Origin of the sequence: Streptomyces sp. NPDC002088, from assembly GCF_040296605.1 — a bacterium.
In the GTDB taxonomy this organism is placed as follows: Bacteria; Actinomycetota; Actinomycetes; order Streptomycetales; family Streptomycetaceae; genus Streptomyces.
On the sequence record NZ_JBEOXO010000022.1, the window covers coordinates 114,007 to 170,289 of the forward strand.

Annotated in this window: 53 protein-coding genes and 1 tRNA gene (2 of these 54 cut by a window edge); 25 read left to right on the plus strand and 29 right to left on the minus strand. The window is 70.4% G+C overall.

The features are described 5' to 3' along the window. A protein-coding gene (locus tag ABT114_RS36195; protein ID WP_351147350.1) for a superoxide dismutase family protein crosses the window boundary here: on the minus strand, positions 1–478 show its 5' portion. Its footprint begins 113 nt before the window's first position; 478 of the gene's 591 nt are visible here — the first part of the coding sequence; the start codon lies at positions 476–478; its stop codon lies off the left edge, out of view. A gap of 143 nt (positions 479–621) precedes the next feature. On the opposite strand from ABT114_RS36195, the gene ABT114_RS36200 reads away from it, so the two are divergent. Next, complete coding sequence (locus ABT114_RS36200; protein ID WP_351147352.1) at positions 622–1,233, plus strand: DedA family protein; 612 nt, start codon at positions 622–624, stop codon at positions 1,231–1,233. A 69-nt stretch (positions 1,234–1,302) separates the two neighbouring features. Here the strand turns inward: ABT114_RS36200 and ABT114_RS36205 are convergent, their stop codons facing one another. Next, positions 1,303–1,533 (minus strand): DUF2277 domain-containing protein, encoded by a 231-nt coding sequence (locus ABT114_RS36205; protein ID WP_351147353.1) that lies wholly within the window; start codon positions 1,531–1,533, stop codon positions 1,303–1,305. Between the two features lie 108 nt (positions 1,534–1,641). On the opposite strand from ABT114_RS36205, the gene ABT114_RS36210 reads away from it, so the two are divergent. Together ABT114_RS36210 and ABT114_RS36215 are read left to right on the plus strand one after the other, a co-directional pair. After that, positions 1,642–2,544, plus strand: coding sequence for a ketopantoate reductase family protein (locus ABT114_RS36210; RefSeq protein ID WP_351147462.1), 903 nt, complete (start codon positions 1,642–1,644; stop codon positions 2,542–2,544). A gap of 107 nt (positions 2,545–2,651) precedes the next feature. Continuing rightward, positions 2,652–2,999 (plus strand): DUF8825 domain-containing protein, encoded by a 348-nt coding sequence (locus ABT114_RS36215; RefSeq protein WP_351147354.1) that lies wholly within the window; start codon positions 2,652–2,654, stop codon positions 2,997–2,999. A 5-nt stretch (positions 3,000–3,004) separates the two neighbouring features. Here ABT114_RS36215 and ABT114_RS36220 read toward each other — a convergent pair whose 3' ends face one another. The 3 genes from ABT114_RS36220 to ABT114_RS36230 form a co-directional block, all read right to left on the minus strand. Next, entirely contained in the window at positions 3,005–3,631 is a 627-nt protein-coding gene (locus ABT114_RS36220; protein WP_351147356.1) for a DUF305 domain-containing protein, read from the minus strand. 77 nt (positions 3,632–3,708) lie between these two features. After that, a complete protein-coding gene (locus tag ABT114_RS36225; protein WP_351147358.1) occupies positions 3,709–4,116 on the minus strand; it encodes a DUF6153 family protein in 408 nt (135 codons plus the stop codon). 90 nt (positions 4,117–4,206) lie between these two features. Beyond that, a tRNA-Val gene (locus ABT114_RS36230) sits at positions 4,207–4,281 on the minus strand. A gap of 212 nt (positions 4,282–4,493) precedes the next feature. On the opposite strand from ABT114_RS36230, the gene ABT114_RS36235 reads away from it, so the two are divergent. Continuing rightward, entirely contained in the window at positions 4,494–5,879 is a 1,386-nt protein-coding gene (locus tag ABT114_RS36235) for a hypothetical protein (protein WP_502988450.1), read from the plus strand. Positions 5,880–5,971: 92 nt separating this feature from the next. Here ABT114_RS36235 and ABT114_RS36240 read toward each other — a convergent pair whose 3' ends face one another. The 3 genes from ABT114_RS36240 to ABT114_RS36250 form a co-directional block, all read right to left on the minus strand. Then, positions 5,972–7,132: an amidase domain-containing protein gene (locus ABT114_RS36240; protein WP_351147360.1), complete on the minus strand. Its 1,161-nt coding sequence runs from the start codon at positions 7,130–7,132 to the stop codon at positions 5,972–5,974. A 113-nt stretch (positions 7,133–7,245) separates the two neighbouring features. After that, positions 7,246–8,520: a polysaccharide deacetylase family protein gene (locus ABT114_RS36245; protein ID WP_351147362.1), complete on the minus strand. Its 1,275-nt coding sequence runs from the start codon at positions 8,518–8,520 to the stop codon at positions 7,246–7,248. Between the two features lie 53 nt (positions 8,521–8,573). Next, positions 8,574–10,778 (minus strand): transglycosylase domain-containing protein, encoded by a 2,205-nt coding sequence (locus ABT114_RS36250; protein WP_502988452.1) that lies wholly within the window; start codon positions 10,776–10,778, stop codon positions 8,574–8,576. 377 nt (positions 10,779–11,155) lie between these two features. Between ABT114_RS36250 and ABT114_RS36255 the strand changes: the two genes are divergently transcribed. Continuing rightward, a complete protein-coding gene (locus tag ABT114_RS36255) occupies positions 11,156–11,374 on the plus strand; it encodes an FmdB family zinc ribbon protein (RefSeq protein ID WP_351147363.1) in 219 nt (72 codons plus the stop codon). A gap of 17 nt (positions 11,375–11,391) precedes the next feature. Here ABT114_RS36255 and ABT114_RS36260 read toward each other — a convergent pair whose 3' ends face one another. From ABT114_RS36260 to ABT114_RS36270, 3 genes are all read right to left on the minus strand, one after another. Then, the gene (locus tag ABT114_RS36260; protein ID WP_351147364.1) at positions 11,392–12,210 is read right to left on the minus strand and encodes an HAD family hydrolase; all 819 of its coding nucleotides are present in this window, start codon (positions 12,208–12,210) and stop codon (positions 11,392–11,394) included. Next, a complete protein-coding gene (locus ABT114_RS36265) occupies positions 12,210–14,669 on the minus strand; it encodes a phosphoribosyltransferase (RefSeq protein WP_351147366.1) in 2,460 nt (819 codons plus the stop codon). Before ABT114_RS36265 ends, ABT114_RS36260 begins: the two co-directional genes overlap by 1 nt. A gap of 89 nt (positions 14,670–14,758) precedes the next feature. Further along, positions 14,759–15,925, minus strand: coding sequence for an HpcH/HpaI aldolase/citrate lyase family protein (locus tag ABT114_RS36270; RefSeq protein ID WP_351147367.1), 1,167 nt, complete (start codon positions 15,923–15,925; stop codon positions 14,759–14,761). Between the two features lie 226 nt (positions 15,926–16,151). Between ABT114_RS36270 and ABT114_RS36275 the strand changes: the two genes are divergently transcribed. Continuing rightward, entirely contained in the window at positions 16,152–16,982 is an 831-nt protein-coding gene (locus ABT114_RS36275; RefSeq protein ID WP_351147369.1) for a TerD family protein, read from the plus strand. 66 nt (positions 16,983–17,048) lie between these two features. On the opposite strand, the gene ABT114_RS36280 is transcribed toward ABT114_RS36275, so the two are convergent. The 6 genes from ABT114_RS36280 to ABT114_RS36305 all read right to left on the minus strand — a co-directional run bounded on the left by ABT114_RS36280 (position 17,049) and on the right by ABT114_RS36305 (position 21,721). Beyond that, on the minus strand, positions 17,049–17,786 hold the full coding sequence (locus tag ABT114_RS36280; RefSeq protein ID WP_351147370.1) for a TerD family protein: 738 nt from the start codon (positions 17,784–17,786) through the stop codon (positions 17,049–17,051). Between the two features lie 113 nt (positions 17,787–17,899). After that, on the minus strand, positions 17,900–19,045 hold the full coding sequence (locus tag ABT114_RS36285) for a DUF475 domain-containing protein (RefSeq protein WP_351147372.1): 1,146 nt from the start codon (positions 19,043–19,045) through the stop codon (positions 17,900–17,902). A gap of 160 nt (positions 19,046–19,205) precedes the next feature. Further along, positions 19,206–19,781 (minus strand): TerD family protein, encoded by a 576-nt coding sequence (locus tag ABT114_RS36290; protein ID WP_351147374.1) that lies wholly within the window; start codon positions 19,779–19,781, stop codon positions 19,206–19,208. Positions 19,782–19,965: 184 nt separating this feature from the next. Beyond that, complete coding sequence (locus ABT114_RS36295; protein WP_351147376.1) at positions 19,966–20,541, minus strand: TerD family protein; 576 nt, start codon at positions 20,539–20,541, stop codon at positions 19,966–19,968. A gap of 112 nt (positions 20,542–20,653) precedes the next feature. Then, positions 20,654–21,112 carry a peroxiredoxin gene (locus tag ABT114_RS36300; RefSeq protein WP_351147377.1) on the minus strand — a complete coding sequence of 153 codons (459 nt, stop codon included), beginning with the start codon at positions 21,110–21,112 and terminating at the stop codon, positions 20,654–20,656. A gap of 171 nt (positions 21,113–21,283) precedes the next feature. After that, positions 21,284–21,721 (minus strand): DUF3052 domain-containing protein, encoded by a 438-nt coding sequence (locus tag ABT114_RS36305; protein WP_351147379.1) that lies wholly within the window; start codon positions 21,719–21,721, stop codon positions 21,284–21,286. Positions 21,722–22,084: 363 nt separating this feature from the next. On the opposite strand from ABT114_RS36305, the gene aceE reads away from it, so the two are divergent. Next, positions 22,085–24,817: a pyruvate dehydrogenase (acetyl-transferring), homodimeric type gene (aceE, locus tag ABT114_RS36310; RefSeq protein ID WP_351147381.1), complete on the plus strand. Its 2,733-nt coding sequence runs from the start codon at positions 22,085–22,087 to the stop codon at positions 24,815–24,817. A gap of 83 nt (positions 24,818–24,900) precedes the next feature. After that, complete coding sequence (locus ABT114_RS36315) at positions 24,901–25,662, plus strand: potassium channel family protein (protein ID WP_351147383.1); 762 nt, start codon at positions 24,901–24,903, stop codon at positions 25,660–25,662. 317 nt (positions 25,663–25,979) lie between these two features. Here ABT114_RS36315 and ABT114_RS36320 read toward each other — a convergent pair whose 3' ends face one another. Beyond that, positions 25,980–27,599 carry an MFS transporter gene (locus ABT114_RS36320; protein ID WP_351147384.1) on the minus strand — a complete coding sequence of 540 codons (1,620 nt, stop codon included), beginning with the start codon at positions 27,597–27,599 and terminating at the stop codon, positions 25,980–25,982. 93 nt (positions 27,600–27,692) lie between these two features. Here ABT114_RS36320 and ABT114_RS36325 point away from each other — a divergent pair, with 93 nt between their 5' ends. The 3 genes from ABT114_RS36325 (at position 27,693) to ABT114_RS36335 (ending at position 30,574) form a co-directional block, all read left to right on the plus strand. Then, positions 27,693–28,334 carry a TetR family transcriptional regulator gene (locus ABT114_RS36325; protein ID WP_351147385.1) on the plus strand — a complete coding sequence of 214 codons (642 nt, stop codon included), beginning with the start codon at positions 27,693–27,695 and terminating at the stop codon, positions 28,332–28,334. Positions 28,335–28,429: 95 nt separating this feature from the next. Then, a complete protein-coding gene (locus ABT114_RS36330) occupies positions 28,430–29,647 on the plus strand; it encodes an alpha/beta hydrolase (protein ID WP_351147386.1) in 1,218 nt (405 codons plus the stop codon). 66 nt (positions 29,648–29,713) lie between these two features. Continuing rightward, on the plus strand, positions 29,714–30,574 hold the full coding sequence (locus tag ABT114_RS36335; RefSeq protein WP_351147387.1) for a DUF4429 domain-containing protein: 861 nt from the start codon (positions 29,714–29,716) through the stop codon (positions 30,572–30,574). Here ABT114_RS36335 and ABT114_RS36340 read toward each other — a convergent pair whose 3' ends face one another. Continuing rightward, positions 30,575–31,591 carry an aldo/keto reductase gene (locus ABT114_RS36340; protein ID WP_351147388.1) on the minus strand — a complete coding sequence of 339 codons (1,017 nt, stop codon included), beginning with the start codon at positions 31,589–31,591 and terminating at the stop codon, positions 30,575–30,577. Then, complete coding sequence (locus ABT114_RS36345; protein ID WP_351147389.1) at positions 31,588–32,073, minus strand: MerR family transcriptional regulator; 486 nt, start codon at positions 32,071–32,073, stop codon at positions 31,588–31,590. The genes ABT114_RS36340 and ABT114_RS36345 overlap by 4 nt, the downstream gene beginning before the upstream one ends. A gap of 96 nt (positions 32,074–32,169) precedes the next feature. Here ABT114_RS36345 and ABT114_RS36350 point away from each other — a divergent pair, with 96 nt between their 5' ends. Together ABT114_RS36350 and ABT114_RS36355 are read left to right on the plus strand one after the other, a co-directional pair. Further along, entirely contained in the window at positions 32,170–32,676 is a 507-nt protein-coding gene (locus ABT114_RS36350) for a GNAT family N-acetyltransferase (protein WP_351147391.1), read from the plus strand. A gap of 19 nt (positions 32,677–32,695) precedes the next feature. Continuing rightward, entirely contained in the window at positions 32,696–33,517 is an 822-nt protein-coding gene (locus tag ABT114_RS36355; protein ID WP_351147392.1) for a serine hydrolase domain-containing protein, read from the plus strand. Between the two features lie 43 nt (positions 33,518–33,560). Here the strand turns inward: ABT114_RS36355 and ABT114_RS36360 are convergent, their stop codons facing one another. Then, on the minus strand, positions 33,561–34,382 hold the full coding sequence (locus tag ABT114_RS36360; protein ID WP_351147393.1) for an SDR family oxidoreductase: 822 nt from the start codon (positions 34,380–34,382) through the stop codon (positions 33,561–33,563). A gap of 96 nt (positions 34,383–34,478) precedes the next feature. Here ABT114_RS36360 and ABT114_RS36365 point away from each other — a divergent pair, with 96 nt between their 5' ends. Beyond that, a complete protein-coding gene (locus tag ABT114_RS36365) occupies positions 34,479–35,081 on the plus strand; it encodes a TetR/AcrR family transcriptional regulator (RefSeq protein WP_351147395.1) in 603 nt (200 codons plus the stop codon). Between the two features lie 44 nt (positions 35,082–35,125). Here ABT114_RS36365 and ABT114_RS36370 read toward each other — a convergent pair whose 3' ends face one another. After that, the gene (locus tag ABT114_RS36370) at positions 35,126–35,782 is read right to left on the minus strand and encodes a pirin family protein (protein ID WP_351147468.1); all 657 of its coding nucleotides are present in this window, start codon (positions 35,780–35,782) and stop codon (positions 35,126–35,128) included. A 95-nt stretch (positions 35,783–35,877) separates the two neighbouring features. Here ABT114_RS36370 and ABT114_RS36375 point away from each other — a divergent pair, with 95 nt between their 5' ends. The 5 genes from ABT114_RS36375 to fabF all read left to right on the plus strand — a co-directional run bounded on the left by ABT114_RS36375 (position 35,878) and on the right by fabF (position 40,842). Continuing rightward, entirely contained in the window at positions 35,878–37,083 is a 1,206-nt protein-coding gene (locus tag ABT114_RS36375) for a PucR family transcriptional regulator (protein ID WP_351147396.1), read from the plus strand. An 89-nt stretch (positions 37,084–37,172) separates the two neighbouring features. Then, positions 37,173–38,096, plus strand: a complete 924-nt coding sequence (locus ABT114_RS36380; RefSeq protein ID WP_351147398.1) for an ACP S-malonyltransferase — start codon at positions 37,173–37,175, stop codon at positions 38,094–38,096. Between the two features lie 16 nt (positions 38,097–38,112). Beyond that, positions 38,113–39,114, plus strand: a complete 1,002-nt coding sequence (locus ABT114_RS36385) for a ketoacyl-ACP synthase III (protein WP_351147400.1) — start codon at positions 38,113–38,115, stop codon at positions 39,112–39,114. Between the two features lie 101 nt (positions 39,115–39,215). Continuing rightward, on the plus strand, positions 39,216–39,464 hold the full coding sequence (locus ABT114_RS36390) for an acyl carrier protein (protein ID WP_351147402.1): 249 nt from the start codon (positions 39,216–39,218) through the stop codon (positions 39,462–39,464). Positions 39,465–39,570: 106 nt separating this feature from the next. Beyond that, positions 39,571–40,842 (plus strand): beta-ketoacyl-ACP synthase II, encoded by a 1,272-nt coding sequence (fabF, locus tag ABT114_RS36395; protein WP_351147403.1) that lies wholly within the window; start codon positions 39,571–39,573, stop codon positions 40,840–40,842. 69 nt (positions 40,843–40,911) lie between these two features. On the opposite strand, the gene ABT114_RS36400 is transcribed toward fabF, so the two are convergent. Then, positions 40,912–41,406, minus strand: coding sequence for a DUF3145 domain-containing protein (locus ABT114_RS36400; protein WP_351147405.1), 495 nt, complete (start codon positions 41,404–41,406; stop codon positions 40,912–40,914). 256 nt (positions 41,407–41,662) lie between these two features. Here ABT114_RS36400 and ABT114_RS36405 point away from each other — a divergent pair, with 256 nt between their 5' ends. Together ABT114_RS36405 and ABT114_RS36410 are read left to right on the plus strand one after the other, a co-directional pair. After that, entirely contained in the window at positions 41,663–42,541 is an 879-nt protein-coding gene (locus ABT114_RS36405; RefSeq protein ID WP_351147407.1) for an SGNH/GDSL hydrolase family protein, read from the plus strand. Positions 42,542–42,556: 15 nt separating this feature from the next. Then, positions 42,557–43,528, plus strand: coding sequence for an aldose epimerase family protein (locus ABT114_RS36410; RefSeq protein WP_351147408.1), 972 nt, complete (start codon positions 42,557–42,559; stop codon positions 43,526–43,528). 91 nt (positions 43,529–43,619) lie between these two features. On the opposite strand, the gene ABT114_RS36415 is transcribed toward ABT114_RS36410, so the two are convergent. Further along, positions 43,620–46,085, minus strand: a complete 2,466-nt coding sequence (locus tag ABT114_RS36415; RefSeq protein WP_351147410.1) for a beta-glucosidase family protein — start codon at positions 46,083–46,085, stop codon at positions 43,620–43,622. Positions 46,086–46,187: 102 nt separating this feature from the next. Here ABT114_RS36415 and ABT114_RS36420 point away from each other — a divergent pair, with 102 nt between their 5' ends. Beyond that, positions 46,188–46,763, plus strand: coding sequence for a TetR/AcrR family transcriptional regulator (locus tag ABT114_RS36420; protein WP_351147412.1), 576 nt, complete (start codon positions 46,188–46,190; stop codon positions 46,761–46,763). Positions 46,764–46,917: 154 nt separating this feature from the next. Here ABT114_RS36420 and ABT114_RS36425 read toward each other — a convergent pair whose 3' ends face one another. The 4 genes from ABT114_RS36425 to ABT114_RS36440 all read right to left on the minus strand — a co-directional run bounded on the left by ABT114_RS36425 (position 46,918) and on the right by ABT114_RS36440 (position 50,881). Then, on the minus strand, positions 46,918–47,715 hold the full coding sequence (locus tag ABT114_RS36425) for an EI24 domain-containing protein (protein ID WP_351147414.1): 798 nt from the start codon (positions 47,713–47,715) through the stop codon (positions 46,918–46,920). 169 nt (positions 47,716–47,884) lie between these two features. Further along, positions 47,885–48,868 (minus strand): endonuclease/exonuclease/phosphatase family protein, encoded by a 984-nt coding sequence (locus tag ABT114_RS36430; RefSeq protein ID WP_351147470.1) that lies wholly within the window; start codon positions 48,866–48,868, stop codon positions 47,885–47,887. Between the two features lie 215 nt (positions 48,869–49,083). Continuing rightward, positions 49,084–50,193 (minus strand): sensor histidine kinase, encoded by a 1,110-nt coding sequence (locus ABT114_RS36435; protein WP_351147416.1) that lies wholly within the window; start codon positions 50,191–50,193, stop codon positions 49,084–49,086. Further along, complete coding sequence (locus ABT114_RS36440; RefSeq protein ID WP_351147418.1) at positions 50,186–50,881, minus strand: response regulator transcription factor; 696 nt, start codon at positions 50,879–50,881, stop codon at positions 50,186–50,188. The genes ABT114_RS36435 and ABT114_RS36440 overlap by 8 nt, the downstream gene beginning before the upstream one ends. Before the next feature lie 219 nt (positions 50,882–51,100). Between ABT114_RS36440 and ABT114_RS36445 the strand changes: the two genes are divergently transcribed. Together ABT114_RS36445 and ABT114_RS36450 are read left to right on the plus strand one after the other, a co-directional pair. Further along, the gene (locus ABT114_RS36445) at positions 51,101–53,698 is read left to right on the plus strand and encodes a M14 family zinc carboxypeptidase (RefSeq protein ID WP_351147420.1); all 2,598 of its coding nucleotides are present in this window, start codon (positions 51,101–51,103) and stop codon (positions 53,696–53,698) included. 24 nt (positions 53,699–53,722) lie between these two features. Next, entirely contained in the window at positions 53,723–54,868 is a 1,146-nt protein-coding gene (locus tag ABT114_RS36450; protein ID WP_351147421.1) for a serine hydrolase domain-containing protein, read from the plus strand. A gap of 148 nt (positions 54,869–55,016) precedes the next feature. On the opposite strand, the gene ABT114_RS36455 is transcribed toward ABT114_RS36450, so the two are convergent. Beyond that, on the minus strand, positions 55,017–56,039 hold the full coding sequence (locus tag ABT114_RS36455) for an NADP-dependent oxidoreductase (RefSeq protein ID WP_351147423.1): 1,023 nt from the start codon (positions 56,037–56,039) through the stop codon (positions 55,017–55,019). A gap of 100 nt (positions 56,040–56,139) precedes the next feature. Here ABT114_RS36455 and ABT114_RS36460 point away from each other — a divergent pair, with 100 nt between their 5' ends. Beyond that, a protein-coding gene (locus ABT114_RS36460; RefSeq protein WP_351147425.1) for a MarR family winged helix-turn-helix transcriptional regulator crosses the window boundary here: on the plus strand, positions 56,140–56,283 show its beginning. 300 nt of this gene lie beyond the right edge of the window; only the first 144 of its 444 coding nucleotides appear in the window; its start codon is at positions 56,140–56,142; its stop codon lies off the right edge, out of view.

Here is a 56,283-nt window from a genome sequence, read left to right on the forward strand (position 1 = left end):
CCCAGTCGTGCCGGACGCTCGCCAGGCCCGCGCCGCGCCCGTTGGCGGTGAAGTCCAGCCAGACCTCGTTGGCGGCACTGACGTGGTCCGCACCCCTGCCCGGCGCGTGCTGGTAGCGACCACCGGCGGCGGCCGGGGCGGCCCCGCAGGGCCTCCGGTGCACCTGGACGCCGAACTCGTGCCCGGGCCGCACGCCGCTCACCCGCAGCTCGACGGTCGTGGCGCCACTCGGCACGGTCCGCTGGCTCACCCGGATCCACGAGGCGGCCGGGACCAGGTCCGGTTCGTACGTCACCGCGGCCGAGCGGATGAAGGCGGTGGGCGGCGCGAACCGCGCCTCCGCCCGCATCCAGTAGTCCTCGGCGTCCCCGGCGCCGGGGACGGCCGCGAGGAGGCCGGCGGCGACGGCGACGGCACACACTCCTGACAACATCGATATGCACCGTTCCTGCTGCTTGTAGACGATTGTGCGATTCATGCCCCCTCCTAGAACCCATGAGCCCCCTGCGACTCCCCTGTCACACCCCAGGCGTACGCTGGATGGCTGTCATGGCCGCCCCTGCCGCTCCCTCGCGACGTCGCGGCACGGTTGGGCCCACGGGGGAGTAGCGGGGAGTCGCAGTGCTGGAGGATGTGGGGGCGCTGACGGGCAGTCCATGGATCTACGCCATGGTGGCCGTGTCGGTCCTCTTCGACGTGTTCGTACCGCTGCTGCCGAGCGGTGTCCTGGTGATAACGGCCGCGACGGCGGCGGCCGCGGGCTCCGGCGCCGCGGCCGGAGAGGTGCCGGGCCGGGTCCCCGACATCCTGTTCCTGACGCTCTCCGCCGCCACCGCCTCGGTCCTCGGCGACCTGGCGGCGTACCGTCTGGCCTGGCTCGGCGGCGAACGCCTGGACCGCGCGATCGCCCGCTCCCGCCGGCTGCGCACCGCGCAGGAACGTCTCGGCGCGGCCCTCGCCCGCGGCGGCGGCGCCCTGGTCATACTGGCCCGCTTCGCCCCGGCCGGCCGCTCGCTCGTCTCCCTGGGCGCCGGCGCCGCCCACCACCGCGCCCGCGACTTCCTGCCCTGGTCCGCACTGGCCGGCCTCTCCTGGGCGATCTACAGCGTCGCCCTCGGCTACTTCGGCGCCCACTGGCTGGGCGCGACCTGGCTGGCCACGGGCGTGTCGGTACTGGCACTGTTCGGCGCGGGCGCGGGGGCGGCCTACCTGATGCGCCGGAAGCCGGCGTAGGTCCCGCCCGCCTTCGGATCAGCTCGCCTTTCGACCAGCCCACCGTTTCCGGTCAGCCCGCCCTTCGGATCAGCTCGCCTGCCGGACCGCCTGCCCCCGGATCTCCAGCCCGCCGAGAAGCTCGGCCGTGGCCTGCGCGATCGCGTCGACGGCGTGCTCGAACACCTCCTGGTTGTGGGCGGCGGGGGCGCGGAAACCGGAGACCTTGCGCACGTACTGCAGGGCGGCGGCGCGGATCTCCTCCTCCGTGGCCTCCTCGGGCAACGCGGGCGGACGGAGCGTCTTGATGCTGCGGCACATGCCTCCAGTGTGGCCCTCCGCGCCCAAGTCCCGCACGGAGTCTCTGCGATGATCCTCTCCGAGGCGGCCACCATTCCCGGGGCCGACCGACGAGAGGACAACCACATCATGGCGAACGACGAACTCACGGTTGCCGTACTGGGCCCGGGCGGCATCGGCGGCCTGCTCGCCGCACTGCTGGCCCGCGCCGGACACCGCGTGATCTGCCTGGCCGGCGACGAGACGGCACGCACCCTCCGTACGGACGGAATCCGCGTCCGCAGCGGACTGTTCGGCGACTTCACCGCCTCCGTCGAGGCGGACACCGAGCTGCGCGAACCGGTCGACGCCTGCCTGATCGCCGTCAAGCACACCGCCCTCGACGCGGCCCTGACCCGGGTCGCGCCCCCGGCCCTCGGCGACGCCCTCCTCGTACCGTTCCTCAACGGTGTCGAACACCCGGCGACCCTGCGCACCCGTTACCGCCCCGACCGCGTGGCCCCCGCCGTCATCCGCATCGAGTCGACCCGCCTCGCGCCCGGCGTGATCGAACACGGCAGCCCGTTCGCGGAGGTCGACCTGACCGGCGACCTGGTCCCGCGCGCCCGCCTCGACACGCTCGCCGACGCCTTCGCCGCCGCCGGCCCGGCCACCCGCGTCCTGCCCGACGAGGCGGCCGCGCTGTGGGCGAAGATGTCGTTCCTCGCCCCCTTCGCCCTGCTCACCACCCGCTACGGCCTCCCCCTGGGCGACGTACGCACCCACCACCGCGACGAGCTGACCGCCCTGGTGTCGGAGACGGCCGCCGTCAGCCGCGCCTGCGGCGGCCCCGCGGACCCGGCCGCGGCGCTCGCCCGCTACGACGCTTTCCCGCCCCCGACCAAGTCGTCGATGCAGCGCGACGCCGAGGCGGGCCGCCCGCTCGAACTCGACGCGATCGGCGGGGCGTTGCTACGGGCGGCCGAACGGCACGGCGTCTCCGTACCCGTGACTGCCCGCCTGGTACGGGAGTTGACAGACGCCGGGCACTGACCCACGGAGGGGGAACACCCACACCGAACACCTATTCGGAACACCCGTTCGCATGAACCTCCCGAAGAAACTCGCTCCGCAAAATCGAACAGGCGTAGCATTGCCGCGTGGCTACGACCTATGACTTCCCCAGTGACCTCCGCACCGGCCAGGAGGAGCTGCATCAGGTCCGGGCCGAGCTGTCGGCCCTGCTGAAGCGGCTCCCCTGGTCGGTCGAGCCCCTGGACGGCTTCAGCGACGACAACAGCTGGCGCAAGGTGGAACGTCCCGCCTCCCCCGGCTGGACGGCCGACGAACAGGCCGAGGTGGAGAAGCTCCGGCAGCGCGAACACGAGCTCGCGGTGTTCGTGAGCTGTCACCGGTTCTGGGCGGAGGTCGCGGCCGGGGACCGGGTGGAGGCCCGCACGCGGCTCAAGCACGCGCACGAGGCTCCACCCGGGGAGAGCGCCGAGTAACCCGCTCAGTCCTTGCGCAGGAGCTCGCCCATCTCCTCGATCTCGGCGTTCTGCGCGGTGACGATGTCGTCGGCGAGGGCCTTCGCCGGGCCGTACTCGCCCTTGTCCTTCTCCGTCGTGGCCATCTCCACGGCGCCCTTGTGGTGCTCGACCATCATGGTCAGGAACATGGTGTCGAAGGCCTCGCCGGAGGCCTTCTCCAGCTTCGCCATGTCGCCCTCCGCCATGCCGCCCATGCCGTCCTGGCTCGTCATCCCCGACATGCCGTCGTGGGACACGTCCTCGCCCCAGGTCTTCAGCCAGCCGGTCATCGTCGTGATCTCCGGGTCCTGCGCCTTCTCGATCCGCGCGGCGAGGTCCTTGACCTGCGCGGACGAGGCCCGGTCCGCGGCCAGTGCGGCCATCTCCAGTGCCTGCTGGTGGTGCGGGATCATGCCCTGCGCGAAGGTGACGTCCTGGGCGTTGTGCGCGCCGGCCGTGGTGGCGGCGCTCGCGGACGCGGAGCCGTGGCCCGCGTGACCGCTGCCGCCGTCACCGCCGTCACCGCCGCAGGCGGCGAGGACGAGCCCGGCGACGGCCGTCGCGGCCACGAGGGCGGTCCGGCGCGTCAGGGTACGGATGGTGCTGCTCATGCTTGAACTCCTGTGGAAGAAAAGGATTCTGGAAACGCCGATGCGCCACGTCAGGTCGTGACGTGGCGCGGGTGTCTCTAAATCCGCAGGAGTTGCAGTTCGGCCAGGGAAGGCGGCGCGCGGGCACCGCCCGGGTCGGCAGCCGCGTACGAACACACGGCATCAGCCCGTACGGGCACGGCGACCGGGTCGGGGACAAGGGCGGGCAGCGCCGGCCCACCACTCACCGCACCCGAGGCGCAGGTCGCGTCGGCGTGCGTGACGTGTCCGCCGCCGCAGTGCCCGCCGCCCTCGCCGGAACAGCCGTCGTGAACGGCGGCAGGAGCGGCAGCGGCCGTCATGGGACGGTCATGAGGATGCCCCGCCATCGCCCCACCGGGAGCCAGCCCGTGCATGCCCAGCAGGCCGGCCAGCAGCCCCAGCAGGCACACCGCCCGCCACCACCGCACGGGCGGTCGCGGGACGTGCTGCTCGGGACGGATCACGGCGACATCCTAGGACGAACCCCGTCCCGGACACGCGAAAGGCCCCCGCAACCTCTGCGGGGGCCTTCACACCGACGCTCACGCCGGTCCTGGTGGGCGCGGACGGTTTCGAACCGCCGACATCCTGCTTGTAAGGCAGGCGCTCTACCCCTGAGCTACGCACCCAGGACGAGTCGACAGCCTACATTGCCCGGGGTACTGCCCCGCAAACGCGTATCGCGGCTGATGTGGTCCGTACGGTCGGCCGACCTGGTGGAGTCCCGCAGCGGCGACGGGAAAGTCACGGTCCGGACCGCGAACTGACCGGCCCGTGTGTTCGTCCTTAACCGGTGGGAGAATGACACCGGGCAGGGCGGATCACAGCACGGGAGAGGGATGTGACGGCGACACCAGGACAGCCGTACTCGCCGTCGGTGCCGGGGGCGCCCCGTCCCGTGCGACACGGACCACTCCGGGACACGCTGACCCTGATGGGTCTGCCGCTCGTCGTCGCCCTCGCGCTGCCTGCCGCGTTCGCCGGCGGCGGTACCCGGCGCTGGTTCGGCGGGCGAGCGGAGAGCCAGCGGGCGGAGGCGCAGGCCGCGAAGGACGCCGCCGCGGCCGCGTTCTACGAGCTGGACACCGCCCAGCGCGATCTGCGGATCTCCATCGAGACGATCACTGCCGTCGACGCCTCGCCGGCCGCCCGGCGCGCGGTCGCCGACTTCGAGGCGATCGGCAGACGGATCGACGAGGCCAGTCAGCAGTACATCGGCGCGGTCGACTCGCACGACCTCGACCGGGACGACCTGGAGGCGTCCGCCGCCGCCCAGGCCCGTACCGAGCTGACCCGGGCCAAGGACGAACTCGACCGAGCCAAGCAGGAGCTGGACCGGTTCACGGACGGGCTCGGGCCGCTGCTCGGGAAGGCCGAGACCCAGCTGGCCCGGCTCGCGCCCGCCGTCGAGCGGGCCCGGCAGGCGCTGCTGGGCGCCTCGAACGCCCTGGACGGCGTACGGGGGACCGGGCTGAGGGCGGACGACCTGGCCGCGCGGCTCGCCGCGCTCGGGCCGGAGCTGACGCGGCTGAACCAGGGGGCCGGGCAGCACGGCGTCCCGCAGACGCTGGAGCGGGCCGAGCGGGTCTCCCGGGAGGCCGAGGCGATCCGCGCGGAGGCCGGGCGGCTGCCGGAGAAAGCCGCCGAGATCGACCACCGGCTGGTGTCGCTGCGGACCCGGGCGCAGGCCCTGACCACCCGTGCCGGGCAGGTCGACCCGGTGCTGAGCGAGCTGCGGCGGCGGTTCTCTGCCGCGTGCTGGCAGGACCTCCAGCGTGTGCCGGAGCAGGCCGCGGAGAACGTACGGCAGGCCGAGGCGAAGCTGAAGGAGGCGCAGGCCGCGCGGGAGGCGCAGCGCTGGCCGGACGCGACCGCGTTGCTGTCCACCGTGCGGGCGCTGCTGAACACCACCGACGAGGCCGTGTCGGCCGCCGGTGACCGGCTGACGCGGCTGAACGCCGTGCAGAAGGACCCGCAGCGGGAGATCGAGCGGACCCGGTTCGCGATCCGGGACGCGCAGCGGCTGGCCATGTCGGGGCGTACGACGCCGGACCCCCGGCATGCCCGGCCGCTGGACGACTCGGTGGCCCGTCTGGAGCGGGCGATCGGAACGCTGGAGGGCCGCCACCCGGACTACTGGCACTTCCTGACGGAGACGGAAGCGGTGCGGCAGTCGGTGGCACGGGTGGTCTCGCAGATCCGGGAGGAACGCGGCTCGGGCCACTGAGTGGCCCTGAGTCCGGCAGGCACGACAACCCGTACTGGCGCCCCCACCATCCCGACCGGGCCGCGCGGAGCGGCCCGGCGGGCGCGGTCGGATCAGGTGCGGTAGGCGTAGTACGCGGCGGTCGGGTACGAAGCGACGAGGCTCGCCACCGAGCGGCGATAGGTGTTGTTCGAGTGGTACGTCACGTACGGCACGCCCTGCGGGCTGCGGTAGGTGACGATCATCGTGTGGTCCTTGGACCCGTCGTTGTCGAAGTCCATCTGGAGCACGTCGCCGACGTCCAGCTGGTAGACGTTGGCGAGGCTGGTGGTCCGCTTGGAGTTCTGGGCGAACCAGGACCACTCGTTGACGCCGACGAACGAGTCCGACTGGATGTCGGCGTTGCCGAACCACTTGGTGTAGTCGTACACGTAGCCGGGGACGTGCTTCCAGCCGCCCGCCTTCAGGGACTGGCTGACGAAGTTGGTGCAGTCGCCGCCGGCCCCGTGCCCGTTGTAGTCCGGGTAGTCCTTGTTGTAGGTGCTCCAGTACTTCTCCGCGTACGCCGCCATGGCCTTGTAGTCCAGGGCGGTGCCGGTGAGGGTCTTGGGATTGGCCGGAGCCGGCTTCGTGGTCGCCGCGCGCGGGGCCGACGGCATGGTGTCGTCCGCGGTGGTGGCCTTGACGGAGGGCTTGGCCACCGCGTTGACGGCGAGGCCGCCCTGGTCGGTGTCGCGGATGCCGGTCAGCTGCCAGTCGCCCTGCCGGTCGGCGGTGAACGTCAGCTCGTGGTGGGCCTGGAAGCCGGTGGTCCTCGGCTCGTCACCGCGGACCTTCTCGTAGGTGAGGGTCGTGGTCTCGGTGACCGCGACCTTGGCCTTGCGGCCCTTCACGCTCGTGGCGTCCAGGGTGACGGTCGTGCCGGCCTTGCTGTACTTCTCGCCGAGCTTCGCGAGACGGTCCTTGCGGTGGTCCAGTGTGGACAGGGCCGCGTCCTCGGTGCGGGCCTGTCCGGAGGACAGCCGGACGTCCCCGGAGAAGCCGTTGGTCAACGGCTTCGCGCGGTCGCCCTGTTCGCCGTCGACCAGGGCGTCCGTGCGGTCGGTGAAGACCGCGTCCGCGAGCCGCTGGAAGGTGGCCTTCGTCTTGGCGTCCACCGTGGGGTCGTCGACGACCGCTGCGCCGGCGCTCCAGTTGGGCAGCAGCGCCACACCGGCTACGACCGAGGCGGCGGCCGCCCCGAATATGGTGGCGCGGCGGCGCGTGCGGCTCAATTTCCTTGACTTCACTGATGTTTCCCCTCTACCCCGGCACTGGGGAACGCCGGGAACGGAATCTTCGCACGCAGTGTGTGGTTCCTGTGAAGAGGGATACGGTTGAGGTTTGGTTACTTCACCACCGTCGACCAGTCCGGGGACTGCGCCGGGTCCAGGCTTCTCAGGCTCTCCAGGGTCTCGGGCTTCTGCACGTCCATCCAGGCGGCCAACTCCTTGAAGGACACGCACTTGACGCCCTTCTTCGTGCACACGTTCTTGATGACCTGGTCGATCGACTTCATGTAGATGCCGCCGTTCCAGTCCTCGAAGTGGTTGCCGATGAACAGCGGTGCCCGGCTGCCGTAGTAGACGCGGTTGAAGCCGGCCATGTACGAGTCGACGGTCTCCTGTTCCCACTCGGGGTACTTGGCCGCGTCGCCCTCGGTCTCGCCCTCGGACTGGTTGTAGAGGAAGTTGAAGTCCATGGACAGGCCCTGGTACTTGCCGCCCTCGTACGGCAGCATCTGGAGCGGAAAATCCCAGATGCCGTTCTTCTTCGTGGGCCATATCTGGAAGTCGCCGGCCGAGCTGGCGTCGTACTTCCAGCCGTAGCTCTTGATGGCCTTCAGCAGGTTCGCCTGGCCCTCGAGGCAGGGTGCGCGGCCGCCGGTGACCTCCTTCTTGAAGTCGAAGGGCAGCGGGGAGATGTCGGTGTAGCCGGTGTTGGTCTTCCAGTTCTCCACGAAGTCGTAGAACTGGTCGATCTCGCTCTTCCACTCATCGACGCTCCAGTCGCCGCCGCCCTTGTCGCCACAGAAGTGGCCGTTGAAGTGGGTGCCGATCTCGTTGCCCTCCTCCCAGGCCTTGCCGAGCTGCTCCAGCGTGGTGCGGATGTGCTCGTCGGTGGGGTAGCTGATCGCGGCCGAACCCTGGGGGTGCTGCGGGGGGTTGTAGAGGTTCTTCTTGCTCTTGGGCAGCAGGTAGATGCCCGTGAGGAAGAACGTCATATGGGCGTTGTACTCCTTGGCCAGCTCCCGGTAGTGCGAGAAGAGCTCGTCGTCGCCCTGGAGGGCGCCGTCCCAGGAGAAGACGACGAACTGGGGTGGCTTCTCGCCCGGTTTGAGCGGCTCTGCCTTCAACTCGCCGGTCTGCGGGCCGGTATAGGAGGTGGAGCCGTCCCCGAGCACCTTCGTCTTCCCGTCCCACGGGGACTCGCTCGCCTTGGGCGTCGCCGCCTTGGCGCCCCCGGAGGACGCCGTCGGGGCGGTGCTGTCGGAGCGGGTGAGGACCAGGTAGCCCGCGACCAGGGACGCCGCGACCAGGAGGACCGTCAGGGTGAGGAAACCGGGGCTGGTGGTGCGGCGCGGTGCGCGGCCTCTGCGGCGGCGGCCGGACGGTGCATTCATGCGCGGCTCATTCTCCGAGGGGGGTGGGGGGTGCGGGTGCCCGGTGCCGGGGGTCAGCCGAGCGGACTCATGGCGCCCGACCAGATGTCGTACGGGACGCTGTCGGCGGCCGTGCCCGCGATCCCCTTCAGCGGCAGTGGTTCAAGGCTCTTGGCCAGATCGATGCGGTAGACCACGACGGCGGTCGACACGGACTTGGCGGTGCCGACGTACCAGAGAGCCGTGTCGTCCTGGGTGGTGCCGATCTTCCCCGCGACCTGCGCCGAGGCGGTGGCCGCCGTGGGATGGGCGATGCGGAAGGCGTCCGTGAGCGCGGACTGGACCTCCTCGGCCACCTTCGCGCTCACCGCGCGCCGGGACGCGGGCTTCTTCAGCACGACCTTGGAGCCGTTGCGGGTGATCCGGCTCACCGAGTACGGCTCGACGTGTGTGCCCGCCGCGGCGAACGTCCCGTACCCGCTCGCCATGCGGATCGCGCTGGGCGTGGAGTTGCCCAGGGACAGCGCGGGCACCTGCGCGCCGAAGCTGGAGGAGAGCAGGCCGGCCGCCTCCGCGGTGCTGCGCACCTTGTCCAGGCCGGTGTCCATGCCGAGCTGCATGAACGGCGTGTTGACGGAGTCGGCGAGCGCCTGGTGCAGGCTGATCTGGCCGTAGGACTTCTTGCCGTCGTTGTGGGCGGCGACCTTCTTGCCGCTGCGGTCCCAGTAGGGCCCCTCCGGCGTGGTGACGGGTACGGCGTCGTCGCCGTCGTAGAGCGACTCGGCGGTCACCGGGGTCGCGGAGCCGTCGCGGGTCTTGTGGATGCCGTTCTCCAGACCGGCGGCGTAGACGAAGGGAGTGAAGGCCGAGCCGGCCGGGACCGTGGTGGCGTTGGACTCGTTGTAGCCCTGCGTACGGTGGTCGGGGCCGCCGTAGACGGCGAGGATCCGGCCGTCGGCGGCGACCGACGAGGCACCGTAGTGCGCGGTCTTCGCGGCGCCCGCGTCGTCTTCCTTGGCCTCCTTGCGGGCCTTGGCGACGGCGTCGGTGAGCGCGGTCTCCCGCTCGCGGTCGAAGGTCGTGTAGATCTGGTAGCCGCCCAGGTCGAAGTCCTTGTCCGAGATGCCGGCGGCCTTCTTGGCGTACTGCTCGGCCAGCTCCACCAGGTAGTCGCTCTGCTTGCCCGTGTCGAAGGTCCGGGACTGCTTCAGCGGCTCGGGGAACGTCTTGTACTTGGCCCGCTCGGTGGGCGACAGCTTGCCGATGTCCACCATGCGGTCGAGGATCCAGCCCCAGCGCTCCACGGCGCGCGCGTGGTTGGCCTTGCTCAGCGACGGGTCGAACAGGCCGGCGCCCTTGAGCAGGGAGGCGAGGAAGGCGGCCTCGCTGACGTTGAGCTCGCCGACCTCCTTGCCGTAGTAGGCCTGGGCCGCGCGCTGAATGCCGTAGGTGCCGCGGCCGAACCAGCTGGTGTTGAGGTAGCCCTCGAGGATCTTGTCCTTGCTCATCCGGTTGTCGAGCTTGAGGGCGATCATCGCCTCGGTGAGCTTGCGGCTGACCGTCCGGTTCTGATTCAGATAGACGTTCTTGACGTACTGCTGGGTGATGGTGGAGCCGCCCTGGGTGTCCCCCTCGCCAACCGTGTTCCACAGGGCGCGCCCGATGCCGGAGACGGATATGCCCGGGTCGGAGTAGAAGCTCGCGTTCTCCGCCGCCAGCACCGCCCAGCGGACGTCCTCGGGTATGTCCTTCAGGGGCATGTCCTGCCGCTGCACCCAGCCGGTGCGGGCCATGGGCGTGCCGTCGGACCAGAAGAAGACGTTGTCCTGCTGGGTGGCGTAGGTGTTCAGGTTCTGCGGTATGTCGGTGGCGGCGTAGGCGACGACCAGAAGAGCGCCGGTCAGGCCCACGGCCGACAGCACGGCGCCCACCGACTGCCGCCAGGAGGGTATCCAGCGGCGCCAGTCGGTGCGGCCGGGGCGCGGGTACTGCGGCCTGAGTTTGCGGGCGTACGGCGCCAGGCGCTGGGTGAGGGGGGCCAGGCGTCGGCCGATCGGGGCCAGAAGCCGGACGAGTGAGGCCAGGAACGGCCCTGCGGCGGCGGTGAGGCGGGCGAGGGCGGAGGTCGGCGGTGTCCTGCGGCGTTCGGCGGGCCGGGCGGGCAGCTCCGACGGCTGGACCACCCTCAGTTCCATGGTGGCGTCCGCGGGCGGAGGCGGCTCGAACCGCAGCTGCATGGTGACGTCCGACGGTGGCGGCGGCTCGAACCGCAGCTGCATGGTGACGTCCGACGCCAGGGGTTCCTCGGCCGGTGCCTCACCCTCCGCACCGCGCCGCCGGGAACGTTTCGGTGCCGCGCGGCGACCGTGTGGGCGCCGGCCGTCGCCCTGGGCCTCCGCCCCCTGCCCATCCTCGGTCACAACTGCGTCTCCCTCCGCACTCCGTGGTGCTCGCGCGGGTCGACACAGCTGCCGCGTCAGCGGCTGCGATCCCCCCTGTGTTGCCGGACCAGGACCCGGTCGAAGTCCTGCGGCTCATCGCGGCTCTGACAAATTACCAGCGATCTTTGCAAATTCTCCGCACGAGAAACGGACAGAAGTGATCGCACAGCAAACTAAGAGCTCAAGTTAACGTTCCCGCCCGTTAGCCTGGGCACATGCCTCGCTACGAGTACCGCTGCCGGACCTGCGGCGACACCTTCGAACTCAGCCGTCCCATGGCCGAGTCCTCCGCGCCGGCGAGCTGCCCGGCCGGACACGACGACACAGTGAAACTTCTCTCAACCGTCGCCGTGGGCGGCTCCGCCGGCGCCCCGGCCCCGGCGCCCAGGGCGGGCGGCGGGGGCGGATGCTGCGGCGGAGGCTGCTGCAGCTGACGTACGTCCAGGACGTCCTAGGGCCGGTGCGAGGGCCGCGCCACCCGCAGGAACTCCCGCAGGATGCGCTCGCCCGCCAGCACGCCCCGCTCGGGCAGCGCGGTGATCTCGGGGGCCGTCCAGTTCGCCTCGGCGAGCTCGCCGTGCCCCGGGCGCCAGCCCTGGTCCGCGACGAGCAGCAGGTCCGCGTCCAGCAGGGAGTCGCCGGCGGTGAGGGTGAGGTCGGCGCCGGTGCGGCGGGCGACCTCGCGCACGGCCGCGCTCTTGGTGAGCGGCTTCGGCACCGCGTAGATCTTGCGGCCCTGGAGCGACACCGTCCAGCCGAGGTTCTCCGCCCAGGCCGCGAGCTCCTTCACCCACTCCTCGGGCAGTAGCTCGCGCTCCACGACCAGGTAGGCGAACAGGTCCTCGGCGACCCGCTGCTTGCGCAGCCAGAGCGGGTCCGCCGTGCGCGCCAGGTACTCCTGCACCTCGGCCAGCGGCGCGCACTCGTCGGCCAGCCGCGCGGTGACCTGCGCGTGCCAGTCCGGGTCGGACACGCCGTCCACCAGCAGATGCCCGCCGTTGGCACAGATCGCGTACGTCGGCGCCGGACCCGGCAGGTTGATCCGCTGGTACTGCTTGCGCGTCCGGGTCGTGGTCGGCACGAACACCGCCGCGTCGCCCAGGTCCGTCAGCAGTCCGGCCGCCGTCTCCGTCATGAACGACAGCGGCCTGCTCTCGTGCACCTCCACGCACAGCAGCCGCGGTGCCCGCGCGTCGGGCATGGTCAGCGCCAGAGCCGCCGCGGAGTAGATGAGCGTACGGTCGAGGTCACTCGCCACCAGTACCGGCATCACAGGGCCACCGCCTTGCCGTCGGCACCCGTCGCACCGCGCGTGTACCTGGGGTGGATCAACCCCACGCAGGTGTACGGAAGTTCGCCGACCTCCTCGACGGGCACCCCTCGCTGCTCCGCCAGCAGGCGTACGTGGTCGAGGTCGGCGCCCGCCCCGGCCCGGGCCAGGATCTTCCACGGCACCCGGCGCAGCAGCACCCGCGTGGTCTCGCCGACGCCGGGCTTGACGAGGTTCACGTCGTGGATGCCGTACTCCTCGCTGATCCGCTCGACGGCCGCCCAGCCCTCCCAGGTCGGGGTGCGGTCGGTGGACAGCAGCTCCTTGGCCGCCGCGTCCACCGCGTCCACCACCTCGCCGAAGCGTGCGGCGATCGCGTCGAGGAAGTCCACCGAGACGTCCGTGCCGGCGAGTTCGCGGTAGAACTTGGCGCCGTGGAAGTCGTGCGGGCCCACCAGGTCCGCGCGCAGCACCGTCCGCGAGATCAGGCCCGACACGGTGGAGTTGAGGCACGCGGACGGGATGAGGAAGTCCTCCCGGGTGCCGTACGTCCGCACGCACGAGCCCGGGTCGGCCAGGACCGCGATCTCCGGGTCGAAGCCGGTGATGCCGTCGAACTCCTCGAACTCCTTGATGGCGTCGGCGAGTTCACGGGTGATGGCGCCCTTGCCGGTCCAGCCGTCGACGAAGACCACGTCGGACGGGTCGTGGTGGGCGGCCAGCCAGCGCAGCGCGTTGGCGTCGATGCCCCGGCCGCGCACGATCGACACCGCGTAGTGCGGCAGGTCGAGGCCGTGCCGGTACTGGGCCCAGCGGCGCATCAGGACACCGACCGGCGTGCCCGCACGGGCCAGCGAGACCAGCACCGGGCGCGGCGAGCGCTCGGCGATCACCGTCTCCGTGACCACGCCGACGGCCTGGGCGATGCGGGCCGCCGAGGTCTCCAGGGCCGCGTGGAACAGCTCCTGGTACTGCTCGCTCGGCTGGTACTCCACCGGCAGCGACTCGGCGTAGTGCGCGCCGCCGCTCTGGATGGCCTCCTCGCGCTCCTCGGTCGGCGCCTCCAGCGTCACGTCCGAGAGGTCCTGGAGCAGCCAGCCGACCTCCTCGGGCGGGTACGAGGAGAAGGCGGGGCCGCGGAGAGGCTCGGGCAGCATGGCGGGCCTTTCGGGTACGTACAGCGGTTCGGGGACGTACGAGGGCACGACCGCGAGCAGGACGTGCGGGGCGTGCGCGGCGAGCTGGGCGAGGAGGCCGCCCGGCGCGTGCAGCTCCGCCGTGTCGGCGGCCGAGTCCACGACCGCCACGACGGCGTCGAAGCCGGCGCCGGCGACGTTGTAGGCGTAGCGCTCGCCAAGGCCGTCGGCCGGGTCGTCGTGGGCGGGGAAGACCAGGCGGCTGCGTATCGCGTAGCCGGGATCGTCGACGGCCAGGACGGGCGAGCGGGTGGTGGTGGAGTAGCGCACCTCGGCGGCCATGTCGGCGGCGACGACCTGTTCGAGTTCGCGGGCCAGCCGCAGCGGTGCGTACATCAGCTCCTCGAAGCCGAGGACGAGGACGCGCCGGGCGTCGCCGGGTATCGCCTCGGCGAGCCGGGCCGCCATCGTGGGCAGGGCGGCCTCCAGGCGCATACGGTGCCGGGGCGTGAAGCCGTGCCGGCCGCCGTCCGGCAGACCCCGGGGCCAGACCAGGTCGACACGCTGGATCCGGCCGTACGAGCGTTGTGCGGGCACCGCGACCGACTCGTGCCGGGCGACCAGTTCCTGCCCCTTCTCCAGCACCCCCTCCGGCAGCCGCACGGTCCCGGAGGCGGCCGCCACCAGGTCCACCCGGGCGCCGATCTCCCGCGCGAAGTCGGCCAGACGGCCCGCGTCGGCCGCCGAGCGCATGTCGACGAGCGCGACGACCACGTACCGTCCGCGCGGATACCGCTCGTGCAGGTCCCGGATGGTGTTGAGGACCGTGTTGCCGGTGGAGAACTCGTCGTCGACCAGGACCAGCGGGCCGTCGCCGACGAGCAGCGCCGGGTCCTCGGGGAGCAGCAGGTGGGAGGTGGCGTGCGAGTGGGACTCCTCGAAGCCGCCCGCCCGGGCCACGCCGGGGACCGGGCGTCGGGTGGAGTGCAGGTAGGGGGCGAGGCCCAGGCCGTCGGCGACGCAGTGGCCGAGGCCGGTGGCGGTCTCCGCGTAGCCGAGGACGACCGCCTTGCCCGCCTCCTCGTCGCCGAGCAGGTCGCGCACCCGTCGGCCGAGGGCGAAGCCGTAGCCGTAGACCACGGACGGCGACTGCGGTACGTGCTTGCCGAGGACGTTCGACACCAGCAGGTGGGCCCGCTTGGGGTTGCGGCGCAGTGCCAGCCCCAGCAGGTCGCTCAGGTTGTCGTCGCCCTCGAGTTCGAGCCCGAGCCGCTGGGCGACCCAGGTCCCGGACCAGACCCCGTTGTTCACTGCGTTGTTCATACGTCCCTTGTGTGTAGCCGGTTCTTCGGCGGGTTTCTTCACCCCGTGTCCCGGTTTGTTCACCCGGTGTCCCGGTTTCTTCGGCCGGTTCAGCCGGGGATGCCGGCGGCGAGCAGGTCCACGAAGCTGACGTCCTCGTTCGCGACACCGAAGACCTGCGCGCGCAGCACGGTCCGCTCGGCCCAGGCGCGGTGCGGCTTCACCTCGTTCATCTTGTTCGTGTACGCCGACCTCAGTACGCCCCCGCCGCCGCGCTCGGGCCGCAGGATGTCGGCCGCGTCGCTGAACTCCTCGTGGCTGACGACGGACAGCGCGTGCACGGCAGGCACGTGGGAGGGGTGGATGCAGGTCTTGCCGAGCAGACCGTTGGCGTGGTCCAGGGAGATCTCCCGCAGCAGCCCGTCCATGGCGTGCTCTATCAGTATCTCGCGCAGCTCGGCGGCCTGTCCCTCCAGGAAGGGGCTGCGCCGCAGCATCGGCTTGAACATGCGCTCCGGGACGCGGAAGTACTCCCAGACCGGCCCGGTGACCGTGAAGCCGGTGCCGTCGGCGCGGCCCAGCATGTTCACCACGTCGGCGATCACGGAGGCGACGATCTGGACGTCGTACGCCGTCATGTCGGGGGCCCGGCGCAGGCCGTAGGAGGAGCAGAAGTCCGTCACGCCCAGGCGCAGCGCGAGCACCCGGTCGCGGTACTTGTCCACGGCGCGGGCGATGCCCTCCAGGGTCTCGACGCGCGACTCGCGGTACAGCAGCTCGGGCGACTCCAGGACCGGCATCGCGAACAGGCGCCGGCCGCTCGCCGTCTCCGCCGTGGAGAGCGCCTCCAGGAAGGGGATGCCACGCTCCTCGGTGAACTTCGGCATGACGAACCCGGACAGCCGCCGGGCGGCGGGGCCGAGGCGGCGGACCAGGTCGGGGATCTGCTCGGGGGTGCGGACCCGGATGAACAGCAGCGGGAGGTCGGTGCCGGTGCGGGCGTCCAGGTCCGCGAACTGGCGGACGAGGTTCTCCTCGCCGTGCTCGACGTCCGCGTCGTCGATCGAGTCCTCCAGGCACAGCACCATCGAGACCACACCGCGCCCGGCCTGCTTGACGATGTCGTCGGCGAGCTGCGGCCGGGTGGCCGGGCAGTAGAGCGTGGCGCCCAGGGCCGCGGAGAGCAGCCGGGCCGGGGAGTCCATGGTGAACTCGCACGGCTCCTGGTGGAAGAGGTGCTGCCGCACCTCAGGGGCGATGTGCCCGAAATGACGCATTGAACTCCCCCGTGGTGACGGAACGTCGTGTGAATGTGACGGTGAATCTGCCGGTGAATGTGCTGGTGAAGTGTCTACAGGTGGCCGGTAATAGTACGTAGGGATCCATGTCAGAGGTTCCCGCCGGGCGTGAAGTTCAGGTAACGCTGACAAACACACTCGGTCACCGTGCCGGGGGTCCACCCCCGCATTGTCGTGGTCAGGACCGAGAGGGCAGGATGACCGCATGACGCACGCGATGCTGAAGGGGTCGAACGTCCCGCTCGAGGTCACGACGGTGCGCGCCGTGCTGCGCTGGACGCCCGGGCAGGGGGTCCCGGATGTCGACGCCTCCGCGCTGCTCCTCGGCCCCGACGGTCGTGTGCGCTCCGACGAGGACTTCGTCTTCTACAACCAGCCCCGGCACCCCTCCGGGAAGGTCTGGCGACTCGGCAAGAAGCGGGTCGCCGAGGGCCTCACGGATACGATCCAGACAGATCTCGCCGGTGTCGAGCCCGGCGTCGGCCAGATTCTGCTGGTCGCTTCGGCGGACGGCGTCACCTTCGACCGCGTACGGTCGCTGCGCATCCTGCTGTACGACGCCTCGGTCGCCGACGGGGAGCCGCTGGCGTACTTCGACATCAAGCCGGAGACGGGCGAGGAGACCGCGCTGATCTGCGGTGAGCTCTACCGGCGCGGGGAGGGCTGGAAGTTCCGGGCGCTGGGCGAGGGCTACTCGAACGGGCTGAAGGGCCTCGCGACCGACTTCGGCATCTCGGTGGACGAGGCGGAGGCGGTGCAGGAGTCGCAGGCGGTCCAGCCGACGCCGCCCACCACGTCCCAGCCGCTGCCCCCGGAGCAGCCGACGGGCGTCCCCGCCCAGCCGGCGTACGGCTACCCACAGCCACCCGCGGCGACCCAGCCGGCCTACGGCTACCCGCAGCCGACCAGCCAGCCCGCATACGGCTATCCACAGCCGACCAGCCAGCCCGCGTACGGCTACCCGCAGCCGGTGGCCGCGGCCCCGGCCACGGAGTTCCGGCTGCCGCCGCAGGGGCCGCAGTTCATCGGGCGCTGAGCGCTCCGCTGGAAGCACGATGACGAGCCCGCGGGCCGGTGGGGGCGGCCTGGTCGGGCTCGCCGGTCAGCGCTCGGCCTTCGTCTTGTAGCCCCGCCCCCATTGCAACCCCCACCCGTACAACCGGTCGAGCTCCGCCTGGAAGCCGTACACGAACTTCACCTCGCGGCGGACGATGAGCTCGTCCTTGACGTTCTCGATCATCACGACCGCGCAGGAGCGGGCCTGGGGGTGACGTTCGTCGAGGCCTATCTCGATGCGCGGGCCGTTGCTCGGGTACAGGGTGACGATGGCGTGGGTGCGGTCGAAGGCGGGGGTCTGGTCGTAGATGTACACGAACACCAGGAGGCGTTTGATGTCGTCCCGGTGGTCGAGGTTGACGTAGACCGTCTCGCCGGACGCCGAGCCGAAGCGGTCGTCGCCGCTGAGTTTCACGTACGGCGGCGCGTTGACGTCACCGAGGTAGCCGCCGAGGGGCTGGACCACGCCCTTGGTGCCGTCCTTGAGCTCGTAGAGGCAGCCGAGGTCGAGGTCGACGTTGACCATGCTCTGGCTGTGACCGATGACCTCGGGGGGCCTGAGGGCCTTGAAGGGGTGGCGCAGCAGGCTCCCCCGCTGGGAGCCGCCGATGTCGGAGGTCCGCATCCGCCAGGTCAGGTTGATGCGCAGGTTGCCGGTGGCCGCGCCCTGCTTGGTGAGGGAGACCTGGTGGTGCCGTTTGGTCAGTTCGATCGCGTTGCTGGCCGCGCTGCCCGAGTCGAAGTCGACCGCACGCCCGCTCCACAGGCCGTCGAAGAAGCCCATGCCCGCCCCCACCCCACCTTCACGTTCACGTTCACTCGAAAAGCCGACGGGGCGGCCGGAGGACACGTCCTCGCCGGCCGCCCCGCACAGAGCGTTCCTCGCTCAGCCGGTGATCACACCCCGGACGAGACTTCAGCCTTCTCGTCCGAGCTCGCTTTTCCCTCGGCCGCTGCCAGTGCCCGGTTGCGGCGTACGGAGGACCAGAAGGACCAGGCGATCAGGACGACGCCGACGAGGCCGGTGATGACCTCGTTGATCTCGTGCTGAATGGTGATCATGAGGATCACGGCGAGCGCGCCGATCGCGTAGTGGGCGCCGTGCTCCAGGTAGACGTAGTCGTCGAGGGTGCCCTGGCGGACCAGGTAGACCGTGAGCGACCGGACGTACATCGCGCCGATGCCGAGGCCGAGGGCCATCAGGACGATGTCGTTGGTGATGGCGAAGGCGCCGATCACACCGTCGAAGGAGAAGGACGCGTCCAGGACCTCGAGGTAGAGGAACATGAAGAACGCGGCCTGGCCGGCGAGGACGATGGCCGGCTTCTTCTTGCCGCTCCGCTCGGCCTCCTCCTCTTCCTCGTGCTCGCGCTCCTCCTCCTCTTCGAGCTTGTCCTCGAAGTAGCCGGAGAGGCCGCCGACCACCATGTACGTGATCAGGCCCGCGACACCGGCGATCAGCACCGTCTGCGCCTTGTCGACGTGCGCGCCACCGTGCTGGTGGGCGTGGGTCGCGAAGGTGAAGGAGGTGATCAGCAGGACGATGAGGGCGATGCAGACCGACAGCATGTCGACCTTGCCGAGCTTGGCCAGCGGCCGCTCGATCCAGCGCAGCCACTGGACGTCACGGTCCTCGAAGATGAAGTCGAGGAAGATCATGAGCAGGAACATGCCACCGAAGGCGGCGATCGCCGGGTGTGCGTCGGTGACCAGCTCCTGGTAGTGGTCCTTGTTGTTGAGCGCGAGGTCGACCGCGTCGATCGGACCGATCTTGGCACTGATGGCGACGATGACGACAGGAAAGACCAGCCGCATGCCGAAGACGGCGATCAGCACACCGACCGTGAGGAAGATCTTCTGCCAGAAGGCATTCATCTTCTTCAGGATTCCGGCGTTGACCACCGCGTTGTCGAACGACAACGAGATCTCGAGGATGGAAAGGATCGCCACGATGCCGAAGGCCTTCCACCCCCCGTAGAAGACCGCTGCGACCAAGCCGAGCGCGGTGATCGCGAACGACCAGCCGAAGGTTTTCAGAAGCACTGGCTACCCAATCCTGTGTGTACGGGTCTCCCCCGCGCCGTACTCGGCTTTACGAAGTGTTGACCCCAGAGTCTAGATGCAGGGCACTCCGGATGGCACGGGCGGGCCCACACGCCCGGAGAATCGCAGGTCCAAGGGTCCAGCAGCTAGCCACGTGCTTTCATGAAACGTTGACCCCGAAGTCCAGAGCGATGCCTCGCAGACCCGACGCATACCCCTGTCCCACGGCTCGGAACTTCCACTCACCCTGGTACCGGTACACCTCGCCGAAGATCATCGCCGTTTCCGTGGAGGCGTCCTCGCTGAGGTCGTAGCGGGCGAGTTCCTGGCCGTCGGCCTGATTGACGACGCGAATGAAGGCGTTGCTGACCTGGCCGAAGGTCTGGCCGCGCTCGTCGGCCAGGTGAATGGAGACGGGGAAGGTGATCTTGTCGCACTGGGTGGGCACCTTGGAGAGGTCCACGAGGATCGACTCGTCGTCGCCGTCGCCCTCACCGGTGAGGTTGTCGCCGGTGTGCTCCACGGAGCCGTCCGGGCTCTTGAGCTGGTTGTAGAAGACGAACCACTCGTCGCCCAGCACCCGTCCGTCCTTGCACAGCAGCGCGCTGGCATCCAGGTCGAAGGGGGCTCCGGTGGTGGAGCGCGCGTCCCAACCGAGTCCGATCATCACCTGCGTGAGGTTCGGCGCGGCCTTGGACAGGGAGACGTTGCCTCCCTTGGCGAGCGTGACGCCCATGATGCTGGTCCTCCCCTAGGTCGTGCTTCTTCGGTTGTCCTGCACGTCCGGCGCCACCCGTAAACGGGGCGGCGCCGGACGGGTCTCACGCCTCCGACGTCGGTCGGTGCCTCAGACGTCGGTCACGCCTCTGAGGCCGGTCGGCGTCTCGGACGTCGGTCACGTCCGAGACTCCGGTCGTGTCTCAGACGTTGACGCCGAAGTCCTGCGCGATGCCGCGCAGGCCCGAGGCGTAGCCCTGGCCGATGGCACGGAACTTCCATTCCGGGCCGTTGCGGTACAGCTCGCCGAAGACCATGGCGGTCTCCGTCGAGGCGTCCTCGGAGAGGTCGTACCGCGCGATCTCGGCACCGCCGGCCTGGTTCACCACGCGGATGAACGCGTTGCGCACCTGGCCGAAGGACTGCTGGCGGTTCTCGGCGTCGTAGATCGAGACCGGGAAGACGATCTTGTCGACGTCGGTCGGGACGCCGGCGAGGTTGACCTTGATCTGCTCGTCGTCGCCCTCGCCCTCACCGGTGATGTTGTCGCCGGTGTGCTCGACCGAGCCGTCCGGGCTCTTGAGGTTGTTGAAGAAAACGAAGTTCGAGTCATTGCCGACCTTGCCCGACGTGTCCAGCAGCAGTGCGCTGGCGTCCAGGTCGAAGTCGGTACCGGTGGTGGTGCGTACGTCCCACCCCAGACCCACGATGACCGCGGTCAGGCCCGGGGCCTCCTTGGTCAGGGAAACGTTGCCGCCCTTGCTGAGGCTGACTCCCACGAGTCCTCCATTGGTGTCCAGGGGCGGGATGCCCCGTCGTGCTGTGACATCGGATCAACGACTCGATCCTAGTAACGGGTTCCCGCCCCCCGCAGGCCCTGGAGCCGAAGAATCACAGGGTGTCGAGCGCCTTGACGTACTCGTTCAGGTCACGCGCGTCCGGCAGGCCGTTGAGGACGGTCCAGCGCACGACGCCCTCCTTGTCGATGACGAAGGTGCCGCGCACCGCGCAGCCCTTGTCCTCGGCGAAGACGCCGTAGGCGCGCGAGACCTCGCCGTGCGGCCAGAAGTCGGAGAGCAGCGGGTACTCCAGACCCTCCTGCTCGGCGAAGACGCGCAGGGTGTGGATGGAGTCGTTGGAGACGGCGAGGAGCTGGGTGTCGCGCTCGGAGAACTGCGGCAGGTTGTCGCGCAGCTCGCACAGCTCGCCGGTGCAGACGCCGGTGAAGGCGAAGGGGTAGAAGAGCAGGACCACATTCTTGCTGCCGCGGAAGTCGGAGAGCTTCACGGTCGCGCCGTGGTTGTCCTTGAGCTCGAAGTCGGGGGCCTTGTCGCCAACCTGGATCGCCATCGTCGTGCTTCCCTTTCGGTGGGCTGCTCGGGTGAGAACGCCGAGAGCAACGCTGAGAGATCTGCGAACGCTGAGAACACCGAACGCTGAGCACACCCTACGCAGCACGCACGACAGGCCTGCGGACGGGCTGACCTTGACCGTCAGCCCGTCCGGGGGTGGGAGCGGGACTTACTTCTTGGTCTTGGCCGCCTTCGGGGTCAGCAGCCGGCTGCCGATCCAGTCCTTGCCCACGCTGACGCTCTTGGAGGCCGACAGCCCCGCCGTCGTCGCGGCTTCCGAGATGTCGCTCGGCTCCACGTAGCCATCACGTCCGGTCTTCGGCGTGAGAAGCAGGATCGCGCCACCCTCTTCGATGTACGTGGTGGCGTCCACCAGCACATCGGTCAGGTCGCCGTCCTCGTCGCGGAACCACAGCACCACGGCATCGGCTACGTCGTCGTAGTCCTCGTCCACCAGGTCGCTGCCGACTACTTCTTCAATGGCCTCGCGGAGTTCCTGGTCTACGTCGTCGTCGTAGCCGATCTCCTGGACCACCTGCTCGGGCTGGAACCCCAGCCTGACGGCAGGGTTCGTCCGCTCCTCCGCGTGGTCCGCGGTCGCGCTCACGGGTTGCCTCCTGATCATGTCTTGGTGAATATCTCAGCCACGCGCGTGCGCGAAGCATTGGCCGTAGTCCACACGGGCGGGGCGAATCGCGCAAGTACCCGGCGGTTCAGACCGCCGAAACGGTGACGATCCGGGCCGTGTCGCCCCAACTCCAGGCACGCTGTCACGGCCGAGAGTGGCCCACACCACACCCTTGTGCCCCCTTTGTCCGTTTGGGAATCCGAGGGAGCCACCAAAGATCCGGGTTACCTCTGAGTAGAGATGACGTTTCTCTCCCCGAGGTACACGATGGGGAACGGTGCAGACATATCGAGAACCCGGGAAAGAACAGCAAAAACAGCCCTCTGACAGGTAAGGACCAGCGTGGCTTCCGGATCCGATCGAAACCCGATCATCATTGGCGGCCTTCCGAGTCAGGTTCCTGACTTCGATCCCGAGGAAACCCAGGAGTGGCTCGACTCCCTGGACGCGGCCATCGACGAGCGCGGCCGGGAGCGTGCCCGGTACCTCATGCTCCGGCTGATCGAGCGGGCCCGCGAGAAGCGCGTGGCCGTGCCGGAGATGCGCAGCACGGACTACGTCAACACCATCCCCACCAGGGCCGAGCCCTTCTTCCCGGGCAACGAGGAGATCGAGCGCAGGATCCTCAACGCGACCCGCTGGAACGCGGCCGTGATGGTCTCGCGCGCCCAGCGGCCGGGCATCGGCGTCGGCGGCCACATCGCCACCTTCGCCTCCTCCGCCTCGCTCTACGACGTCGGCTTCAACCATTTCTTCCGCGGCAAGGACGAGGGCGACGGTGGTGACCAGGTCTTCTTCCAGGGCCACGCCTCCCCTGGCATCTACGCGCGCGCGTACCTCCTGGACCGCCTGAGCGACCAGAACCTGGACGCGTTCCGCCAGGAGAAGTCGAAGGCGCCGTACGGGCTGTCCTCGTACCCGCACCCGCGGCTGATGCCGGACTTCTGGGAGTTCCCGACCGTGTCGATGGGCCTGGGCCCGATCGGCGCGATCTACCAGGCCCGCATGAACCGCTACATGCACGCGCGCGGGATCGCCGACACCTCCAGGTCGCACGTGTGGGCGTTCCTCGGCGACGGCGAGATGGACGAGCCGGAGTCGCTGGGCCAGCTGACCATCGCCGCGCGCGAGAGCCTGGACAACCTGACCTTCGTCGTCAACTGCAACCTCCAGCGGCTCGACGGCCCGGTGCGCGGCAACGGCAAGGTCATCCAGGAGCTGGAGTCGGTCTTCCGCGGCGCCGGCTGGAACGTGATCAAGCTGATCTGGGACCGGACGTGGGACCCGCTGCTCGCCCAGGACCGCGACGGCATCCTCGTCAACAAGATGAACAGGACCCCGGACGGCCAGTTCCAGACGTACGCCACCGAGTCCGGCGCGTACATCCGCGAGCACTTCTTCGGCGACGACCAGCGGCTGCGCGCGATGGTCGAGCACATGACCGACGACCAGATCCTGCACCTGGGCCGCGGCGGTCACGACCACCGGAAGATCTACGCCGCTTTCAAGACCGCCGTCGAGCACGAGGGCCAGCCCACGGTCATCCTCGCGAAGACCATCAAGGGCTGGACGCTGGGCCCGAACTTCGAGGGCCGCAACGCCACGCACCAGATGAAGAAGCTGACGGTCGCCGACCTCAAGGGCTTCCGGGACCGCCTGCACCTGCCGATCTCCGACAAGGAGCTGGAGTCCGGCCTGCCGCCGTACTACCACCCGGGCCGTGACTCGGAGGAGATCCAGTACATGCACGACCGGCGCAAGGGGCTCGGCGGGTACGTCCCGACGCGCGTCGTGCGCGCGAAGCCGCTGGCCCTGCCGGACGACAAGACGTACGCGACCGTGAAGAAGGGCTCCGGTCAGCAGTCGATCGCCACGACCATGGCGTTCGTGCGTCTGCTGAAGGACCTCATGCGGGACAAGGAGCTCGGCAGGCGGTTCGTGCTGATCGCGCCGGACGAGTACCGCACGTTCGGCATGGACTCGTTCTTCCCGAGCGCGAAGATCTACAACCCGCTGGGGCAGCAGTACGAGTCGGTGGACCGCGACCTGCTGCTGGCCTACAAGGAGTCGCCCACCGGGCAGATGCTGCACGACGGCATCTCCGAGGCGGGCTGCACGGCGTCACTGATCGCCGCCGGCTCGGCCTACGCCACGCACGGCGAGCCACTCATCCCGGTCTACGTCTTCTACTCGATGTTCGGTTTCCAGCGCACCGGCGACCAGTTCTGGCAGATGGCCGACCAGATGGCGCGCGGTTTCGTCCTGGGTGCGACCGCCGGACGGACGACTCTGACCGGTGAAGGTCTCCAGCACGCGGACGGCCACTCGCAGCTGCTCGCTTCGACGAACCCCGGCTGTGTCGCCTACGACCCTGCGTACGGGTACGAGATCGCGTACATCGTGCAGGACGGTCTGCGCCGGATGTACGGCCCGGACAGTGAGGACGTCTTCTACTACCTCACCGTCTACAACGAGCCGATCCAGCACCCGGCCGAGCCTTCGGACGTCGACGTGGACGGCATCCTCAAGGGCATCCACCGCATCGCCGCCGGCCCGGCGGGCTCGGTTCCGGCGCAGATCATCGCGTCGGGCGTGGCCGTTCCGTGGGCGCTCGAGGCGCAGCGGATCCTGGCCGAGGAGTGGAACGTACGCGCCGACGTCTGGTCGGCGACCTCCTGGAACGAGCTGCGGCGCGAGGCCGTGGAGGTCGAGCGGCACAACCTGCTGCACCCGGAGGAGGAGCAGCGGGTGCCGTATGTGACGCAGAAGCTGAGCGCGGCCGAGGGACCGTTCGTGGCGGTTTCCGACTGGATGCGCTCGGTTCCGGACCAGATTGCCCGGTGGGTGCCGGGGACGTACCAGTCGCTGGGCGCCGACGGGTTCGGCTTCGCGGACACCCGTGGTGCGGCGCGGCGGTTCTTCCACATCGACGCGCAGTCGATCGTGGTGGGGGTGCTGACCGAGCTGGCGCGCGAGGGCAAGGTCGACCGGTCGGTCCTGAAGCAGGCCATCGACCGGTACCAGCTGCTCGATGTCGCGGCGGCGGATCCGGGGGCGGCCGGGGGCGACGCGTAGCACTGCGCGGCGCGACCTGAACAGGTGAAGGGCGGCGGGGCTCGTGGTCCCGCCGCCCTTTGCGCGTTCCTTACGATGCGGTCATGCAGGAACAATCGGCGCAAGCCCGTTGGGAGCAGCGCACCCAACGGCCGCTGCTGGCCCTCGCCGTGCTGTTCGCCGTCGCCTACGCCGTGCCGATCGTGGACAGTTCGGCCGGGCATTCACTGACGGCCGCGTGCACGGTGACCGAATGGGTGGTGTGGGGGGCGTTCGCCGCCGACTATCTGATGCGGCTCGCGATAGCGCCGCGCCGCCGGGAGTTCGTCCGTACGCACTGGCTGGACCTGTGCGCGGTGGTGCTGCCGATCCTCCAGCCGCTACGGCTGCTGCGGCTGGTGGCGACGCTGACGCTGGTGGGGCGGCGGGCGCGGATGGCCTCGCAGATCCGGCTGACGACGTACGTCGGCGGGGCGGTCGTCGGGCTGCTGATGTTCGGGTCGCTGGCCGTGCTCTCGGTGGAGCGGGAGTCGCCGAACGGGAACATCCGGACGCTGGGTGACGCGGTGTGGTGGTCCTTCACGACGATGACGACCGTCGGCTACGGGGACCATGCGCCGACCACGGGACTGGGGCGGATGCTCGCCGTGGGGCTGATGCTGTCCGGGATCGCCCTGCTGGGTGTGGTGACCGCGAACATCGCCGCGTGGTTCATCGCGCGGTTCGAGAAGGACGATGTGGAGGAGCGGCGGCAGACGGAGGCGATCGAGAAGCTGGTGGAGGAGGTTCGGGCGCTTCGGGAGGAGGTCGCGGAGTTGTCCCGTGCGGGGGCTGTGCGGGAGCCGGTCGAGGAGCGGCCTCGTTGACCTGTTGACCGGCGTTGCGTCTGTCGCTCCCGGTACGAAGGCGATCAGGGCCGGGATCGGGCGGGTGCCCGACACCTGCGCGTTCCGTGTCCGAAGCCCGCCATCATCAACTCCCGGCCCACGGGCCTCGGCGCGCTGTCCCCCTCCGGCAGCGCGCCGCAGCCCGGGCCGCCCTCCTTGGCGTACGAACTTGCCTGTGGAACATGCCGTACCGGAGGGCTTGACCCACTGTGACGTGCGGCGCGTACCGGCGGACAGGGATCTTTAGCGTTGTCACCCTGATAGGGGAACCTCGTTGAAATCCCGTCAGAATTCCGCTAGATGTGGGCCGCTCCCGCGCCCGCTTCCGCGTTCTCGCCGCGCTTGGTGAGCAGGGCGACGAAGACCGCTACCACCGCCACGCCGGCGGCGACGAGGGACGCCAGGCTCATGCCGGAGATGAAGGTGTCGTGCGCGACGTCCACGATCTTCGCGGCGATCGCCTCGGGGGTGCCCTTGGCCACCGGCGCCACACCGACCTGGACCGCCTCGGAGGCCTGGTCCAGTTGGGTCGGGGTGAGCTGCGGAAGCCCGGCGTCCGTCCAGTTGGCCGGCAGGTCGCTGTCCACCTTGGATGCCATCACGGCGCCGAGGACGGCCGTGCCGAGGCTGCCGCCGATCTGCATCGCCGCCTGCTGGAGACCGCCGGCGACACCCGAGAGCTCCATCGGGGCGTTGCCGACGATGACCTCCGTGGCGCCGACCATGACCGGCGCGAGGCCGAGGCCCAGCAGGGCGAACCAGAGGGACATCGCGGCGCTGCCGGTGTCCGTCTCCAGCGTGGACATGCCGTACATGGCGATCGCGACGGACGCCATGCCGCCGGCCAGCGGGATGCGCGGGCCGAGCTTGGTGATCATCGCGCCGGCCAGCGGCGAGCCGACGATCATCATGCCGGTGAGCGGCAGCAGGTGCAGGCCGGCGTCGATCGGGCTCATGCCGTGGACGTTCTGGAGGTAGAACGTCACGAAGAACAGGCCGCCCATGAAGGCGATGGCCATCAGCACCATCAGCACCACGCCCGCCGACAGCGGGACCGAGCGGAACAGCGCCAGCGGGATGAGGGGTTCCTTGACCTTCGTCTCCCAGAAGGAGAACGCCGCGAAGAGGACGACGGAGCCGAGGATGAAGGCCCAGGTCATTCCGTCGCCCCAGCCCCACGTCGGGGCCTTGATCAGGGCCCAGACCAGGCAGAACATCGCGCCGGAGAGCAGCGCGATGCCCAGGATGTCGAAGGAGCGCGGGGCGTTCTCGGCGCGGTGGTCGAGCAGGATCAGGACGCCCAGGACGAGGGCGACGATGCCGACCGGCACGTTGATGAAGAACACCGACTGCCAGTTGACGTGCTCGACGAGCACACCGCCGAGGATCGGGCCGCCCGCGGTGGAGGCACCGATGACCATGCCCCAGATGCCGATGGCCATGTTGAGCTTCTCGGCCGGGAAGGTGGCCCGCAGCAGGCCGAGCGCGGCCGGCATCAGCAGCGCGCCGAACAGGCCCTGGAAGACGCGGAAGGTGACGACGAGCGCGATGCTGTCGGACAGGCCGATGGCGCCCGAGGCGGCGGCGAAGCCGACCACGCCGATGAGGAAGGTCTGCCGGTGGCCGAAGCGGTCACCGAGCTTGCCCGCGGTGATCAGAGAGACCGCGAGGGCGAGGAAGTAGCCGTTGGTGATCCACTGGACCTGGGCGAAGGTGGCGCCGAGGTCCTTCTGGATCGCCGGGTTGGCGATGGCCACGATGGTGCCGTCGAGGGCCACCATCATGACGCCCACAGCGACGGTTATGAGGGTGAACCACGGGTGGCCGCGCAGCCCCTTGGCCGGCGGCGCGTCCGACGGGGCTGCCGGTGCCTTGTCCCCCGGCCCCGTCGTGTCGATGGTGGTCTGACTAGTCATGCGCCCCACGCTAGTGACAGCCGCTGACAATTGACAATCGAGTTCACAAGTTGGTAACTGTCACGCCCTGTACCGAACAGGCAGGAGTCACCCATGGACGCGGCGACCCGGCCGGGACTGCGCGAGCGCAAGAAGCGGCGCACCCGGGACGCACTGCTGCGGGCCGCCCTGGAACTGTTCACCACGCGTGGGTACGAGCAGACGACCGTCGACGAGATCGCCGCCGCCGTCGACGTCTCGCAGCGCACCTTCTTCCGCTACTTCGCCGGCAAGGAGGAGGCCGCGTTCGCCGTCCAGGAGATGGCGGAGGCGCACTTCGTCGCGCTGGTGGGCGCGCGGCCGCCGCACGAGGCCCCGATGGAGGCCATGCGCAAGGCCGTCCTCGACGGCTGGGACACCCTCAGCGAGGCCATCGCGGCCGTCGTCCCGGTCGAGCTGTACGTGCGCATGTACCGGACGATCGAGTCGACGCCCGCCCTGCTCGCCGCCCATCTGCGCCGCTCCGCGGAGACGGAGGAGAAGATCGCGCGCGTGCTCGCCGAGCGCGAGGGCCTCGACGTGGACGCCGATCCTCGGCCGCGCCTCGCGGTGGCCGTCTTCGGCGGGGTGATCCGGGTGACGGAACGTCAGTGGAGCACGGGCGAGGACTTCAGCCCGGAGGCGATCCGGGAGTTGACCGCCACATACCTCGATCAGGTGGGACCGGCACTCACGGGGCACTGGCGCGCACCCTGATGTCATCGCCTGAGGCCATCGTCACGTTCATCGAAACGTGATCCCTGCCACTCGGTTAACGCGAGACACTCTCGTTCTCCTAGTGTGTCCTCCCAGTGACTTCCTTCGACACGCCTCCGCAGCTCAACGTCTGGCGCGCACTGCTCGCTCTGGCCGTGGTGTTCGTGATGCTGGCGACCACCGGCTGGACCGCACTGCGCCAGCACCGGGAGACGTCCGCCCTGCAGATCTCGCTGACGGCGTGGGAGCAGGGCCGCGTCGACGGGCACCGGCTGCCGGACCCGCACGCGGCTCCCGACCGCCTCTCCCGGTTCTTCGCCTCGCTGACCGCACAGCAGCGCAACCGGCTCGCGCAGCGCTACCCGCTCGCGGTGGGCAACATGAACGGCGCCCCCGTCAAGCTCCGCTACCGCGCCAACCGCGTCGCGCTCGGGCAGGCCCGCGAGGTCGAGAGCCAGCGCATGCACGACAACCGGCTCACTCCGGCCGGGCAGCAGGAGGCGGGGCGCCGTATGCACCGCTTCGAGTCGATGATGAGCGGCGGCCGTCAGATCCTCGCCTTCGACCCGGAGGGCTCCGGCCGCGCCGCCGAGGTGTTCGGGGACCTCACCGAGGCCGAGCGGATCTCGGTCGTCGTCCCCGGCGTCGACACCGACCTGCTCACCTTCCAGCGGACGAACCGCAAGTACTCGGCGCCCGTCGGCATGGCCCAGTCCCTCTACGCCGCCGAGCACGCGGCCAGCCCCACGACCCGTACGGCCGTGATCGCCTGGGCCGACTACACGGCACCCGCCGGACTCGGCATCGACTCGGCCACCGCGATGCGCGCCGAGGACGGCGCCGTCCGGCTGAACGCGCTGCTGCGCGCGCTGCCCGGCGGCTCGCCGGTCTCCATGTTCTGCCACAGCTACGGCTCCGTGGTCTGCGGGGTCGCCGCACACGACATGCCGCGCCGGGTGGCCGACGTAGCGGTGGCCGCCAGCCCGGGCATGCGGGTGGCCAGTGCCTCGCATCTGGGCACCTCCGCCCAGGTGTGGGCGATGCGGGACGCCGACGACTGGGTACAGGACGTGCCGTACCTGGAGGTCGGGGGCCTCGGTCACGGCGCCGACCCGGTGTCCACCGCGTTCGGCGCACGGGTGCTGTCGGCACGGGACGCGAAGGGCCACAGCGGCTATTTCGAGCCCGGTACGGACAGCCTGCGCAACCTCGCCGACATCGGCGCCGGCGTGTACCAGGCGGTCGAGTGCGCACACGACGATGACGTGTGCGCGGCGGGTCTGCCCGGCAAGGCGACGGCAGGACGCGCGTAGAGGCGCAGAAACTGCGGTATGCCCGGGGAGGCGACGGAGGAGCGCGTGCCGCATACGATGAGCCGCATGGGTGACGTACTGGCCGGATTTCATGCCGCCTGGGAGTTCGAGTCCGACTCCGTGCTCATCCGCTACGAACGGGGGATTCGAACACCCAAGCTCTTCCAGGCGCTGGGCGAACGGCGCATCCCTCTCGCCGCGATCGAGGGGGTGACTCTCACCCCCGGCAAGCGCGGCGCCGTGGTCCTGCGCGCCGAGCCCCGGCCGGGTGCCGACCCGCTGATGGAGGCGGCCGCCGGGCAGCTCAAGGAGGGCTCCGACCCCTACCGGCTCGTACTGCCGGCCGAGCGCGAGACGCTCGCCGAGTACTACGCCGACGAACTGCGCGCCCGACTGACCGAGTCCGGACCGGCCGAGCGCCATCTGGTGCCCGCGCCCGAAGCGCCCCGGCAGTTCAAGGCGTACGACGCGAAGGTGTCCTTCGACGGCCGGACGGTTTCCTTCCGCTGGTTCTGGACGGGCGCGTCGTCGGCGAAGTGGAAGGCCGGCGACCAGAGCTTCCCGGTCACCGGCCTCGCCGGCGTCGAGTGGCGCTCCCCCGAGATCTTCGAGGGACATCTACGACTGCTGCGGCGGGACGCGACGGAACAGCAGCCCTCGCAGGCCGATCAGGATCCGGCGGCGGTGGTGTTCGGGCTGGGGTACGGGCCCGTGCACGAATCGCTGCCGTTCGCTGCCGCCGTGCTGGCGGCCGTGCGGTCCGGCGCACCGGTGCCCGCGGTGTCCGCGGTGTCCGCGGCTGCCCCGCGCCGTGATCCCGCGGATATCGCCGAGCGGATTCGGCATCTTGGGGAGCTGCATCAGGCGGGGCTGGTGACGGACGAGGAGTTCTCGGCGAAGAAGGCGGAATTGCTGGCAGAGCTGTAGTTACTCCCGGCCCGCCGACGCGAACGACATGTCCGGGTACCTCGTGCCCGCCACCTTGTCCGCGATCGGCTCCAGCAGGGCCAGTTCGTCGTCCGTCAGGACGATTCGCGTCGCCGCCACGTTCTCCTCCACCCGGCTGCGCCGCGTCGTGCCCGGGATCTGTACCACTGGCAGGCCGTGCACCGTCGAGCGCTGCTGGACCCAGGCCAGCGCGATCTGGGCAAGGGATGCGCCGTGAGCCTCCGCGACCGTGCGGATCGGTTCCAGGAGGGCCGCGTTCGCAGCCGCGTTGTCGCCCTGGAAGCGGGGCATCGTACGGCGGACGTCGTCGTCCGACAGATCCTTGGCGGCGTCGGAGAAGCTGCCCGTGAGGAAACCGCGGCCGAGCGGCGAGTACGGCACGAGGGCCACGCCCAGCTCCGCGGCGGTCGGCACCACCCGGGCCTCGATGTCCCGGCTGAACAGCGACCACTCGGACTGCACGGCGGCGATGGGGTGCACGGCGTGCGCCGCGCGGAGCTCGTCGGCCGTGACCTCGCTCAGGCCGAGATGCCTGACCTTCCCCGCGCGCACCAGCTCGGCCATCGCGCCGACGGTCTCCTCGATCGGCACGTTCACGTCGCGCCGGTGCATGTAGTAGAGGTCGATGACGTCGACGTCGAGGCGTTCGAGGCTGCCCTCGACGGCCTGGCGGACGTACGGCGGGTCGTTGCGGATGATCCGCTTGCTGCGGTCCCCCGCCGGCACCCGGACACCGAACTTGGTCGCGATCACGACCTCGTCCCGGTGCGCCTTGAAGAACGGCGAGAGGAAGCGTTCGTTGGCGCCGTCGCCGTATCCCTCCGCGGTGTCGTAGAGCGTGACGCCCAGCTCCAGCGCCCGTTCCAGGGCGGCACGCGACTCCTGCGCGTCGGGCGTGCCGTACGCCCAGCTCATGCCCATGCAGCCGAGTCCCTGGACGCCGACCTCGGGGCCGCCGTCACCGAGCCGTGCCGTGGGAATCCTGTCGGCGGTCATCCTGCGCGCTCCGTTTCGTAGACGCGCCCGGCGTCCGAGTAGAAAGTGATCTTCCGGTCGAGCACGGCGAGCGTGTCCCGGAGTTCGGCGATCCGCGCCTGGACGTCCCGCCGGGTCGCCTCCAGGAGGTCGCGCCGCTCGCCGTAGGTGCTCTCGCCCTCGCGCACCAGTTCCGCGTACCGGACCATGTCGGCGACCGGCATACCGGTCAGCCGCAGCTTTCCGACGAGGTCGAGCCAGTCCAGGTCGCGGTTGCTGTAGCGGCGCTGGCCGGTGTGCGAACGGTCGATGTGGGACATCAGGCCGATCCGCTCGTACCAGCGCAGGGTGTGCGCGGTCAGACCGGTGAACGCGACGACCTCGCTGATCGTGTAGGTGTCCTGGCCGTCGGGGCGCGGATGCCGGGGGGGCGGGCCGGAGCAGATGTCTGCGGGTGTCGGGGCTAGCTCGGTGGCCGCGGGCGTGGTCTGCATCACCGTCATGACCTCCACGCTATGACCTTCGAGTGCACTCCAAGCAAGCGGAAAAGGTGAGAAATCCACGGGACGTGGCGTGATCACGATGGCTAGCGTGCGGGCATGAGTCTCGTGCGCCGTGCCGTACCCGAGGACGCGCAGGAAGTGCTGCGCCTCCGCCAAGTGATGATCGATTCGCTGTTTGTCGCAGATCCGTCCACCGACTGGCACGCGGAGTCCCTGCCGACGCTGCGGGCGAAGCTGTCCGAGCCCGGCGGGGACTTCGCCGCGTTCGTCGTGGACCATCCGGAGCGGCCGGGGGCGCTGGCGGCGCTGGTGGCCGGGACGATCGAGTACCGGATCGGCCGGCTGGGCAACCCGGAGGGGATCGTCGGCTTCGTCTTCAGCGTCGCCACCGACCCGGACGCACGCCGATGGGGGTCCCCCCGCTCGAGCGAAGTCGAGAGTGGGGGAGGGTACGCGCGCGCGTGCATGGGCGAACTGCTGGCGTGGTTCCGCGCGCGCGGTGCCGCCCAGGTCCGGCTCACCGCGTCGGCGGAGGCCGAGCCGCTGTACGCCTCCCTCGGCTTCAAGCCCAAGCCCGACCCCTTGATGGAGCTGAAACTCTGAGCCGCTTAGGCTCGACATCATGTCCTTGAAGAGCTTGGCGTTGATCGAGAACTGGCCCGTTCCCACCGCTGCGGCGGGTGTCGTACGGGCCGACGGCACGGTCCTGGGGACCCATGGGCCGGTCGGGCAGCGCTTCCCGCTGGCCTCGGTCACCAAGCCGCTCGCCGCGTACGCCGCCCTCGTCGCGTACGAGGAGGGGGCGATCGAGTTCGACGAGCCGGCGGGTCCGCCCGGTTCGACGGTCCGTCATCTCCTCGCCCACGCCTCGGGGCTGGCCTTCGACGAGCACCGGGTGACGGCGGCGCCCGGGGAGCGGCGGCTGTACTCCAACGCGGGCTTCGAGCAGCTCGGGGACCACATCGCCAAGGCGACGGACATCCCCTTCGCCGAGTACCTGCGGCAGGCGGTGCTGGAGCCGCTCGGCATGACCGCGACGACCCTCGACGGCTCGCCCGCGAAGGACGGGGTGTCGACGGTGGCGGACCTGCTGCGGTTCGCCGCCGAGGTGCAGGCGCCGCGGCTGCTCGATCCGCGCACGGTCGCCGACGCGATGACCGTGCAGTACCCGGGGACGAAGGGTGTCCTGCCGGGCTACGGGCACCAGAACCCCAACGACTGGGGCCTCGGCTTCGAGATCCGGGACTCCAAGTCGCCGCACTGGACGGGTGCTTCGTCCTCGCCGCGGACGTTCGGGCACTTCGGGCAGTCGGGTACGTTCCTGTGGATCGACCCGGACGCGGGGGCCGCGTGCGTCGCCCTGGCCGACCGCCCCTTCGGCCCGTGGGCCGTCGAGGCCTGGCCGCCCCTCACCGACGCGGTACTCGCCGAGCTCGCTCACTGACGCAACGGCTCTCGGTCACGGGTCGCGGTCGTGGTCGGCACCGTCACCGGAAGGCCGCGGCGTTGCGTTCGGCCCAGGCGGCGAAGGTGCCCGGCGCACGGCCCAGGACGTGTGCGATGTCGGGGCTCGCCTGCCGCTCGTCCTCGGTCGGTTCGCCCAGGATGGCCAGGGTGCCCTCGACCACGGGCAGTGGCATGAACCGCGCCATCAGCTCGTGGGCCTCCTCGCGGGTCTGTTCGGTGAAGCGCACCGGTTCGCCCAGCGCGGTCGCGATCGCGGCCGCGCGCTCGCGCGGGGTGGTCGGCGCGGGACCGGTCAGGGTGTAGGTGGCCCCGAGGTGCGTGCCCTGCCGCAGCGCGGCGGCGGCGACCGCGGCCACGTCGTCGGGGTCGACGAAGGGCAGGCCGATGTCACCGAACGGCGCCGCGGCCTCCCGCCGGGTGCGGATCGACTCGGCCCACGCGAAGGCGTTGGTCGCCATCCCGCCCGACCTCAGGACCGTCCAGTCGAGCCCGGACTCCCGTACGGCCGCCTCGAACCGGCCCGGGTGCCGGTACACCTCCGGGCGGGTCCCCGCGCCCTGGGAGGACAGCAGCACCACCTTGCGGATCCCGGCGGTCTTCGCCGCGTCCAGGATGCCGTGCGGGTCCTCGCCCGCCACGAGCAGGAACAGCGCCTCGGCGCCGTCGAACGCGGCCCCGAGGCCGGCCGGCTCGGCCAGATCGGCCGCCACCGCCCGCACCCCCGGCGGCACATCGGCCGGGGTGATGTGCCGGGCCACCGCCGTCACCGGCAGCCGGGCCTCGGTGAGCATCCGTACGAGCGCCCGCCCGACGTTCCCGGTCGCGCCTGTCACCACGAACATGTCGATCTCCCACCCCAGAAGTAAGTTAGTCAGCTGACTAACTCGGTCGATCGAGACGCTAGCAAGGCCGACCGCCGGCTGTCTATAGTCAGTCGGGTGACTGACTCAAAGGACTCAGGGGATTCCCGGCGCTCCCGGACGAGGGCCGGCGGCAAGCGGCAGCAGCTGACGGCAGCCGCGGCCCGGGTCCTGCACGAGCAGGGCGTGGAGCGCACGACCATCGCCGACATCGCTCGCGCCGCCGATGTCCCGACGGGAAACGTGTACTACTACTTCAAGACCAAGGACGAGCTGATCGAGGCCGCCCTCTCCGAGCACGCCAACCACCTTCAGACCCTCACCGGTCGCCTCGACCAGCTCCCCGACCCGCGCGAACGCCTCAAGGCGCTCATCGACGCCTGGGTCGGCCAGCGGGACATCGCGGCCCGCTACGGATGCCCCACGGGCACCCTCGCCACGGAACTCGACAAGCGGGCGGAGGGTGGCCTCGACGTCACGGCGGGCCTGGTCATACGGAAGCTGCTGGACTGGGCGGAAGAGCAGTACCGCCAGATCGGCGTGACCGACCCGGCGGGCCACGCGCTGGCGCTCGTCGGCGCCTACCAGGGCATGTCCCTGCTCTCCAACGCCCTGCGCGACCCGGAGATCATGGCCCGCGAGGGGGCCCGCCTCACCCGCGAGCTCGACAGCCTGGTGTGAGGAGAGAAGAGAGAGAAGAGACACAGCGGCGACCTGTCGCCGCGTCAGCCTGCCGTCATCTCCCAGAACAACAGCTCCGCCCCCGTCACCCCCACCGCCTCCAGATCCTTCGCCTCCGTGATCCGCGCCGCGTCCCCCGCCCCCAACTCCTCGCCGTCCAGCCGTACTTCACCGCGTACGACATGGACGTACACGTAGGGCGCGTCCGGTACCGCCGTCCGCTCGCCCGGGCCCAGGCGCCGTACGTGGAGCATCGCGCCCGCCTCCGGGACCGCGTACGGGGTGGAGTCGGCGATGCCCCGGACGATCTCGTAGGCGGGGTCGCCGCCGGGGGCACGCGGGGCCAGCCACATCTGGACGAAGGTCAGAGGGGTCTCGGCGTCGTTGCGCTCCACGTGCCGGACGCCGGCCGCCGCGCTCAGACGCTGCACGTCCCCGGGGCGGACCACCGTCTCGTGGCCCGTGGAGTCGCGGTGGGTCAGCTCACCCTCGGCCACCCACGTCACTATCTCCGTGTGGCTGTGGGGGTGCTCGTCGAAGCCGGCGCCGGGGACGAGGCGCTCCTCGTTGCAGGCGATCACCGCGCCGAAGCGGAGGTTGTCGGGGTCGTAGTGCGGGCCGAAGGAGAAGGCGTGCCGGGAGTCGATCCCGGCCTCCGGGTCCCCTCCGCGGTAGCGCTCACCTGCGCGCCGTACGTCCATCACGTCCCCCACCGTAGACCCGCCCAGGACCTGCCGAGGACCGCACCTGCGACCCGGCGACACATGCTCCCGTCCCGATAAGGCAGTCTTGTCCCGTGCCCGAACCCGAAACCAGCAAGCCCAGAACCGCAGTGCACGACGTCCATCAGCACTCCGCGACCCTGAAGCGGCTGGAGAAGTCCGCCGGGACCCTCTCCGCCCAGGCCATCGCGCGGATGGACGAGACGCTGCCGTGGTACCGGGCCATGCCCCCGGAGAACCGTTCCTGGATCGGGCTCGTCGCACAGGCGGGAATCGCCGCCTTCACCGAGTGGTTCCGGCGCCCCGACGCCCCACAGGCCATCTCCACCGATGTGTTCGGGACCGCGCCACGCGAGCTGACCAGGGCGATCACCCTGCGGCAGACCGTCGAGATGGTGCGTACCACCATCGAGGTCATGGAGAGCGCGATCGACGAGGTCGCGGCCCCCGGGGACGAAGGCGTGCTGCGCGAGGCGCTGCTCGTCTACGCCCGCGAGATCGCCTTCGCCACCGCCCAGGTCTACGCCCAGGCCGCCGAGGCACGCGGTGCCTGGGACGCGCGGCTGGAGTCGCTCGTCGTCAACGCCGTGCTCAGCGGAGAGGCCGACGAGGGCGCGGTGAGCAGGGCCGCCGCGCTCGGCTGGAACGCGCCCGAGCATGTGTGCGTCGTATTGGGAACCGCCCCCGACGGTGACTCCGAACTGACCGTGGAGGCCATCCGGCGGGCCGCCCGGCACGCCAAGCTCCAGGTGCTCACCGGGGTGCTCGGCAGCCGGCTCGTGGTGATCGCCGGCGGCAGCGACAACCCCCTCGCGGTGGCCAAGTCGCTGATCGGGCCGTTCGCGCAGGGGCCGGTCGTGGCCGGTCCCGTCGTGCCCGATCTGCTCGCCGGGACCCGGTCCGCGCAGGCCGCCGCGGCGGGGCTGAAGGCATGTTTCGCCTGGCAGGACGCCCCACGCCCGGTGCTGGCGGACGATCTGCTTCCGGAGCGCGCGATCGCCGGTGATCCCGGTGCACGCGAGCAGCTGGTGGAGGAGATCTACAGACCGCTGGAGGAGGCAGGCTCCGCGCTCCTGGAGACGCTCAGTGTCTATCTCGAGCAGGCGAGCAGCCTCGAAGGCGCTGCCCGGATGCTGTTCGTTCACCCCAACACCGTGCGCTACCGGCTTCGACGTGTGACTGACGTCACGGGTTGGTCGCCTTCCGATGTACGATCCGCCTTCACATTGCGCATCGCGCTGATCCTGGGGCGTCTGGCCGATGGAGATCCCCAGACCTAGGCTTTTGTCGAGGGCCCACAAAACCCCCTCGTGTTCTTCGTCCTTGTCCCCACGGGCGGTCGTGGCCGTCCCCAAGAGAGAGTGTGAGAGTGCTCGTACTCGTCGCTCCCGGCCAGGGCGCTCAGACGCCCGGCTTCCTGACCCCTTGGCTCGAACTGCCCGGTTCCGCCGACCGCCTTGCCGCGTGGTCGGACGCCATTGGGCTGGACCTCGCCCACTACGGCACGAAGGCCGACGCGGACGCGATCCGGGACACGGCTGTCGCGCAGCCGCTCCTCGTCGCGGCCGGACTCCTGTCCGCCTCGGCACTCGGTGACATCGCGGACATCGCTCCGGGGGCGGTCGCGGGCCACAGCGTCGGTGAGATCACCGCCGCCGCGTTCGCGGGCGTCCTCGACGACACCACCGCGCTGACCCTCGTACGCAAGCGGGGCCTGGCCATGGCCGAGGCCGCCGCGATCACCGAGACCGGTATGTCGGCGCTGCTCGGCGGCGACCCCGAGACGACCGTCCCGTACCTGGAGAAGCTGGGCCTGACCCCGGCCAACGTCAACGGCGCCGGCCAGATCGTCGCCGCGGGCACGCTGGAGCAGCTCGCCGCGCTGGAGGCGGACAAGCCCGAGGGCGTGCGCCGGGTCGTCGCGCTGAAGGTGGCCGGCGCCTTCCACACGCACCACATGGCCCCCGCGGTCGAGAAGCTGGCCGAGGCCGCCAAGGAGCTCGCGCCCGCCGACCCGAAGTTCACCTACGTCTCCAACAAGGACGGGCAGACCGTCGCCACCGGTGACGAGGTCGTCGCGCGGCTGGTCGGCCAGGTCGCCAACCCGGTCCGCTGGGACCTGTGCATGGAGACCTTCAAGGAGCTTGGCGTCACGGCCCTGATCGAGGTGTGCCCCGGCGGCACGCTGACCGGCCTCGCCAAGCGTGCGCTGCCCGGCGTGAAGACGCTGGCCCTGAAGACCCCCGACGACCTCGACGCGGCTCGCGAGCTCATCGCAGAGCACAGCGCCTGACAAGGAGCCCGAGAGCATGCCGAAGATCAAGCCCAGCAAGGGCGCCCCGTATGCGCGCATTCTCGGCGTGGGCGGCTACCGTCCCACCCGGGTCGTGCCGAACGAGGTGATCCTCGAGACGATCGACTCGTCCGACGAGTGGATCCGCTCACGCTCCGGCATCGAGACGCGGCACTGGGCGAACGACGAGGAGACCGTCGCCGCGATGTCGGTCGAGGCGTCCGGCAAGGCGATCGCCGACGCCGGGATCTCCGCCGAGCAGATCGGCGCCGTCGTCGTCTCGACCGTCTCGCACTTCAAGCAGACCCCGGCCGTCGCCACCGAGATCGCCGACAAGCTCGGCACGAACAAGGCCGCCGCCTTCGACATCTCGGCCGGCTGCGCGGGCTTCGGCTACGGCCTCACCCTCGCCAAGGGCATGATCGTCGAGGGTTCGGCGGAGTACGTCCTTGTCATCGGCGTCGAGCGGCTGTCCGACCTGACCGACCTGGAGGACCGGGCCACGGCCTTCCTGTTCGGCGACGGCGCGGGCGCGGTCGTCGTGGGCCCCTCCAAGGAGCCGGCCATCGGCCCCACCGTCTGGGGCTCGGAGGGCGACAAGTCGGAGACCATCAAGCAGACCGTGCCGTGGACGGACTACCGCGACGGCGAGGTCGAGAAGTTCCCCGCGATCACCCAGGAAGGCCAGGCGGTCTTCCGCTGGGCCGTGTTCGAGATGGCCAAGGTCGCCCAGCAGGCGCTGGACGCGGCCGGGATCACCTCGAGCGAACTGGACGTCTTCATCCCGCACCAGGCGAACGAGCGGATCATCGACTCGATGGTGAAGACACTCAAGCTGCCGGAGACCGTCACCGTCGCCCGGGACGTCCGCACCACCGGCAACACCTCGGCCGCCTCGATTCCGCTCGCGATGGAGCGGCTCCTGGCGACCGGCGAGGCGAAGAGCGGCGACACCGCGCTCGTCATCGGCTTCGGGGCGGGTCTCGTGTACGCCGCGACGGTCGTTACTCTCCCCTAGGCACTCCGTGCCGGATCATGCATTCGGTACGGGAAACGCAACACCCGCCGCTCACGCGGCGGGAGCCACACCCTCTGGAACATCTACGAAGGAGCGCCGACATGGCCGCCACTCAGGAAGAGATCGTCGCCGGTCTCGCGGAGATCGTGAACGAGATCGCCGGGATCCCGGTTGAGGACGTCCAGCTGGACAAGTCCTTCACCGACGACCTGGACGTCGACTCGCTGTCCATGGTCGAGGTCGTCGTCGCCGCCGAAGAGCGCTTCGACGTCAAGATCCCGGACGAGGACGTCAAGAACCTCAAGACCGTCGGTGACGCCACCAGCTACATCCTCAAGCACCAGGACTGAGTCACCCCTCAGGCCAGGACGCTGCAAGCCCCGCCACCCGGCGGTGGCGCCGTTCCCCGCGTAAGCGGGGATGGTCCTCCTCGCATCCGTTGGAGAAAGAATTCCCGTGAGCCCGACCAATCGCACCGTGGTCGTCACCGGTATCGGCGCAACCACACCGCTGGGTGGCGACGCAGCCTCTACCTGGGAGGGTCTGATCGCCGGTCGTTCCGGCGTCAAGCCCCTCGAGCAGGAGTGGGCGGCCGATCAGGCCGTCCGTATCGCGGCCCCGGTCGCCGTGGAGCCGACCGAGGTCATCCCGCGGCCGCAGGCCCGCCGTCTGGACCGTTCCGCGCAGTTCGCGCTGATCGCGGCCCAGGAGGCCTGGGCCGACGCCGGTTTCACCGCCAGGGCGGGTGAAGACGCAAGCGTCGACCCCGACCGGCTCGGCGCCGTCATCGCCTCCGGCATCGGCGGTGTGACGACCCTGCTCGACCAGTACGACGTGCTCAAGGAGAAGGGCGTCCGCCGCGTCTCCCCGCACACCGTCCCCATGCTGATGCCGAACGGTCCGTCCGCCAACGTGGGCCTGCTCGTGGGCGCCCGTGCGGGTGTGCACACGCCGGTCTCCGCCTGCGCGTCGGGCGCCGAGGCCATCGGCTACGCCATCGAGATGATCCGTACCGGCCGCGCCGACATCGTCGTCGCGGGTGGCACGGAGGCGGCGATCCACCCGCTGCCCATCGCCGCGTTCGGCAACATGATGGCGATGTCCAAGAACAACGACGACCCGCAGGGCGCCTCGCGTCCGTACGACGTCGCCCGTGACGGCTTCGTCCTCGGTGAGGGCGCCGGCGTTCTCGTCCTGGAGTCCGCCGAGCACGCCGCCAAGCGTGGCGCCCGCGTCTACGCGGAGGCGGTCGGCCAGGGCATCTCGTCCGACGCCCACGACATCGTGCAGCCGGAGCCCGAGGGCCGCGGCATCTCGCACGCCCTGCAGAGCCTGCTCGACAACACCGACCTGAACCCGGCGGAGATCGTGCACGTCAACGCGCACGCCACCTCGACGCCGGCCGGTGACGTCGCCGAACTGAAGGCGCTGCGCAAGGTCTTCGGCGACGACACCGACCACATGGCGGTCTCCGCGACCAAGTCGATGACCGGTCACCTGCTGGGCGGCGCCGGCGGCATCGAGTCCGTCGCGACGGTCCTCGCCCTGTACCACCGGGTGGCCCCGCCGACCATCAACATCGAGAACATCGACCCGGAGGCGGAGGCCAACGCCGACGTCGTCCGCGGCGAGGCGCGCAAGCTCCCCGTCGAGGGCCGTATCGCCGCGCTGAACGACTCGTTCGGCTTCGGCGGCCACAACGTGGTGCTGGCGTTCCGCACGGTCTGAGACACCCCCGTACGCGCGTGAAGGGCCCCCACCGGCTGGTGGGGGCCCTTCACGCGTGCTGAGCGGACGTCAGACCACCTGGTGCAGCCAGCGCACCGGCGCGCCCTCGCCCGCGTACCGGAACGGCTCCAGTTCGTCGTCCCAGGGCTTGCCCAGCAGCTTGGCGAGTTCGGCCTCGAGGTCGGTCTCGCCGCGCTGGGAGCGCTGGAGGGCGGCGCGCAGACGGTCCTCGGGGATGAGGATGTCGCCGTGGATCCCGGTGACGGCGTGGTAGATGCCGAGGTCGGGGGTGCAGCTGTAGCGCTCGCCCTCGGCGGTGGGGCAGGGCTCGGCGGTGACCTCGAAGCGCAGCAGCTGCCAGCCGCGCAGGGCGGAGGCGAGCTTGGAGGCGGTGCCGACCTCGCCCTGCCAGGAGAACTCCGAGCGCCAGGTGCCGGGCGCGGCGGGCTGCCGGATCCAGTCGAGGCTGACGCGCGTACCGAGCACCCCGGCGACGGCCCACTCGACGTGCGGGCACAGCGCGCGCGGCGCGGAGTGCACGTACAGAACTCCACGTGTCGTCACCGGGACCTCCGGGCAGAGCGGGACATCTTGCTACTGGGGCCAAGCGCAGTGGCACGTCGGCCACGTGATGGCGAGGCTACCGTGCGGCGGCGCAAGGAGTGTGACGTACCGTCGGTCCCGGCGCCCGGAAACACCCACCATTCACCCAGGGGGACGCGTGTACGGGGGTGTGCCGTTGCACTGTGGCGGGGCGGGAACCCTCGCGCGTTGTCATTGAGGGGAAGAGTTGCCGGACGACCGAGGGGATCACCAGGGGATGCGAAAGCGAAGCAACGGTGCGCGAGCCGTCGTCGCCGTCGTGGCGGCGGCCGTCCTGGGGGCCGCCGGGTGCGACGCCGTCGGCGGCGGATCCCCCGGCCCGAGCGGCCCGCGGGCCTCGCCCACCACGGTCTGGGACCGCAGCCCGGACTCGGTCGCGGCGGTCGGCGACTCCATCACCCGCGGCTTCGACGCCTGTACGGTCCTGTCGGACTGCCCGGAGGTGTCCTGGGCGACGGGCAGCTCTGCGGAGGTCGACAGTCTCGCCGTGCGGCTGCTGGGGAAGACCGGCGCGGCCACGCACAGCTGGAACTACGCGGTGACCGGGGCCCGCATGGCCGATCTGCCCGCGCAGGTCGGGCGGGCGGTGGCCCGGCGGCCGCAGCTGCTGGCGGTGATGGTGGGGGCGAACGACGCCTGCCGGTCGACGACCTCGGACATGACGTCGGTCGCCGGCTTCCGGGCGGACTTCGAGAAGTCGCTGCGCACGCTGCGCGCGAAGCTGCCGAAGACACAGGTGTACGTGGCGAGCGTGCCGAACCTGAAGCGGCTGTGGTCGCAGGGGCGCACCAACCCGCTGGGCAAGCAGGTCTGGAAGCTGGGCATCTGCCCGTCCATGCTGGGCGACGCGGACGCCCTGGACGCGGCGGCGACGACGCGGCGCGACACGGTGCAGGACCGGGTGGAGGCGTACAACAAGGTCCTGGAGGAGGTCTGCGCGAAGGACACGCGGTGCCGCTTCGACGGGGACGCGGTGTTCGAGTACCACTTCGGCACGGACCAGTTGAGCCACTGGGACTGGTTCCACCCGAGCACGATCGGTCAGGCGCGGCTGGCGGAGATCGCGTACCGCACCGTCACGGCGCGGAAGCCGTGACCTAGGGTTTCCCACATGAGCGAACTTTTCGGCACACTTTCCGACGGCACCCCGGTCCACCGCTGGACCCTGGAGCGGTCCGGCGTGCGGGTCCGGATCCTGTCCTACGGCGGGATCGTGCAGTCCCTGGAGGTCCCCGACCGTGCCGGTCGGTCCGGGAACGTGGTGCTGGGGTTCGCCGGCCTGGACGGCTACCTGACGCACACGGGACCGTACTTCGGCGCTCTGATCGGCCGGTACGCCAACCGGATCGCGAGCGGCCGCTTCCCGCTGGACGGGCTGACGTACGCGCTGGAACCCAACAACGCGCCGAACTCGCTGCACGGCGGTGAGCGCGGCTTCGACAAGCGCGTGTGGGACGTGACGCCGGTCGAGCACGGCCTGCGCCTGAGCCGGGTCAGCCCGCACGGCGAGGAGGGCTTCCCGGGCCGGCTGGAGGTTTCGGCGACGTACACCCTGGACGCGTCCGGCGCGCTGCGGATCGCGTACGAGGCCACGACGGACGCGCCGACGGTCGTCAATTTCACCAACCACAGCTACTTCGACCTGGGCGGCGCCGGGAGCACCGGCGGGCACGAGCTGCGGCTCGCCGCCTCGCGCTATACGCCGGTCGACGCGGACCTGATCCCGACCGGCGCGCTGGAGGACGTGACGGGCACGCGCTTCGACTTCCGGGCGGCCCGCAAGGTGGGCGCCGGCTACGACCACAACTTCGTGCTCGACAAGGGCGTGACACCGGCCCCCGAGGAGGTGGCCGAGCTGCACGACCCGGCGTCCGGGCGGGTGCTGACGGTGGCGACGACCGAGCCGGGGATCCAGGTGTACACCGCGGACCACCTCAGTGAGCCGTTCGCGCCCGGCGACGGTGTCGCGCTGGAGACGCAGCACTTCCCGGACTCCCCGAACCGTCCGGAGTTCCCGAGCACGGAGCTGCGGCCGGGCGCGGTGTTCCGGTCGGAGACGGTGTACGCGTTCTCCACGCGCTGAGGGCTCTCGGAAGGCCCGGCAGAGAGAATGAGCCCCGGTCCGGAGGTCAGGTCACCGGACCGGGGCTGCTGTGGGGGGCCTATGGCCCGCGTCAGACGTTAATGGTCGCGGTGAGCCCGCGGTGGACGATCGAGCTGCCGAGGCGAAGTTCGTACGAACCCTTCACAAATGCCCAGGAGCTCGCCTTCTCGTCCCAAATCTCGAAGGCGCGGCGCGGGAGTTCCACCGTGGCCTCGACGGTCTCGCCCGGCCCGGCCTCGACGCCCGCGAAACCGGCCAGCCAGCGGGCGGGGCGGGCCGCGTCCGGCTCGCTCGGCGCCAGGTAGAGCTGCACGACCTCGCGCCCGGCGCGCTCACCGGAGTTGCGGACGCGGACCTTCGCGGTGGTGCCGTCGACCTCGACCGACTCGTACGTCCAGTCGGTGTAGCCGAGGCCGTGGCCGAAGGGGTACGACGGGGTGCGGTCCGCCTTGTCCCAGGCGCGGTAGCCGATGAACACGCCCTCGGTGTACGCGAGCTCGCCGTCCGTCGGGGTGACCTGGGTGACCGGGGCGTCGTCCAGTGAGCCCCAGGTGGTCGGCAGCCGGCCGCCGGGCTCGTACGCGCCCGTGAGCACGTCCGCGAGGGCGGCGCCGCCCTCCTGGCCGGGGAACCAGCTGAGCAGGACCGCGGCGACGTCGTCGCGCCAGGGCAGCTCCACCGGGGAGCCGGAGTTGACGACCACGACGGTGTTGGGGTTGGCGGCGGCGACGGCGCGCACCAGGTCGTCCTGGCGGCCGGGCAGGCGCAGGTCCTTGCGGTCGAAGCCCTCGGACTCGACGCGGTCGGTGGTGGCGACCACGACGACGGCCGTGTCGGCGGCCCGCGCGGCCTCGGCGGCCTCGGCGATCAGCTCGTCGGCGGGGCGCTGCGGTCCCTGGTGGGCGAGGGCGAAGGCGACGACCTTCAACGGGATGTCCGCGGGGAGCTCGAAGACATAGGTGAGGGAGACCTCGACGGGCTCGCCCACGGCCAGTTCGGCCTGGGCGCGGGGCACCGGGGCGCCGAAGAAGGCCTCGAAGGGGTCGCTGTCGTCGGCGGGGCGCTGGACGTCGTCGAAGTACGTGGTGCCGCCGACGGCGAGCGTGAAGGCGCCGGTGCCCTTGACGCCGAAGGTGTGCGGGCCGCTCTCGCGCGGGGTGAAGGTACCGGTCAGCTCGATGGTGTGGAGCGTGTCGTGGGTGACGCCCTCGGGGAGGTCGGAGCCCATCCACTGGATCTGGCCGTTGGGGGCGGAGCCGGTGCCGAGGACGTTCCCGTCGGCGTCGCGGCAGATCGCGCGCAGCTCGAAGCCCTTGTCGGCGACGGCGAGTTCGGTGGTCGGGTCGGCGCCGACGACGTAGGTGAGGCTGCCGTCGGGGAGGGCGGCGGTGAGGCCGTCGAGGGGGGAGACGATCCGGGCCGGGAAGACGGTGGCGGAGCCGCCGCCGAGGACGCGGGCGTCGCGGGCGGCGGCGCCGATCAGCGCGACCGAGCCGGTCGGCTTCAGGGGCAGTGCGTCGTTCTCGTTGCGTACGAGGACGAAGGCGCGGCGGGCGATCTCGCGGGCGAGGGCCTCGCCGTCGATCGGCTGCGGCGGTTCGGTCACGGCCGGTTCGGCGCCCTGAAGGATGCCGACGCGGGCGGCGAGCCGCAGCACGTTCCGTACGGCCGCGTCGACCTTGGCCTCGTCGACCTCGCCGTCGCGTACGGCCTGGGCGAGGGCCTCGCCGTACACCGTCCGCGGGCCGGGCATGGCGACGTCGAGGCCGCCCTCGACGGCCGCGGTGGTGTCGCGGGCGGCCATCCAGTCGGAGACGTTGAAGCCGTCGAAGCCCCATTCGCCGCGCAGGATCTCGTTGACGAGGTGATGATGCTCGGTCATCGTCGTACCGTTGACCGTGTTGTAGGCGGTCATGATGCCCCAGGGGTGGGCGTTGTCGACGATGGCCTCGAAGGGGGCCAGGTAGAGCTCGCGCAGGGCGCGTTCGCCGACCAGGTTGTTCACGGTGAAGCGGTCGGTCTCGGCGTCGTTGGCGACGAAGTGCTTGACGGTGGTGCCGACTCCGCCGGACTGGACGCCCTGCACGTACCCGGTTCCGATCGCGCCCGTGAGATACGGGTCCTCGCTGTACGCCTCGAAGTGCCGGCCGCCGAGCGGGGAGCGGTGCAGGTTGACCGTGGGGGCGAGCAGGACGTGGACGCCCTTGCGGCGGGCCTCCTGGGCGAGGAGCGTGCCGGCGCGGCGGGCGAGAGCCGGGTCCCAGGTGGCGGCGAGGGCGGTCGGGGACGGCAGGGCGACGGACGGGTCGTCGGCGGTCCAGCGCACGCCCCGGACGCCGATCGGGCCGTCGGACATCACGAGGGACTTCAGGCCGATCTCCGGCAGGGCGGGCAGGGACCACATGTCCTGGCCGGCCAGGAGCCGGGCCTTGGCGTCCAGGTCGAGCTTGCCGAGGGCGGCCTCGACGACCGCCTCACGCGCCGCGTCGGCCGGGGTGGGGTGGTTGCCGGTTCCGGGTCCCGGGGTTCCCGCCATGGCGGTGCCTCCTCGTTGAGTCCGTGCAGGTGCCTCCATCGTGCACCGGTTACCTGTAGAGCGGTAGGTTTCGTTACCTTCCCGTTATCACTATGGACTCGTATGCCTTACGGTGACGTCATGAACGCCAGGATCAGGAGCGAGGAGCGGCGCGCCGAGATCGTCCGGGCGGCCCTGGAGGTGATCGCCGAGCGCGGCTACCGGGGCGCGAGCCTGGCCGCGGTGGCGGAACGGGTGGGCCTGACCCAGCAGGGGCTGCTGCACCACTTCCCGACGAAGGAGGCGCTCCTGGTCGCCGTGCTCAAGGAGCGGGACCAGTGGGACGCGGTGCCCGACACCCAGTGGCGGGTCGACCTGCTCGCCTCGCTGGTCGAGTACAACGCGATGCGGCCCGGCATCATCCAGACCTTCTCGGCACTGCTGGGCGAGAGCGTCACGGAGGGGCATCCGGCGCGCGCGTACTTCACGGAGCGCTACCAGCGGGTGCGCGCGAACATGGCGGCCGTGCTGCGCACCGCGTACGGCGACCGCCTGCCGAACGGCCTCACCCCCGAGCGCACCGCTCCCCTGCTGGTCGCGGTGATGGACGGCCTGCAGTACCAGTGGCTGCTGGACCCGGAGTCGGTGGACATGCCGGGCGCGTTCCGGGACTTCCTGGCGCTGCTGGGCGAGGAGTGAGCGGGGCTCAGCGGGGGCTCGACGCGGGGGATCGACGCGGGGGCCGAACTCCTTCGTCGGCGGCGGTATCACCCGGCGGCGGGCAGCGCGACCACCACTTCGATCTCGATCACCATGGGGATCGGTCCGCTCATCGGTAAGGCCGCGCCGAGTGTCAAACGCCGGACGGGCTGGATTCCTCCACCTCGTCTTCCTCGTTCTCCCTGATTTCCTCGCCCCGCAGATCGCGGGCGAGGAGGGTCGCGCCCGCGACCGCGCCCGGCATCAGGAAGACCGCGACGAACGGGACCAGGAAGGCCAGGCCCAGTGGGGTGCCGAAGCCCCAGATCAGGGTCTTGCGGGAGCGGAGGAGGGCGAGGCGGTCGCGGAGTTCGACGCCGCGGCGCTGGAGGGCGACGGCAGCGAGTTCCTCGGTGAGGAAGAAGCCGGTGACGAAGAAGCCGATCACCGGGACGACCGTCTGGCCGACGACGGGGAGGAAACCGAGGGCGAAGAGGAGGACGCCCCACAGGACGGCGCGGACGACGATGCGCAGGCTGTCCCGCGCCGAGATCCACAGCTCGCGCCAGAGCGGCAGGTCCGACTCGGGTGCGGTGCCGTCGGGCGAGACGTCACGGTCGACCTTCTCGGAGAGGTTCTCGTAGAAGGGCTGGCCGATGACGAGCGTGACGGCGGTGAAGGTGAGGACCGACAGGAGGAGGCCCAGGGCGAACAGCACGGCCGTGAGGAAGCCGCGGAACAGGCCCTGCCAGGGGCTCGACCAGTCGTCCGCGAACGGGGTCGCCCAGGAGACGAAGTCCTCGCCCCACAGGGCCAGACAGACCAGCGCCGCCGCGTAGACGACGAGGGTTATCAGGCCGGGCAGCAGGCCGAAACCGTACTGCTTTCCGTGCCGGGCCACCCAGCGCTGGCCCTTCAGGAGATAGCTGAAACCCACCCCGAGATCACGCATGGCCGAACTCTATCGGGTGGTTTCCTGTCACCTTCCGCCGAACGCGCGATCACCCTGCGCCGAACCGGTCGTTGCCCTCCACCGAACCGTCGTCTCCCTCCGTTCCCTCAGCCGGGCCGGTCACACCGGGGAAACCCGGATCCCGGGACGGAATGCCTTTACGCGGTGTTCACCAGCTGATTCCGGCCGCCACCGGCCGGTGGTCGCTGCCGGTGGCCGGCAGCAACCACGAGCTCTCCGGCTTCACGCCACGGACCAGGATCTGGTCGATCCGCACCACCGGGAACTTCGCCGGCCAGGTGAAACCGAAGCCGTTTCCGGCCTCCTCCTGGGCGGAGCGCAGCTGCGAGGTGAGGCCGTCGAACGCGCGGTCGTCCGTGGTGCCGTTCAGGTCGCCGAGCAGCACCACCCGCTCGTTCTGCTCGGCGGCGATGGCCTTACCGAGCGCCTGCGCGTTGCGGTCCCGGCTGTCCGTCCAGAAGCCCCCTCTGGGCATCAGCCGTACGGATCCCAGGTGGGCCACATACACCGCCAGCGGCCCGTGGTCCGTGGCCACCGTGGTGCGCAGCGCCCGGTTGTAGGCCATCTTGACGTCGGCCGGCTTGGTGGCCCCCAGCGGCCCCGCGTCCATCCCGGTGTCGACCGGCCGGGTGTCCGACAGTGGCAGCTTGCTCCACAGCCCGACCGTGCCCAGTACCGCGTGGTACGGGTACGCCTTCGCCAGCCCCTTCTCGTACGTGCCCCGGGCCTGCGCGGTGATCTCCTCAAGGGCCAGTATGTCCGCACCGGAGGCGGCCAGGTCGCGCGCGGTGCCGACCGGGTCGGGGTTGTCGGCGCCGACATTGTGGCTGGCCACGATGAGGTCGCTGCCCGCGTGGGACTTGTCGCTGAGCAGCCCGCCGAAGAGGTTCAGCCACACCATGACCGGCAGCAGCAGCGCGACCACCGCGGAGAGGGAGCGGCGCCAGAGCGCCCCGGCCAGCAGCACCGGGATGAACAGGCCGAACCACGGCAGCAAGGACTCCACCAGGCTGCCGAGGCCCCCGCGGTCCGTGATCTGCGCGTGCAGCAGCATGAACAGGCCAAGCAGCAACGCCGACGCCGCGAACACCAGGCCGCGCTTCCACGGCCCCGGCCCAGAGACGGCGCGTATCGCCCGGCGCAGGCCCGCGCGCCGGGTACCGGAGCCGGTGTCCCGGCGGCCGGCGCCGCCCTGTCCGGTCTCCGCCGCGTCCAGGGTCTCGGCGCGCTCCTCGGCGTCGACCTGCTGCCCCGCATCCGCACATTCTCGTATTGGTCCACTCACTTGCTCATTGTCCTCATTGTGAAATCTTGGAACGGTTTCTTGTGGGGCCGTGCGGCACCGAACTATGCGGCTGTATGCGGTGGTGGGGCGGGCAGTTGAACAGAGATGCGGAGTCCGCCCGCAGGGCGCGGGGTGATGGTGAGGGATCCGTCGTGTACTTGGACGATCCTCTTGACGATGGCCAGGCCGAGGCCGACACCTGCGTGGTCGCTGTGGATGCGTTCGGTGCCGCGCTGAAACGGTTCGGTGAGTGTCGAGACCAACTGCGGGGGGAGCTTCTCCCCGCTGTTTTCGACAGTGAGCACCACGGTCTCGGGGCGGACGCTGGTCTTGACCCACACGGCGCCCTGTTCGGGCAGGTTGTGCACGATGGCGTTGTGCACAAGGTTCGTTGTCATCTGCAGCAGGAGCGCTTGCGACCCGAAAGCGGGGGCGATGTCACCGGAGGTGTCGAGGGTGACACCGCGCTTCTCGGCGAGCGGGAGCAGTGTCTCGGTGGTCTCTTCCGCGAGGAGGGACAGGTCGACAGGTTCCCGGGTGAAGGCCCTCTGGTCGGCTCGGCTGAGCACGAGCAGCGCCTCGGTGAGGTTGATCGCTCGAGCGTTGACGGCGCGAAGGCGTTCGACGAGCTCGCCGGTGTCGCGGTTCGGATCGTTGCGGGCGACGTCGAGAAGAGCCTGCGTGGTCGCCAGTGGGGTGCGCAGTTCGTGCGAGGCGTTGGCTGCGAATCTCCGCTGCTCGGCGACGTGTGCTTCGAGCCGTACGAGCATGGCGTCGAAGGCGTCGGCGAGGTCGCGGAACTCGTCTTTGCGTCCTTCCAACCGGATCCGGTGGGAGAGTGTCCCGTTCGCGGCCATGTGTGTGGCGCCCGTGATGCGGGTCAGCGGGGCGAGCATGCGGCCGGCGAGTATCCATCCCCCCAGGAGACCGAACACCAGCAGGAAGACCAGCACCGCGGCTGCCCTCGGAGCGAAAACGCGCAGGAGGTTGGACCGGACGGGAAAAACACCATGAGTGGGGGTTCCGGTGGTGACGATGAGCGCACGCTCGGGGACGTAACGCAGGAGGAACAGCCACACGGCGGCGAGCAGCAGGACGCCGGCAAGCATGAGGAATCCGGCGTAGCTGAGGGTGAGTTTGAAGCGAACGCTCAACCCAGGCGCTCTATCCACGGTCTCCTCCCTCACGTCCGGTGCCCGGTTGAGTGTCGATGCGGTACCCGACGCCGGGTACCGTGGCGATGATCCAGGGCTCGCCGAGCCGTTTGCGCAGTGCCGAGACCGTGATGCGCACGGCGTTGGTGAACGGGTCTGCGTTCTCGTCCCACGCTCGCTCCAGGAGTTCTTCGGCGCTGACGACACCGCCTTCGGCAGCGACGAGGACTTCGAGCACGGCGAACTGCTTCCTGGTCAGCGCGACGTAGCGGCCGTCGCGGTGGACCTCTCGGCGGAACGGATCCAGCCGCAGACCTGCGATCTCTCGCACAGGCGGCCTGTTGTGCGCACGCCTGCGGTTGAGCGCTCTGAGCCTGAGCACGAGTTCTTGGAGGTCGAACGGCTTCGTGAGGTAGTCGTCGGCGCCGAGCTCGAACCCGGTGGCCTTGTCCTCGAGACGGTCGGCAGCGGTGAGCATGAGGATCGGCATGCCGCTGCCGGAGGCGACGATGCCTTTGGCGATCTCGTCACCGGTAGGTCCGGGAATGTCTCGGTCGAGGACGGCGATGTCGTAGGCGTTGACGCTCAGCAGCTCCAGAGCGGTGTCGCCGTCACCTGCGATGTCTGCCGCGATCGCTTCCAGGCGCAGGCCGTCGCGGATGGCTTCCGCCATATAGGGCTCGTCCTCGACGATCAGTACACGCATGCACCGAGGCTACGAGTCGGCACATATCGTCGGCATATCGAAAACCACATACGTGCCGGCAACACCACGCTGCCTTGACCGCGGGCATGACGGATGCCCTCTTCGGGCGTCTGGCGTACGCCATCCGGGCCATCGGTGACACCAACACCCTCTTGTTGCTGTTGAGTCGAACAGGTACACCTCGCCGTACCGATCTCAGGAAGCCCGGAGGAGGTACGCGTGCGCACCACGAGAACCGTCCCTGCGAGAACCGTCCCTGCGAGATCCGTCCCCGCGAGAACCGCCCTGATCGCTGCCCTCGCCCTCGCCTCGGCGAGCTCACTCCTGCTCACCCCCCACACCGCGACCGGCGCCGAACCGAAGCCCGTCGCCCGGGAAGGCGCCGGCCCGGACCGGGGCAGCGCCGCCCGGTCCCCGGCGAGCGCCGCCCGCCAGGCCCTCGCCGCCCCCGTCACCGACCTGTCCGCCGCCGACGCCACCCGTGGCTATCCCCGGCAGCAGGTCCTCTCCCCCGATCCGGAGAACCCCGCCGACAAGTCCATCAAGCTCGGCCTCACCCCGTATCACGCCATCGCCCCGAAGCTGAACGCCTTACAGGCCCTCGGCGACCGGGTGAGCGTCGAGGTCGCCGGGCGGTCGGCGGGCGGACACCGGCTCTATCTCGTCACCGTCACCGGCCCGGAGACCGTCCGCCAGGCCCGGGCCCAGGCGCGGATGCGCGAGCTCATCGAGAACGCGCCCGCCACCGCCGCCAAGTCCCCTGAGATCAAAGCCAGTTACAAGACGCCCGTCTTCTTCAACAACAACATCCACGGCAACGAATGGGAGGGCACCGACGCCTCCCTGAAGCTCATCGAGCAGCTCGCCACCGCCAACGACGCCAGGACCGCGGACCTCCTCGCCCACACCCGCCTCTACTTCGACATCACCGCCAACCCGGACGGCCGTATCGCCGGCACCCGAGCGAACGCCAACGGCTTCGACCTCAACCGCGACTTCGTCACCGCCTCGCAGCCCGAGGTGCGCGCGATGCGGCAGATCGGGATCGACAAGCAGCCGGCCGTCATGCTCGACCTGCACGGCTACGTCAACGGCACCCTCATCGAGCCGACGACACCGCCCCACGGCGAGAACTACGAGTACGACCTGTTCCTGAAGAACACCTACGCCAACGCCCTCGGCATGGAGGCCGCCGTCAACGGTCTCGGCTACACCCCCGCGAAGGACGGCGTCGAGCCCGCCCAGATCCCGTTCCGCGACCAGCGGGAGGGCTGGGACGACTGGCCCCCGATCTTCAGCCCGCAGTACGCGGCCTTCCACGGCGCGGTCGCCGCGCACACCGTCGAGATCCCGCTGGCGGTCAACAACTCCGCCTACGACAAACTGCCGGTCGACGAGCTGCGGCGCCGGTCCGCCATCAACGTCGACATCGCGGGCGCCGCGATCCGCGCGACCCTCGACTACGTACAGACCCACCGCACTTCCCTCGTCGCCGACCAGATCGAGGTCTTCCGGCGGGGCGCGACCGGCGCCGCGCAGGTTCCTGTGTCGGAGGAGACCGTGCCGGGTGTGCCGGGCATCGGGCCGGAGGACGTCTACACGACCGCCTTCCCGCGCGCCTACGTCATCCCGGCGGGCGCCGGGGCCCAGCGCTCGGCCACGGCCGCCGCCCGCCTCGTCGACCACCTGATCGCCAACGACGTCCGCGTCACCCGCGCCACCCGTGCCTTCCGCGTCGGCGGACGGACTTACGCGCAGGGGTCGTACGTCGTCGACATGCACCAGCCCAAGCGGGGCCTGGCGAACGTCCTGCTGGCCGACGGCCGGGACATCAGCGACAAGGTGTCGGTGATGTACGACATCTCGGGCTGGAGCCTGGGCCGGCTGTGGGGCGCCACGGTGCGGCCGGTGACGGGCGGAACCCTGTCCGGGGTGCCGCTGCGCACGGTCACGGCCGCCGCGCACGTCGGGTACGTCGCCCCGCGCGGCGCCCTGCGCCTGCGCCTCGACGATCCGAGCGGGATCGCCGCCCTCAACTCGCTGCTCCAGCAGGGCGCTGCCGTACGTCAGGCGGCGGACGGCAGCGCGATCGTGCCCGCGTCGGCACGCGCCCTCGCCGAGGAGGCGGCACGGACGTACGACGTCGCCTTCGACGCCACGAACCTCACCGGTACGGCCCCGCTGCACCGCGTCCGTGTCGCCGCGGCCGTCACCCCGGGCGAGCTGTTCGCGCTGCGCGAGATGAACTTCGAGGTCACGCCCGTCTCGACGGACGTCCTCAACGCGGGCTTCGACTGGTCGGCGGCGGACGTGCTGTTCGTGTCGGCGGGGCTGGAGTACGGCGACCTGACCTGGGCCGCCCGCACCGCCCTGGACGCCTTCCTGGCCGGGCACGGACTCGTCGGGCGGGGCGCGACGGGGGCCGCGCTCAACTCCGCCGCCGGGCTGCTGGCGGTGAAGCCGGTCGAGGGCAACGGGGACGCCAACGGCGTGGTACGGGTGGTGAATTCGGGCCCAATCACCGCGAGTGCGCCCGATCACGGCTTCGTCTACGCGCCCGTCTGGTTCACCGACCTGGGGCCCGGCGTACGCGTGGAGCAGTCGTACGCCACCGGGAACCCGCTCGTCTCCGGCCACTGGCGGACGCTGGCGGACGGGTCGGGAGGGCCTTCCGCGGCGGCCGGGCAGGCGTCGGTCGTGAGTGGCCCGCACGCTGTCCTGTTCGGCACCGAGCCCCTCTTCCGGGACCACCCGAAGGGGGAATTCCCCCAGGTCGGACAAGCGTTGATCGCCATGGCACACGCGCACAGCGGCTGATGTTGCCGAAGTTGAGGAGAGCGGATGACACAGGAGATCCACGGCACCGTAGCGGACGGCTTCGAGGCGGTGCGGGAGGAGTTCACCGCGTTCGTGGCCGGGGAGCGGCCCGACTACGAGGGACAGTTGACGGCGTACGTGCACGGGCGGCAGGTCGTCGACCTGTGGGCGGGCGCCGACGCCGACTCCCTTTACGGCGTGTCCTCCTCGACCAAGGGGGCCGCCCATCTCGTCGTGGCGCTCCTCGTGCAGGAGGGCACTCTCGAACTGGACCGCAAAGTCACCTACTACTGGCCGGAGTTCGGCTCCGAGGGCAAGGGGTCGCTGACCCTGCGTGATCTCCTCGCGCACCGCGCCGGCCTGGTCGGTACGGACACCGGCTTCACCCTCGCCGAGCTCGCCGACGACCGGCTGATCGCCGAACGGCTCGCCGACCAGCGGCCGTTCTGGCGGCCGGGCACCGCCTTCGGCTACCACGGGCTGGTCATCGGCGCCCTCACGGGCGAGGTCGTACGGCGCGCCACCGGCCGTACCCTCCAGGAGGTGTACGAGGAGCGCATCCGCACCCCGTACGGGCTGGACTTCTTCCTGGGCCTGCCCGCCGCCCACGAGCCCCGTTTCCGCACCGCGCAGCCGATGACCCCGACCGCCGAGCAGCAGGCGCAGCTCGACGCGCTGCCCGGCGGGCCGCACACGCTGGCGTCCGTCGCCTTCAACCGGCACACGACCGAGCCGACCGACCTCGCACTGCTGCCGAACGAGCCCGTGATCCGCGCCAAGGGCCCCGCCTCGGTCGGCGGGGTGGCGTCCGCGCGCGGGCTCGCGGGGTTGTACGCGGCGGCGATCAGCGAGATCGACGGCAAGGCGCCGCTGCTGAAGGAGGACACGGCCGCGGAGTTCGGGCAGTTCCACTCCGTCGGGTACGACCTGGTGGCCCGCGCCCACACATCGTTCGGGCTGGGCTTCCAGGCCACCGCGGACACCTCGCACCCGTTCCTGGGCGCCGGGGCGTTCGGGCACAGCGGGGCAGGCGGCTGCCAGGCCTTCGCGGACCCGCGCAGCGGTCTGGCCTACGGCTACACGCGGCGCCGGTTCGCCTTCCCCGGCGGGGCGGCGCCGGAGAACGACCGGCTGGCGGCGGCGGTGCACAAGGCGGCGCTGGCCGTGTGACGTACATGGATGAAGGCCGCACCCCACGTCCAGGGGTGCGGCCTTCACGGTGAGAACGACTGCCGTCGGACGAGCGTCACGGTGATGTCGCCGCGAGTCGCCTTCGCGTACGGGCAGACCTGGTGAACCGTCTCGATCAGAGACCGGGTCAGAGCTTGACGATCATCTTCCCGGTGTTGTCACCGCGCAGCACCCCGAGGAACGCCTCCAGGTTGTTCTCGATGCCCTCGACGACCGTCTCGCGGTACTTGAGCTCGCCGGAGCGGATCCAGGCGCCGACCTCCTGGACGAACTGCGGCTGGAGGTCGTAGTGGTCGCCGACCAGGAAGCCCTCGATGCGGCCGCGGGTCTGGATGAGCCGGGCGAGGTTCTTCGGGCCGGGCACGGGCTCGGTGCTGTTGTAGACGGAGATCATGCCGCAGATCGCGATACGGCCGCCGCGGTTGAGCTGCCCGATCGCCGCCTCCAGGTGATCGCCGCCCACGTTGTCGAAGTAGACGTCGACACCGTCCGGAGCCGCCTCGCGGAGCTGCTCGCCGACCGGCCCGTTCTTGTAGTTGAAGGCGGCGTCGAAGCCGTACTCCTCGACGAGCAGCTTGACCTTCTCGTCGGACCCGGCGGACCCGATGACCCGCGAGGCACCCTTGAGCTTGGCGATCTGCCCGACCTGACTGCCCACGGCACCGGCGGCCCCGGAGACGAACACGGAGTCACCCTCCTTGAAGGAGGCGGTGCGCAGCAGGCCGGCGTAGGCGGTGAGGCCGGTCATGCCGAGGACGCCGAGGTACGTCGACAGGGGCGCGGCCTCGGGGTCGACCTTGACGATCTGCTTGACGTCGACCGTGGCGTACTCGCGCCAGCCGCCGAAGTGCAGCACGTGGTCGCCCGGCGCGATGCCCTCGGCATTGGAGGCGACGACCTCGCCCACGGCGCCGCCCTGCATGGCCTTGCCCAGCTCGAAGGGGGCCACGTACGACTTGGCGGCACTCATCCGGCCGCGCATGTACGGGTCGACGGAGAGGTACTTGTTGCGTACGAGGACCTCGTCGGCGCCGGGCTGCCGGATCTCCGCCTCGACCAGCGCGAAGTCCTCGGGCTTCGGCCAGCCGACCGGCCGGCTGAGCAGGTGCCATTCACGGCTGACGGCGGGGAGCGTGGGGGTGTCGGACATGGAACCTGGGCCTTCCTGCCATGCTTCAAATACTTCAGTACCTGAAACAACCATGCTCCTGAATATTTCAGGATGTCAAGTAAAGGGGTACCCTGAAGTCATGCCCACCCCACAGCAGACGCGCCGACCCGACGCCCTGACCATGGAAGTCGTCGAACTCATCGGCGAGGTCGTGTCCCGGTACTACGAGGACTACGAGGCCGCCGCCGAGGACCACGCCCTCACCGGCGCCCAGGCCCGCCTA

Excerpts from the sequence above, each read along its gene's own strand:
- ABT114_RS36205 (WP_351147353.1), bottom strand. The coding sequence starts at position 1,533 with ATGTGCCGCAGCATCAAGACGCTCCGTCCGCCCGCGTTGCCCGAGGAG.
- ABT114_RS36210 (WP_351147462.1), top strand. The coding sequence starts at position 1,642 with ATGGCGAACGACGAACTCACGGTTGCCGTACTGGGCCCGGGCGGCATC.
- ABT114_RS36220 (WP_351147356.1), bottom strand. The coding sequence starts at position 3,631 with ATGAGCAGCACCATCCGTACCCTGACGCGCCGGACCGCCCTCGTGGCC.
- ABT114_RS36245 (WP_351147362.1), bottom strand. The coding sequence starts at position 8,520 with ATGAATGCACCGTCCGGCCGCCGCCGCAGAGGCCGCGCACCGCGCCGC.
- ABT114_RS36250 (WP_502988452.1), bottom strand. The coding sequence starts at position 10,778 with ATGCAGCTGCGGTTCGAGCCGCCGCCACCGTCGGACGTCACCATGCAG.
- ABT114_RS36255 (WP_351147363.1), top strand. The coding sequence starts at position 11,156 with ATGCCTCGCTACGAGTACCGCTGCCGGACCTGCGGCGACACCTTCGAA.
- ABT114_RS36260 (WP_351147364.1), bottom strand. The coding sequence starts at position 12,210 with ATGCCGGTACTGGTGGCGAGTGACCTCGACCGTACGCTCATCTACTCC.
- ABT114_RS36265 (WP_351147366.1), bottom strand. The coding sequence starts at position 14,669 with ATGAACAACGCAGTGAACAACGGGGTCTGGTCCGGGACCTGGGTCGCC.
- ABT114_RS36270 (WP_351147367.1), bottom strand. The coding sequence starts at position 15,925 with ATGCGTCATTTCGGGCACATCGCCCCTGAGGTGCGGCAGCACCTCTTC.
- ABT114_RS36275 (WP_351147369.1), top strand. The coding sequence starts at position 16,152 with ATGACGCACGCGATGCTGAAGGGGTCGAACGTCCCGCTCGAGGTCACG.
- ABT114_RS36280 (WP_351147370.1), bottom strand. The coding sequence starts at position 17,786 with ATGGGCTTCTTCGACGGCCTGTGGAGCGGGCGTGCGGTCGACTTCGAC.
- ABT114_RS36290 (WP_351147374.1), bottom strand. The coding sequence starts at position 19,781 with ATGGGCGTCACGCTCGCCAAGGGAGGCAACGTCTCCCTGTCCAAGGCC.
- ABT114_RS36300 (WP_351147377.1), bottom strand. The coding sequence starts at position 21,112 with ATGGCGATCCAGGTTGGCGACAAGGCCCCCGACTTCGAGCTCAAGGAC.
- ABT114_RS36315 (WP_351147383.1), top strand. The coding sequence starts at position 24,901 with ATGCAGGAACAATCGGCGCAAGCCCGTTGGGAGCAGCGCACCCAACGG.
- ABT114_RS36320 (WP_351147384.1), bottom strand. The coding sequence starts at position 27,599 with ATGACTAGTCAGACCACCATCGACACGACGGGGCCGGGGGACAAGGCA.
- ABT114_RS36325 (WP_351147385.1), top strand. The coding sequence starts at position 27,693 with ATGGACGCGGCGACCCGGCCGGGACTGCGCGAGCGCAAGAAGCGGCGC.
- ABT114_RS36335 (WP_351147387.1), top strand. The coding sequence starts at position 29,714 with ATGGGTGACGTACTGGCCGGATTTCATGCCGCCTGGGAGTTCGAGTCC.
- ABT114_RS36340 (WP_351147388.1), bottom strand. The coding sequence starts at position 31,591 with ATGACCGCCGACAGGATTCCCACGGCACGGCTCGGTGACGGCGGCCCC.
- ABT114_RS36345 (WP_351147389.1), bottom strand. The coding sequence starts at position 32,073 with ATGACGGTGATGCAGACCACGCCCGCGGCCACCGAGCTAGCCCCGACA.
- ABT114_RS36350 (WP_351147391.1), top strand. The coding sequence starts at position 32,170 with ATGAGTCTCGTGCGCCGTGCCGTACCCGAGGACGCGCAGGAAGTGCTG.
- ABT114_RS36355 (WP_351147392.1), top strand. The coding sequence starts at position 32,696 with ATGTCCTTGAAGAGCTTGGCGTTGATCGAGAACTGGCCCGTTCCCACC.
- ABT114_RS36360 (WP_351147393.1), bottom strand. The coding sequence starts at position 34,382 with ATGTTCGTGGTGACAGGCGCGACCGGGAACGTCGGGCGGGCGCTCGTA.
- ABT114_RS36370 (WP_351147468.1), bottom strand. The coding sequence starts at position 35,782 with ATGGACGTACGGCGCGCAGGTGAGCGCTACCGCGGAGGGGACCCGGAG.
- ABT114_RS36385 (WP_351147400.1), top strand. The coding sequence starts at position 38,113 with ATGCCGAAGATCAAGCCCAGCAAGGGCGCCCCGTATGCGCGCATTCTC.
- ABT114_RS36390 (WP_351147402.1), top strand. The coding sequence starts at position 39,216 with ATGGCCGCCACTCAGGAAGAGATCGTCGCCGGTCTCGCGGAGATCGTG.
- ABT114_RS36405 (WP_351147407.1), top strand. The coding sequence starts at position 41,663 with ATGCGAAAGCGAAGCAACGGTGCGCGAGCCGTCGTCGCCGTCGTGGCG.
- ABT114_RS36410 (WP_351147408.1), top strand. The coding sequence starts at position 42,557 with ATGAGCGAACTTTTCGGCACACTTTCCGACGGCACCCCGGTCCACCGC.
- ABT114_RS36415 (WP_351147410.1), bottom strand. The coding sequence starts at position 46,085 with ATGGCGGGAACCCCGGGACCCGGAACCGGCAACCACCCCACCCCGGCC.
- ABT114_RS36420 (WP_351147412.1), top strand. The coding sequence starts at position 46,188 with ATGCCTTACGGTGACGTCATGAACGCCAGGATCAGGAGCGAGGAGCGG.
- ABT114_RS36425 (WP_351147414.1), bottom strand. The coding sequence starts at position 47,715 with ATGCGTGATCTCGGGGTGGGTTTCAGCTATCTCCTGAAGGGCCAGCGC.
- ABT114_RS36440 (WP_351147418.1), bottom strand. The coding sequence starts at position 50,881 with ATGCGTGTACTGATCGTCGAGGACGAGCCCTATATGGCGGAAGCCATC.
- ABT114_RS36450 (WP_351147421.1), top strand. The coding sequence starts at position 53,723 with ATGACACAGGAGATCCACGGCACCGTAGCGGACGGCTTCGAGGCGGTG.
- ABT114_RS36455 (WP_351147423.1), bottom strand. The coding sequence starts at position 56,039 with ATGTCCGACACCCCCACGCTCCCCGCCGTCAGCCGTGAATGGCACCTG.